Genomic DNA, 57,671 nt, shown 5'->3' with positions numbered 1-57,671 from the left:
TCGCCGACACCGCGAAGAAGAACACGACCGCCTCGATCGGCATCGGGGTCGCCGACGACGCCAACGCCGGCCGGTCCGGGGTCGTGAGCGTCGACGTCGTCGCCTCGACGCGGCCGCTCGTGCAGCCCGGGGCGGACAAGTCGGTCACGAAGCGTGGCCAGACGACCACGATCGACGTCCTCGCCAACGACCAGCCGACGAACCCGTTCCCCGGCCAGCGGTTGCGCGTCGTGAACATCCGCGGTCTCGGCGGCGGGCTCCCCGGCGGCGTGACCGTCACGCCGAGCGCCGACAAGTCGCGGCTGCAGGTCAGGGTCTCCGACAGTGCGAAGCCCGTCGACACGCACCTGCAGTACCAGGTCGCCGACGCCACCGACGATCCGGACCGGTACGTGTGGGGCGACGTGACGATCTCGGTGCAGGACGTTCCGGACGCGCCCGGTGCTCCCACCCGCACCGGCTCGTACGAAGGCGGGCAGGCGACCCTGACGTGGTCGACGCCGCAGGCGAACAACTCGCCCATCACCGGGTACCGCCTGCAGGGCACGAACGGGGTGTCGAAGGACTGCGGTACGGCGACGGTCTGCACGATCAAGGGGCTCGACCCGAAGGGCTCGTACCAGTTCTCCGTCGTGGCCACGAACGCCGTCGGTGACTCGGCTGCCTCCGCGAACTCCGCGCCGATCAGCGCTGACTTCGTCCCCGCGCCGCCCACCGGCATCAGCGTCACCCCGAGCAAGAGCACGCCGAACCAGCTCGACGTGACCTGGAACGCGGTCGCGGCGCCGAACAACGGCAGCGCCGTGGACAACTACGTCGTCTCGATCGAGGGGCCGGACCTGTCGACGACCCGCAGCACGGGCACGGCCACGAACACCTCCTTCACGGGGGCGCAGAGCGGGGCGCAGTACACCGTGACGGTGTCCGCCCGGAACGGCGCCGACCGCAACGGGACCGTGGTGCAGTGGAACTCGGCTTCGGCGACCGGCTCCGCCGTGGGCGTGCCGGGCAAACCGACCAACGTCTCCGCCGTGGCGGGGAAGAACCCGGACCGGGACGGCAAGTCGTCGGTCACCGTCACGTGGAGCGGCGCCGACCTCGCCGGCGGGACGAGCGGCTCCTACAACGCGTTCCGGGGCGCGCAGAGCGACTGCACCGCCCGAGGCTCGCTCGGTCAGACGAGTCCCGCCAGTGACTCCGGCGTCGGCGGCGGCACGGCGACCTACTCGGTGACCGTCTGGAACGGCTACTTCTGCAACGCGCAGACGACGACCACCCAGACGTACGAACGTCCTTCGGGTACCTCGACCCCTGCGGTCTTCCTCACGTCGAACAGCTCCTCGACCCCGGACGTGGTCGTCGCCGCTCCGACGACCCCGGTCGACCATTACCAGCTGGAGGTGGGCGGCGCTCCCATCACGCTGCAGCCCGGGCAACGGTGGAGCGGGGTGCCCGGTGACGGCGCCCGGAACGTCGCGGTCGCGATGACACTGCGCGCGTGCGGGAGCCCCGGCTCGAACTTCTGCACGACGGACGACGGCTCCTCGTACACCGCGAACATCGCCGCGCTCGACGCGACGTCCTCGGTGACGAGCGCACAGCTGACCAAGCCGATCACGGTGAGCGGGCCGACGTCCTCAGCGGTGTCCGTGCGCTACACCGCCTACTGGTACTCGACGGACGACGGCAGCGGCTTCCCGCAGACGGACTCGTGGGACGCGGGTGCTGCCGCTCCACAGCCGCCGGACGATCTGCTCTTCACCGCGAAGTCGGTCCGAGTCCGCGCAGAGGTGACCTTCAACGACAACGGGACGCTGACGACGAACGGCGACTACTCACCGTTGGCGGCCGTCGCTCCGGCGCCCGCTGACTCCGGAAACGCGGCGGGCAACTGAGCAACTCACGGCACACGCCCTACGCTGCCCAGTAACGCTCGCCCGATCACTTCCCCCGACGGCAACTGACCATCCCCGAGAACGAGGAACGACACCGCATGAGCATGACCCCGGAGCAGGCCACCTGGTTCGCCGACGTCGCAGGCCGCATCGTGACCAACGTCGAGCAGGTGCTCCTCGGGAAGACGTTCGTGATCCGCCTCGCGGTCACGGCGATGCTCAGCGAGGGGCACCTCCTGCTCGAGGACGTCCCCGGCACGGGCAAGACGAGCCTGGCGCGGGCGATGGCCCAGAGCGTGCAGGGCTCGACGAACCGCATCCAGTTCACGCCGGACCTGCTGCCGGGCGACATCACGGGCATCAGCGTCTACGACCAGAAGACCCAGGAGTTCGACTTCCACCGGGGCCCGATCTTCTCGAACATCGTGCTGGCTGACGAGATCAATCGTGCGAGCCCGAAGACCCAGTCGGCCCTGCTCGAGGCGATGGAGGAGTCCGCCGTCACGGTCGACGGCGTGAACCACCGACTCGCGGCGCCGTTCATGGTGATCGCGACCCAGAACCCCGTCGAGCAGGCCGGCACGTACCGCCTGCCGGAGGCCCAGCTCGACCGCTTCCTCATGAAGGCGTCGATCGGGTACCCGGACCACGCCGCGACGGTGAAGATCCTCGAGACGTCCTCGGCGCCGTCGAGTTCGGTGCCGCTCGCGAGTGTCGTGCCCGCGGCGACGATCACCGAGATGGCGACGCTCGCGCGCTCGGTCCACGTCGATCCGGTCATCGCCGACTACGTGGCCCGACTGGTCGACGCGACCCGCTCGGCGAGCGAGGTCCGGCTCGGCGTCAGCGTCCGCGGTGCGATGGGCCTGATGCGCGCGTCCCGCGTCTTCGCGGCGTTGGCCGGTCGCCACTACGTCACGCCGGACGACGTGAAGGCACTCGCGGTGCCGATCCTCGCGCACCGCCTGGTCCTCGACGCCGAGGCCGAGTTCGACGGTGTCAGCGCCACGAGCGTCATCGCACAGCTGCTGGTCGAGACCCCGCCGCCGGCGGACCGGGCCGGGTCGTGACCGACCGCCGGCCCGTCTCGACGCGCTCGCGCCGTCCGTCCTCGACGCGGTCGCGTCGCGGCTCGACGGCCTACGAGCGCACCGGGACGGTCGCCGGCCTGACGAACGTCCGGACGCGCCTGGTGGGCGACCGGGACGGCGTGGCAGCGGACGCGGTCGTCGGTCTCGCCAGGGCCTGGTCGACGGCCTGGAGGCTCGTCAAGCGTGGGTGGGCAGAGGTCTCGTCCGTGGTCACCGGCCTCGGGTGGACGGTCGCGGCGCTCACGCTGGTCGCGTTCATGCTCGGCTACCGGTTCGGCCTGCGCGAGGTCGTCGTCGTGGGCTTCGCGGGGGCGCTCCTCGTGGTCGTCGCTGCGGTCGCGCTCATCGGTCGTTCGCGGCTCGTGATCCGGATGCGCCTGCCGCAGCACCGGGTGGCGGTGGGCGATGCCGCCGGCGTGGTGGTCACGGCGGAGAACCCGGTGCGGTTCCCCTCGGTCCCGACGACGGTCGAGGTGCCGGTCGGGTCCGGGCTGGTGGACGTGGCGATCCCGTCGATCGGCCCGCGCGGCACGTTCGAGCGCGAGGTCCCGGTGCCGACGGTCCGGCGCGGCGTGCTCGACGTCGGTCCGGTGACCGGTGTGCGAGCGGACCCGGTCGGTCTGGTCCGGCGCGAGATCGTCTGGACGGCCCGGGAGCAGGTCATCGTGCACCCGCGGACGATCGCGATCCCGTCGACGAGCACCGGCCTGGTGCGGGACCTCGAAGGGCAGGCGACGACCGACCTGTCGCCGTCCGACATCGCCTTCCACGCCATCCGGGAGTACATGCCCGGTGACGATCCCCGCACGATCCACTGGAAGTCCACGGCGAAGTCCGGTGCGCTGATGGTGCGGCAGTTCGAGGACACCCGGCGGTCGCACCTCGTTGTGGCCCTCGGCCTCTCGCGTGCCGAGTTCGCCGACGACGAGGAGTTCGAGCTCGCGGTGAGCGCGGCAGCGTCGCTCGGCGCACGCGCGATCCGCGACGGCCGCGAGGTCACCGTGGTGGTGTCGGAGCGGACGCCGGAGTTCGCCAAGCGCCCCGTGTACGCCGTGCACCCGCTGCCCACCGTGACGCCCACCCGCCTGCTCGACGACTTCGCGTCCGTCGGACTCGCCGACGCCTGCCTGCCGATCGCCGAGGTCGCGCGCATCGTCGGCACCGACACCGCGGGCATCTCCGTGGCGTTCCTGGTGGTCGGCTCGACGGTCGAGCTGCCGGCGCTGCGACTGGCCGCGACGCGGTTCCCGGTCGGCGTCGAGGTCGTCGCAGTGATCTGCGAGCCCGAGGCCCAGCCCCGGTTCCTGCGGGTGGCGGGCCTGACGGTGATGACGATCGGCTACCTCGACGACCTCCGCCACGCACTGCACCGATCGGCGTCGGCCGCATGAGCGTCGCAGCAGGCCCGGACACCAGGGCACGGAAGACGGTCCGGCGCGATGCCCGCCGTGTCGCCCGCCGCCTCTCGCCCTTCCGGCTGGTGGGTGGCACGCTCGCGGTGTGGCTGGTCCTCGCCGTCGCGAGCGTCGCTTGGTGGCCGGTCTACCGCGACGACGCGATGATCGTCGCCGCCGTCACCGCGGTGGTGTTCGGCACGCTCGTCGCGCTCCTGGGCACGGTGTTCCGACTACCGACCGCGGTCGTCGCCGTCGCCACGGTCGCGGCGTTCGCCCTCACAGGCGTGCCGGCCGCGGTGCCGGGCGAGGCGAACGGGATCCTGCCGACCGGCCAGGGACTCGTCGACCTGTTCGCCGGCGTCGCCCTCGGCTGGAAGCAGCTGGTGACCATCAGCCTGCCGGTCGGCTCCTACGAGTCGTTGCTCGTGCCGTACTTCGCGACGTTGCTCGTCTCCACGGTGACCGGCGTGAGCGTGGCGACCCGCGCCTCCAGGCAGGAACTCGCCAGCATCCCGGCGCTGGTGGTCTTCGCGGCCGGTGTGGTCGTCGGACCCGGTCGTCTCGACACGTCGATCGTGACGGCCGTCGCGCTCACCGGGATCGCGCTGGTGTGGGCGCTGACGGTGCGGCACGCGCGGCGTGCCGTGGCCGTCGCGACGACCATCGGGTCCCGCGTACCGGTGGCGCGTTCGGTGATCCGTCCGGCGCTCGTGGGGACGGGGACCATCGTCGCCGCAGCGGTCGTCGCGACCGGACTGGGGCTCCTCGCTCCGCCGTCCGTCGGCCGGACCGTCGCCCGGACCGACGTGGTGAAGCCGTTCGACCCGCGGGACTACGTCAGTCCGCTCAGCGGCTTCCGCGCCTACGAGGAGGACACCGCGTCGAACACGCCGCAGCTCACGGTCACGGGGCTGCCGGAGAACGGGTTCGTCCGGATCGCCACGCTCGACACCTACGACGGGGTCGTCTACCGCGTCGGCGGGTCGGACGGATCGACGGCGTCCGGGACCTTCGAGCGCGTCCCGACCTCGGTCGACGTCCGGGGCGTCGAGGGGACGACCGTGCGCGTCGGCGTCCGGGTCGACGGGTACAGCGGGGTGTGGCTGCCGACGGTGGGCGACCTCGAACGGGTCGAGTTCACCGGGTCCGGGGCCGAGAAGGAGCGCGGCGCGTTCTTCTACAACGGCTCCACCGCGACCGGAGCGGTCGTCGGTGGCGTCGGCGACGGCACCCGGTACGACCTGACCGCCGTCGTGCCGGACCAACCGACGGACGAGCAGCTCGCGTCCGCACGCCCGGGGAGCGCCTCGGTGCCGACGCCGCGGTCGGTCCCCGACGCGGTGCGGGACACTGTGGACACCTATGCCGGCGATGCCGACACCGACGGCGCCAAGCTCGTGGCGATGGTGCAGGCGCTCAAGCGCAACGGGTACGTCAGCCACGGCGTCGGCGACGACCGAGCGAGTCGTTCCGGGCACGGTGCCGATCGCATCCAGGAGCTCCTGACGTCGCCGCTGATGATCGGCGACCAGGAGCAGTACGCCGCCGCGGCGGCGCTGATGGCGGACCAGCTCGGCTTCCCGGCGCGCGTGGTCATGGGGTTCACCGCCGGCGGCGACGCGGGCGGTGGAGCGGGCCGGAGCGCGACCTCGGGCGGGACGACGACGTTCCGCGGGTCAGACGTCACCGCGCGTGTCGAGGTCGACACGGCGCAGTGGGGGTGGGTCATGATCGACCCGAACCCCGCCGTCCGTGAGATCCCGGACGAGCAGCAGCAGACGCCGCAGCCGGTCACGCGCCCGGAGACGGTCGTGCCGCCGCCCCCGGCCGAGCAGCAGGACCAGTCGCAGCAGGCGCCGCCGCAGAGCGACCGCAACACGCCGCCGGTGCAGCCGCTCTGGTTGCAGATCCTGCTCGCCGTGCTGCCGTGGGCCCTCGGGGTGCTGGGGCTCGCCGCGCTCGTGCTGCTGCCGTTCGGCGTCATCGTGTTGCTCAAGCGGATCCGTCGTCGTCGCCGTCGCCGTGCCCCGACGCCACGTGCCCGGATCGTCGGGGCGTGGGACGAGTACCGCGACGCCCTGGTCGACCGGGGTCACGACGTCGCTCGGGCAGCGACCCGCCGCGAGGCCGTCGTGGGAGCTCCGGGGGAGGGCGGCACCGGACTCGCGGCGTTGGCCGACCGGTCCGTCTTCGGGCCGAGCGAGGCCGACGGCACCGCTGCCGACCGGATGTGGTCGGCGACGGACGACGCGATCACGAGCCTGCGGGCCGGTCGGACCCGCAAGGAACGGATCCGCGCGGCGGTGTCCCTGCGCTCGCTCCGTGTCGTGGACGCCACCCGGTCTGCGCGGGCATCGGTCGCCTCCGCGGTGACCGCCCGGGGCCGACGCTCCACAGGTGGCCAGGGAGCCGCTGGGGGGCGCGACTACGATGGCGTGCAGGCCGGCGAGCGTCGTGGACGGCCGAGTGAGGACAGGCGGAACACGTGATCAGATGCGAACACTGCGGATCGACGCTCCCGGACGGAGCCATCTTCTGCGGTGAGTGCGGACGCGCCGTGACCGCTGCGGCGAGTCGGCGCCCGGTCGCGACGCCCCCCGTCGAGCAGGCACCGCCGCCGCCGCTCCAGCAGCCGGACCTGCACGGACGCCGCCAGGACCCCGCGGCCGAGGCCTGGCTGCCCGAATCGACCCTCGACCCCGCGACCCGTGCCTGGCTGACGGGTGCGGACCGTGGTGGCCAGCAGCAGCCCGCGGCCGTGCCGGTCGAGCGTCCCGAGGACTTCACGCCCCGGACGGCACCGAGCCACGTGCACGGGAGCGGTTCCGGGCTGACCGACTGGTCCGGGCAGCAGCCGCGTGGGGTCGGCTCGTCGGAGCCTGCTCGTCCGTCGGAGCCGTCGGAGCCGTCGGAGCCGTCGGAGCCGCCGGAGCCCTCGCAGCCCGGCGAGCCGATCGCTCCGCGTGCGCTGGAGGTGCCGTTCACCCCGCAGCCGCCCGAGCCGCCGCTCGACCCGGACGCGTACCCGTCCGACGCCGACGCGGCGGACCCGAACGCCGTCGCGGTTTCCGCCTCGCCAGAGGGGGAGGACCCCGAGGTCACCCGCATCGCCGAGCGCCCAGCCGCCCAGCGCTGGGCGCCACCAGCAGAGCAGGCCGCTGCGCCGGCGCCGTCCGGGCCCTCGTGGTGGGTCGGACGATCCACGGCTGCGAACGACTCCGCTGCGGACGCCGCGGACGTGACCCCCGACACCGCCGGTGCTCCGGACGCGGTCGTCTCCCCGCCGCAGCCCGGTGACACCGCGGTCGTCGAGCCCTTGGTCGACCGACGCCCGCCGCGCCCGGCGCCGCTGGTCACTCCGGGCTCGCAGGCGACGACGTGCCACGTGTGCGGGCACCGTCTCGAGCCCGACGACATCTTCTGTGCCGAGTGCGGCGCCGTGCGGCCCGCCGTGACCGCGGCGTTCACCGGACCCATCGTGCCGCTCCCGATGGACCGACCAGACTGGGCGGCGGACGACGCCGCCGAGACTCCCGACGACGCGGTTGACGCTCCGGACGACGCGGCGGACGCTCCGGACGACGAGGTCACCGACGACGAGGTCGACGAGGTGTCGGACGACGCTGCTCCGGACGTCGTGCGTTACGGCGATGCGCTGCCGGAGCCTGCGGTCGCCGACGACGGCGCCGAGGGCTCCGCCGGTGTCCTCCCCTCGTGGGTGAACGGTGGCGGCGACGGTGCACCCGCCGGCGACACCCCGCCCCGACCGCGCGGTCTGCACGCGGCCCCGGAGCCCGAGTCACCAGCCGTCGGCACACCCTTCGTCCCGCCCGCTCCCGGTTCCGCGACCGTCCCGTCCTCCGCACCCTCAGCGCAGGGCAGCGGCGCGATCGGAGTACCGATGGCCGCGCCGCTGCCGCCGCTGCCCGGGGTGGACGGCGCCGCGCGCCCGGCTCCGGCGACGACCGACGCTCCAACGAGCGCCGACGGCGACCTCGAGGACGACGTCGACGAGACCCGCATCGTCTCCGCGACCCCGACCCACGCGCCCTTCGTGCTGCACTTCAGCACCGGGGAGCGCTTCGGCGTGCACGGCACCGGCCTCGTCGGACGACTCCCGCGCCCCCAGCCCGGGGAACGGTTCGACGACCTGCTGACCGTCCACGACCCGGGCAAGTCCGTGTCGAAGACCCACCTCGAGCTCGGGCGCGACGGCGACGACCTCTGGGTGTCCGACCGGTTCTCGGGCAACGGCACCGTCGTCCGGCACATCGACGGGTCGATCCGTCGCTGCGAGCCGGGCCGCCGGTACCGGGTCGAGCGCGGCGCGCGGGTGGACATCGGGGAGCAGTTCTTCCTCGTGCAGTGACGGCGGGGGAGTCCTCCACAGCGGTGTGATCGTCAGCGCTCTCCACAGTTCGGTGGCTGAGCGTCGGTGGCACCGGGGTCGTGTGGTGCTCTGGAGGCATGACCCCCTTCACCGCCCGCTGCACCCTGGTGGGCGCAGCGGTGGTGCTGCTCGTGGTGGGCCTCGTCGTGCCGGTCGAGTGGCCGTCGCGCGCGGTGCTCCTCGCAGCGGCGGGGTGTTGCGCGGTGCTCGACGTCCTCGTGGTCCGCGCGACCAGGGTCCGTCGCTCCCGCGGCGCCGAGTGCGTGGCGGACGTGGTGGTCCTGGTCCCGACACCGTCCGGACAGCCGGGCCTCGTGGACGGGGCCGTCGGGACGGGGACGCACCGGCGGCCCATCGTCCTCGGCACGGCGTCGAACGGCCGCGAGCTCGCCGTCGACGACCGGTCGCGGCCCCACATCGTCGTGATCGGGTCCGGCGTGCTCGCGCTGGCGGTGTTCCGGGCCGTCGCGGCGCAGGTCCGCGCCGCGGCCGGTCCGGACGACGAGGTCCGAGCCGCGTGCGGTGCCGAAGCGCGCGCGGTGGTGGCTGCGGGGGCCGATCACTGCCCGGCGATGCCCTCCGGCACGGCCGCCGTCGTGGTCGACCGCCCAGCCCGCGCAGGGAGCCCGAACGGCCCAGCCCACGCAGCGAACCCCGAGCGCCCGGACCGGGCGTGCCCGCCGACCCGCACGACCGTGGTGCTCGTACCCGGCCTCAGCGTCCTGCCCCGGCACTGGGACGTCGCCGTCGAGGTCACTCGCCACGGATGCACCGTCCGACACCCGCACGAACGGCGCGGTACCCCCGTGGCACCGGCACTGCCGCAGCTGCAGCAGGACGAACCCGGATGACCCTGGCACGGGGTCTTCCCACGACCCCGACCTCAGCGCAGCCCGGACCCAGCCCGCAGCGTCCCCACCGGCACCCCGCCACCGAGCACCTGCTCGCCCGTGGCCGCCATGACGTCCGCGACCCCCGCCGCGTCCACGATGCCGTTGCGCTCGAGCAGCGTGAGGGCCGCGAGCGTCCCGGACCGCTGCGCGCCGTCGAGGGTCTTGACCGCGACCGCTGCACCACCGGGCAGCCCCATCACCATGACGCCCTCGGCACCGAGCTTCGCCAGCACCCGGAGTCGCTCGATCGTCACCGTGTTCGCCCGTCCGATGCCGTCGATGGCCCACGGGTGGTCGAGCACGGCATCGGTGAGCGCTGCCGTGTCGGACTCGGCGCGCGCGACGACACCGGCGAAGCCCCGGGCGAGTCCGGCCAGCGTCAGGGGGAACACCGGGGCCCCGCACCCGTCGGTCCCGACGACGTCGACGGTCTCGTGGGTGAACTCCTCGACGGTCTCGCGGACGCGCTGCTGCAGCGGGTGCGCCATCTCGAGGTAGGTCTCCTCGTCCCAGCCGTTCACCCGGCACGCCGCGAGCATGCCCGCGTGCTTGCCGGAGCAGTTCATCGCGAGGCGCCTCGGCTCGGTCATCGTGCGGGCGGTGGCGCGGTCGAACGGCATGTCCGGCGGGCAGCCGAGGTCCGACTCGACGTGGTCGTACGACTCGAGCATGTGCAGCGCGATGGCCTGGTGCGCGGGGGTGCCGGCGTGGCTCGCGGTGGTGAGGACGAGCTCCTCGTCGGAGAACACGGCTCCGGCACGGCGGACCGCGAGTGCCTGGAAGGGCTTCATCGTGGAGCGGGGGTAGACGCTGGCATGCACGTCACCGACGGCGTCGATCACGGTGCCGTCCGCGGCGACGACGACCCCGGCACCGACGTGTCGGCTCTCGTCGAACCCGTTGCGGTCGAGGACCGCCAGTTCGACCGACCCCTCGGCGGTGAGAGGATGGCGGTCAGTGTGGACGTCGGAGAGCACCGTCATGCCGCAATCGTACTGATCTTCGAGGAGCCCACCGTGTCCGACCACTCCTACGAGGTCTCCGTCCACTGGACCGGCGACCGCGGCACCGGAACGAGCGGCTACCGCGACTACGGGCGCGACCACGACGTCCGCGCCGCGGGCAAGCACGGCATCGAGGGCTCCGCCGACCCGACGTTCCGCGGCGACCGCGACCGCTGGAACCCCGAGGAGCTCGTCGTCGCGTCCCTCGCCCAGTGCCACATGCTGAGCTACCTCCACGTCGCCGTGACCGAGGGCTTCACCGTCGTCGACTACGAGGACCGCGCCACGGCCAGCCTCAACCTCAACCGCGACGGCTCCGGGGAGCTGACCGAGGCGACGCTGCACCCGGTGGTCACCATCCTCGAGGCGGACCGCGTCGCCGACGCCGAGGCCGCGCACGCCACCGCGAACAGCCTCTGCTTCATCGCACGCTCGGTGGCCTTTCCTGTGCACCACGTCCCGCGCACCAAGGTCCGTGCGGCAGACTAGGGCCTCGTGAAGCGTCTGCGTCTCCTCCCGATCGCCCTCGTCCCCGCCGTCGTGCTGGGACTCGCCGCGTGCTCCGGATCCGGGTCGAGCGACTCGACCGCCACCCCGAGTGCGTCGTCGAGCGCGACCGCCGCAGCCATCACGTCCTGCCCCGACCCGGGTTCGGCGTCGAAGGCGATCAAGGTGTCCGGTGCGTTCGGCGGCAGCACGGCACCGACGGTGAAGTTCACGGGCGGCCTCACCGCGAGCAAGCCCCAGGCGAGCACGGTCGTGCGCGGCAAGGGTGCGTCGCTGGACGAGGGCGACTACGCGCAGGTCTCGTACAGCGTGTACCAGGCGTCGGACGCGAAGAAGCTCGGCACGGTCGGCTTCGACCAGGGCAACCCGCAGGTCCTCTCGGTCGGCGGGTCCGGCTTCGGCGCCCTCCTGGCGTGCGCGAAGGTCGGTGACCGTGTCGCGGCGGTCGGTCAGTCGTCGGCGCTCGGCTTCAACACCGGCGGTGAGATCGTCGTCGTCGCCGACGTCGTGGCGCAGACCCCGACGAAGGCCACCGGCAAGGCCCAGCAGCAGGACCCGAAGCTCCCGACCGTGCAGGACAAGGCCGACGGTGAGCCGGAGATCACGGTCCCGAAGGGCGTCGAGGCACCGTCGAAGACCACGGTCGAGGTGCTCAAGCAGGGCACCGGCGACACCATCGCCGACGGCGACACCGCGCTCGTGCAGTACAAGGGCGTCGTCTACGACACCGGCAAGGAGTTCGACTCCTCCTGGTCGAAGGGCGTCCCGACGACCTTCACCATCTCCGAGGGCTCGCTCATCAAGGGCTTCGTGACCGGGCTCGTCGGCCAGAAGGTCGGCTCGCAGGTCCTCATCGTCGTCACGCCGGAGGACGGCTACGGCGCGAACCCGCAGGAGGGCTCGGGCATCCCGAAGAACGCCACGCTCGTCTTCGTCGTCGACGTCCTCGCCAAGGGCTGACCGTGCGCCAGAAGCGGCGCATCGCGATCCTCGGCAGCACCGGCTCGATCGGCACCCAGGCACTCGACGTCGTCGCCCGCAACCCCGATCGCTTCGAGGTCGTCGGCCTCACCGCCGGCAGCAACCGCACCGTGGTCGCCGAGCAGGCCGAACGCTTCGGCGTCCGTGACACCGCCTTCGGCGCCGCGGACACCGAACGCCTGGTCCGCAGCGTCGAGGCCGACGTCGTCCTCAACGGCATCACCGGGTCGGTCGGCCTCGGCCCCACCCTGGCCGCGCTCGAGTCCGGCGCCACGCTGGCGTTGGCGAACAAGGAGAGCCTCATCGTGGGCGGCCCGCTCGTGCAGGCCGCCGCGGCACCCGGCCAGATCGTCCCGGTCGACAGCGAGCACTCCGCCATCGCCCAGGCGCTCCGCTCCGGCACGACGGACGAGGTCCGCCGGCTCGTGCTCACAGCGAGCGGCGGCCCGTTCCGCGGGCGCTCGCGCGCGGACCTCACGGACGTCACCCCGGCCGAGGCGCTCGCCCACCCGACGTGGGACATGGGCCTCGTGGTCACGACGAACTCCGCGACGCTCGTCAACAAGGGCCTCGAGGTCATCGAGGCCCACCTGCTCTTCGGCGTCCCGTACGACCGCATCGACGTGACGGTGCACGCGCAGTCGATCGTGCACTCGATGGTCGAGTTCGTCGACGGCTCGACGATCGCACAGGCGTCGCCACCGGACATGCGGCTGCCCATCGCCCTCGGTCTCGCGTGGCCCGACCGGGTCCCGGGCGTCGGGGTGCCGCTCGACTGGACGACGGCGAGCACCTGGACGTTCGAGCCCCTCGACGCCGAGGCCTTCGGTGCGGTCGCCCTCGCGAAGCGCGTCGGGCAGCTCGGGGGCACGTTCCCGGCCGTGTTCAACGCGGCGAACGAGCAGGCCGTGGCCGCGTTCCACGCGGGTGCGATCGGTTTCCTCGACATCGTCGACACGGTCGAGCGCGTGGTCGACGAGCACACGGCGGGGGAGCCCTCCCTCGAGGGCGTGCTGGCAGCGGAGCGCTGGGCGCGCACCGCGGCCGACCGCATGCTGTCCCGCTGAGGCGAGTCGCGCCTCCCGTCCGTCAGCACGGCTGCGGGAGCAGACGGGCCGGGCGGTCCAGGAGGCGCGGCGCACCTCCCAGGGTGCGCTCGGCTCGGTCATGGGAACCGTCCCGTACCCTTTCCCGGTGACCGTCGAAACCGTCCTGCTCTTCGTCCTCGGCGTGGTCGTCTTCATCATCGGCCTGCTGGTCTCGATCGGACTCCACGAGCTGGGGCACCTGTCCTTCGCGAAGCTGTTCAACGTCAAGGTGACCCAGTACTCGCTGGGCTTCGGCAAGGCGATCTGGTCGTTCAAGCGGGGCGAGACCGAGTACGGCATCCGCCCGATCCTGCTCGGCGGCTACATCTCGATGGTCGGCATGCTCAAGCCGCGGGCGTCCGGGCGACCGAGTGCGATCACGAACACGGGCATGTACGGCGCCTTCGTGCAGGACGCCCGGCAGGCGAGCGCCGAGCAGATCGCGGACTCCGGCGGCGACGACTCACGTGCGTTCTACCGGTTGACCCCGTGGAAACGGATCATCGTGATGGTCGCTGGTCCGGCCATGAACCTCGTGATCGGCATCGTGCTGTTCGGCGTGCTGCTCGTCGGGTTCGGTGCGCCGACGACCACGTTCACGTCGAGCGTCGACTGCGTGCTGCCGACGAGCCAGGCGACGACGTGCACCTCCGGGGACGCCGTCTCGCCGGCGAAGCAGGCCGGCATCCGGTCGGGCGACGTCGTGCTCTCGGTCGACGGGAAGCAGGACCCGACGATCGCCCAGGTCTCCGAGGTCTTCCAGCGGTCCGCCGGCGAGGACGTCACCGTCGTGGTGTCCCGCGACGGCGCCGAGAAGACGCTGCACATCACGCCGACGAAGGCCACGCGGGACGTCTACACCGCCGACGGCACGGTCGCGAAGAACGACGACGGCAGCACGAAGACGCAGCAGGTCGGCGTCGTCGGCGTGAGCATCGGCCAGTCGCTCGTGCGGCAGTCGCCGGCCGCGGTGCTGCCGGCCACCGGGGCGCAGATCTCGGCGTCGGCGCACCTCATCATCGACCTGCCGCAGCGGCTGGTCGCGGTGTGGAACGCGGCGTTCGGCTCGCAGGCGCGGTCCCAGGACAGCCCGGTGTCGGTCGTCGGCGTCGGCCGCGCGATCGGCGAGGTCTCGTCGATGAGCGGCGTGCCGGTGATCGACAAGGCGTACACGATCCTCGGACTGCTCGCCTCGCTGAACATCGGCCTGTTCGTCCTGAACATGGTGCCGCTCCTGCCGCTGGACGGCGGTCACATCGCCGGCGCCCTGTGGGAGGCCGTGAAGCGCCGCTCCTTCACGCTGGTCGGCAAGGCGGACCCCGGGCCGATCGACCTCGCGAAGACGATGCCGCTGACGATGGTCGTCGTGGTCCTGCTCGCGGGCATGAGCGCACTGCTCATCTACGCCGACATCGTGCGCCCCGTGAACCTGTTCGGGTAGCGACGAGGTCTCGGCCGCGCACTACGCTTTCGCACATGAGCACAGCTCCGGAAGTCCGCACGGTCGAGCGGCAGGGCACCGACGTCATCGCCGAGTCCGACCGGAAGGGACGTCCGAGGGACCTCTTCTGGCCGTGGTTCGCCGCGAACATCTCGGTGCTCGGCCTGTCGTACGGCTCGTTCGTCCTCGGGTTCGGCATCTCCTTCTGGCAGGCCACGATCGTCTCCGTCATCGGGGTCGCGTTCTCGTTCCTGCTGTGCGGGATCGTCGCCATCGCCGGCAAACGGGGCTCGGCACCGACGATGGTGCTCGGCCGCGCGGCGTTCGGCGTCCGGGGGAACCGGCTGCCGGCGTTCCTCAGCTGGATCCTCACCGTCGGGTGGGAGACCGCGCTCGCGTCGGCGGCGGTCCTGGCCACCTCGACGGTGTTCCGGGAGCTCGGGTGGGACGGCGGTGTCCTGACGAAGCTCGTCGCACTCGTGGTCGTCGCCGCACTCGTGGTCGGTGCGGGCATCGCCGGGTTCGACGTGATCATGCGACTGCAGACGTGGATCACGGTCATCACCGCGGTGCTGACGATCGTCTACGTGGTGCTCGCGCTGCCCTCGATCGACCTCGGTGCGATCGCCGCGCTGCCGGCCGGGAGCGCCCAGAACGTCGTCGGCGCCCTCGTGCTCGTGATGACCGGGTTCGGCCTCGGCTGGGTGAACGCCGCCGCGGACTACTCGCGGTACCTGCCACGGTCGGCCTCGACCCGCGGGGTCGTCTGGTGGACCACGTTCGGCGGGGCGCTCGCGCCGATCGTGCTCGTCGTGCTCGGCGTCCTGCTCGCCGGCTCGTCGAAGGACCTCAACACGGCGATCGCCGCCGACCCGATCGGTGCGCTGACGACCGTGCTGCCGGTGTGGTTCCTCATCCCGTTCGCCCTCGTCGCGGTGCTCGGGCTCGTCGGCGGTGCGGTGCTCGACATCTACAGCTCCGGACTGGCCCTGCTCAGCGCCGGCATCCGCATCCCGAGGCCCGTCGCGGCCGGGGTCGACGGCGTGTTCATGGTGGCGGGCGCCGTGTACGTGGTGTTCTTCGCCGACTCGTTCATCCAGCCGTTCCAGGCGTTCCTCGTGACGCTCGGCGTGCCGATCGCCGCGTGGTGCGGGGTCTTCGTCGCCGACGTCGTGATCCGCCGGGCTCCGTACGCCGAGCGGGAGCTCGAGGACCGCCGTGGCCGGTACGGCGACGTGCGCTGGCTCGCCGTCGGCCTCGTCGTCGTGGGGACCGCGCTCGGCTGGGGGCTCGTGACGAACACGTACGGCGTGCCGTCCTGGCTCAACTGGCAGGGGTACCTGCTCGAGCCGTTCGGCCTCGGCGGGCGCACCGGCGCCTGGGCGTACGCGAACCTCGGGGTGCTCGTGGCGCTCGTCGTCGGGTTCCTCGGCACACTGCTGTTCGCCCGCGGCTCGGTCCGCCGGCAGGAGCAGGCATGAGCGCGGTCGAGGCGGCCGTCGCCGGGGTACCGGACGACGCGTGGCTCGTCGTCGTCGACATGCAGGAGGTCTTCACCGGCGAGAGCCCCTGGGCCACCGGGTGCTTCGACCACGCCGCCGCCGGGATCGAGCGGCTGCTCCCGCGCTTCACCGGGCGCACGGTCTTCACCCGCTTCGTCGCCCCGGAGCACCCGCGGGGCGCCTGGGTGCCCTACTACCGCGACTGGCCGTTCGCGCTCGTGCCGGACACCGACCCGCTCTGGGACCTGACCGAACCGTTCGCGACCGCCGCCGCGGACCGACGCGACCCCGTCGTCACCGAGACGAGCTTCGGCAAGTGGGGAACGCGCCTCCAGGCCGTCACCGGTGAGCACCCGCACCTCGTCCTGGTCGGGGTGTCCACCGACTGCTGCGTCCTGTCGACCGCGCTGGCGGCCGCGGACGCCGGTGCGACGGTGACCGTCGTGGCGGACGCGTGCGCCGGGGCGAGCGACGAGGACCACGAGCGCGCCCTCGCGGCGATGCGGCTCTACGCGCCGCTGATCACCGTCGTCTGAGCATCACGCGTGCGCGGGGCTGGGCGTCACCGGGAGCGCGTAGAGTGCACCTCGTGCCTGCAGTGAACCTCGGTCTGCCGAAAGTCCCCGAAACCCTGAGCCCGCGCCGCAAGTCCCGGCAGATCCGGGTCGGCAAGGTGCTCGTGGGCGGCGATGCGCCGGTGTCCGTCCAGTCGATGACCACGACGCCGACGACGAACATCAACGCGACGCTCCAGCAGATCGCCGAGCTCACGGCGTCCGGCTGCGACATCGTCCGCGTGGCGGTGCCGAGCCAGGACGACGCCGACGCGCTGCCGATCATCGCGAAGAAGTCGCAGATCCCGGTCATCGCCGACATCCACTTCCAGCCGAAGTACGTCTTCCAGGCCATCGACGCCGGGTGCGCCGCGGTCCGCGTGAACCCGGGCAACATCCGGAAGTTCGACGACCAGGTCGGCGCCATCGCCAAGGCCGCGAAGGACGCCGGCGTCTCGCTCCGCATCGGCGTCAACGCCGGTTCCCTCGAACCGAGCCTGCTGCAGAAGTACGGCAAGGCCACGCCCGAGGCGCTCGTCGAGTCCGCCGTGTGGGAAGCCTCCCTGTTCGAGGAGCACGACTTCCACGACTTCAAGATCTCGGTCAAGCACAACGACCCGATCGTCATGGTGAAGGCCTACCGGCAGCTCGCCGCGGCGGGGGACTGGCCGCTGCACCTCGGCGTGACCGAGGCCGGCCCGGAGTTCCAGGGCACCATCAAGAGCGCCACGGCGTTCGGCATCCTGCTGGCCGAGGGCATCGGCGACACCATCCGCGTGTCCCTCTCCGCCCCGCCCGCGCAGGAGGTCAAGGTCGGCCTGCAGATCCTGCAGTCGCTCAACCTCCGCGAGCGCAAGCTCGAGATCGTCTCGTGCCCCAGCTGCGGCCGGGCCCAGGTCGACGTCTACCAGCTGGCGAACGACGTGACGAAGGGGCTCGAGGGCATGACCGTGCCGCTCCGCGTCGCCGTCATGGGCTGTGTCGTGAACGGCCCGGGCGAAGCGCGTGAGGCCGACCTCGGCGTCGCGTCCGGCAACGGCAAGGGGCAGATCTTCGTCAAGGGCGAGGTCATCAAGACGGTTCCCGAGGCCGAGATCGTCGAGACCCTCATCACCGAGGCGAACCGTCTCGCCGACGAGATGGGGCCGGCGGCCGGCACCGGCAAGCCGCTCGTCGTCACGTCGTAGAGCTGGTGCGGGGCCCTGGCGGCGGCGCACCCACTCCCACGCGCCGCTAGGCTTGCCCCGTGGTCACACGGCTTTCGCATCTGTTCCTCCGTACGCTCCGCGACGACCCCTCCGACGCCGAGGTGACGAGCGCGAAGCTGCTCGTCCGCGCCGGGTACGTCCGTCGCCAGGCCCCGGGCATCTTCGCGTGGCTGCCGCTCGGCCTGAAGGTCCGTGCGCGCATCGAGGCGATCATCCGCGACGAGATGGTCGCCGCCGGCGCGCAGGAGGTCCTCCTCCCGGCGCTCCTGCCGCGCGAGCCGTACGAGGCGACGGACCGCTGGACCGAGTACGGCGACGGCATGTTCCGCCTGCAGGACCGCAAGGGCGCCGACTACCTGCTCGCGCCCACGCACGAGGAGATGTTCGCGCTCCTGGTGAAGGACCTGTACGGCTCGTACAAGGACCTCCCCGTCACGCTGTTCCAGATCCAGGACAAGTACCGCGACGAGGCACGCCCCCGCGCCGGACTCCTGCGCGGCCGCGAGTTCACCATGAAGGACGCGTACTCGTTCGACCTCACCGACGAGGGCCTCGAGCGCAGCTACCAGGTCATGCGCGACGCCTACGAGAAGATCTTCGCCCGACTCGGCCTCGAGTACGTCATCGTCGAGGCGGACGCCGGCGCGATGGGCGGCTCGAAGTCCGAGGAGTTCCTGCACCCGATCAGCGTCGGCGAGGACACCTTCGTCCGCAGTGCCGGTGGCTACGCGGCCAACGTCGAGGCCTACGTCACCCCGGTGCCGGACGCCCTGCCGATCGAAGGACAGCCCGAACCCGTGCTCCTGCCCGCGTCGGACACCCCGACGATCGAGACGCTCGTGGCGCACGCGAACGAGATCGCACCGCGCGACGGCGCCCCCTGGACGGCCGCCGACACGCTGAAGAACGTCGTGCTCGCCCTGACGCACCTCGACGGCACGCGCGAGATCGTCGTCGTCGGGCTCCCCGGTGACCGCGACGTCGACCTGAAGCGCGCCGAAGTGGCCTTCGCCCCGGCCGAGGTCGAGCCCGCCGGTGACGACGACTTCCGCAAGCACACGGGCCTGGTCAAGGGCTACATCGGCCCGCAGGTCCTCGGTGCCGAGAGCACGACGGGCATCCGCTACTTCGTCGACCCCCGCGTGGTCGACGGCACCGCGTGGATCACGGGCGCGAACGAGCGCGGCGTGCACGTCTCCGGCCTCGTCGCCGGTCGTGACTTCGTGGCCGACGGCGTCGCCGAGGTGTCCGACGTCCGCGCCGGCGACCCGGCCCCCGACGGCTCCGGCCCGCTCGAGACCGCGCGCGGCATGGAGATCGGCCACGTCTTCCAGCTCGGCCGCAAGTACGCCGAGGCGCTCGGCCTCAAGGTGCAGGACGAGAACGGCAAGCTCGCCACGGTCACGATGGGCTCGTACGGCATCGGCGTGACGCGCATCCTCGCGATCCTCGCCGAGGCGCACAACGACGAGAAGGGCCTCGCCTGGCCGAAGAACGTCGCACCGTTCGACGTGCACGTCGTCGCGACCGGCAAGGACGAGGTCGCCTACGACCTGGCCACGTCGATCGTCGCCGAGCTCGAGGGCGAGCGGTTCGAGGTCCTCTACGACGACCGTCCGAAGGTTTCGCCCGGCGTGAAGCTGCGCGACGCCGAGCTCCTCGGCATGCCGATCGTCGTCGTCGCCGGCCGCGGCGCCGCCGACGGCGTCGTCGAGCTGTGGAACCGGGCGAGCGGCGAACGCCGCGACGTGCCGGTCGCCGAGCTGCTCGAGGCGGTCCGCGCGATCTAGCGGGTCACGTCCCCGACGTGACGACACGACGGACGGGAGGCGCGGTGCCAGCTGGCACCGTCCCTCCCGTCTCGGCCGTCACCCCGCTGGCGCGGTGCGCCGGTACCGGCGGGTGGGGCCCACCTCCCGTCCGTCGTCCGGCCGGGTCCGTGACCCGCAGTGCGGTAGTCTGGTCGCCGACTTCCGCGCGGTTCCATCCGCGGAAGCGACTCATCTGAATACGGAGGCCCTCGGTGAAGATCGATCTCGCAGTCCTGCGACTCATGGAGCGTGAGCGGGAGATCCCGTTCGACGAACTCGTCCAGATCATCGAACAGGCCATCCTGACGGCGTACCAGAAGCACCGCACCGAGAACGAGGAGCCCGTCGACGCGGACGTCCGCGTCGAGCTCGACCGCAAGTCGGGCGAGGTCTCGGTCTACGTGCCCGAGCGCGACGACGAGGGCACCGTGATCGGCGAGGCCGTCGACCAGCCCAGCGACTTCGGTCGCATCGCCGCGTTCGCCGCCAAGCAGGTCATCAACCAGCGCCTGCGCGACATCGGCGACGACAAGATCCTCGGTGAGTTCCGCGGCAAGGAAGGCGACATCGTCGCGGGCATCGTCCAGCAGGGCCCGAACCCGAAGATGGTGCACGTCGACCTCGGCACGGTCGAGGCGATCCTGCCGCCGGAGGAGCAGGTGCCCGGCGAGGACTACAAGCACGGTGCACGGCTGCGCGTCTACGTGACGAGCGTCGGCCGCGGCATGAAGGGTCCGCAGATCACGGTCTCGCGCACCCACCCCGGCCTGGTCCGCAAGCTGTTCGCCCTCGAGGTCCCGGAGATCGCGTCCGGCGTCGTGGAGATCACCTCCCTCGCGCGCGAGGCCGGCCACCGCACGAAGATCGCGGTCAAGGCGAACGAGCCCGGTGTGAACGCGAAGGGTGCGTGCATCGGCGAGCTCGGTGCCCGCGTCCGAGCCGTGACGACGGAGCTCGGCGCCGAGAAGATCGACATCGTCGACTACTCGTCCGACCTGGCCTCGTTCGTCGCCAGCGCCCTGTCGCCGGCCAAGGTGACGAGCGCCTTCGTGCTCGACGCCTCGACGAAGGCCGTCCGCGCCCTCGTGCCGGACTACCAGCTGTCGCTCGCGATCGGCAAGGAAGGGCAGAACGCCCGCCTCGCCGCGAAGCTCACGGGCGCCCGGATCGACATCCAGCCGGACTCGATCCTGGACGGCGAGGACTGACGGTTTCGCTCGTGGCACGTCCGGTCCGGGCGTGCCGGATCGCGGTCGTCGAGAGGGAGGAGTAAGGTGGTTCCCGTCAGAACATGCATCGGCAGTCGCCGTCGTGCTCCCCGGTCCTCCCTCCTCCGTGTCGTCGCCCTGAGCGACGGTCGTGTCGTGGCGGACCCGAAGGCAGTCATGCCGGGGCGGGGAGCGTGGCTCACCCCGACCGTCGAAGCACATGATCAGGCCGTCAAGCGCAAGGCGTACCGCCGGGCGCTCCGGCTCGATCATGAACCGGACACGTCCGCGGTGCGTGACTACCTCGAAGCGCTCCGGCGCCCCGAACCACAGGCACGCGACCAGGACATGACAGAACAGGCTGAACGGCTTATGGACAACTGATGAGCGGCTCGAAATGAGACCCGTCATCCATTGAGTCCTGCCCCTTGCACGGGGTGGGACCCGTGAAGGAGAACAGTGGCAAAACCACGCGTACACGAGATCGCATCCGAACTCGGTGTCGACAGCAAGACCGCAATGGAGAAGCTCAAGGAACTCGGCGAGTTCGTCAAGGGCCCGAGCTCCAGTGTCGAACCCCCCGTCGCGCGCAAGCTCCGTGCTGCGCTGCAGGCTGATGGCGCCTCTGCGTCGAAGCCCGCTGCGGCACAGACCCCGAGCGCGCCGGCCAAGACCGCGGCGCCGAAGTCGGGCGCACCGAAGCCCGGCGGCCCCCGCCCGGGTCCGGCCCGTCCGGCACCCACCCCCGAGCCCGAGCCCGAGGTGCAGGCGCCCGCCGCCGACGTGCCGACGCCGGCTGCCCCGAAGTCCGTCGCACAGCGACAGGCCGAGGCCGAGGCCGCTCGCAAGGTCGCCGCTGCCGAGAAGGCCGCTGCCGAGAAGTCCGGCGACGCCGGTCCCGACGCAGCAGCCGAGCCGAAGGGCGACGCCGTCAAGCCCGGCGGCGCTCCGAAGCCCGGTGCCGCAGCCGGCCCCAAGCCGGGTGGCCCGAAGCCGGGCGCACGCCCCGGCAACAACCCCTACGCGTCGAGCCAGGGCATGGGCTCGCGCCCGCCGCGTCCGGGCAACAACCCGTACTCCTCCAACCAGGGCATGGGCCAGCGCCCCGCCGCCGGCGCCGGTGGCGGCAACGGCATCCCGCGTCCGGCCCCGCCGCGTCCGGGTGCTCCCCGTCCGGGCGCTCCGCGTCCCGGTGGTCCCGGCCAGGCAGGCCGTCCGAACGGCTTCGGGCAGCGCCCGGGCCAGGGTGGCGGCGGTCGTGGCGGCCCCGGTGGTCGTCCGGGCGGTGCCGGTGGTGCCGGTGGCGGCTTCCCGCGTCCGGCTTTCAGCGGCCCGCGTCCCGCCGGTGGCGGTGGCCGCGGTCGTGGCCCCGGCGGCGGTACCGCTGGTGCGTTCGGTCGTGGTGGCGGCAAGAGCCGTGCCCGCAAGTCGAAGCGGACGAAGCGCGCCGAGTACGAGATGCGGCAGGCGCCGTCGCTCGGCGGTGTGCAGGTCCCTCGTGGCGACGGCAACACGGTCGTCCGTCTGCGTCGCGGTGCGAGCATCTCGGACTTCGCGGACAAGATCGACGCGAGCCCCGGCAACCTGGTGACGGTGCTGTTCCACCTCGGTGAGATGGCGACCGCGACCGAGTCGCTGGACGAGGCCACGTTCGAGGTCCTCGGCGAGGAACTGGGCTACAAGATCCAGATCGTCTCGCCGGAAGACGAGGACAAGGAGCTCCTCGAGGGCTTCGACATCGACCTCGAAGCCGAGCTGGACGACGAGGACGACTCGGTGCTGCAGCAGCGGCCCCCGGTGGTCACCGTCATGGGTCACGTCGACCACGGCAAGACCCGCCTGCTCGACGCGATCCGCAACTCGAAGGTCGTCGAGGGCGAAGCCGGTGGCATCACCCAGCACATCGGTGCGTACCAGATCGTCACCGAGCACGAGGGCATCGAGCGCCCGATCACCTTCATCGACACCCCGGGTCACGAGGCCTTCACGGCCATGCGTGCCCGTGGTGCCCAGGTGACGGACATCGCGATCCTCGTGGTCGCGGCGGACGACGGCATCATGCCCCAGACGATCGAGGCACTGAACCACGCGCAGTCGGCCGGTGTGCCGATCGTGGTCGCGGTGAACAAGATCGACAAGGAAGGCGCGAACCCGGCCAAGGTCCGCCAGCAGCTCACCGAGTACAACCTGGTGGCTGAGGAGTACGGCGGCGACGTCATGTTCGTCGACGTGTCGGCTCGTCAGAACATCGGCATCCAGGACCTCCTGGACGCCGTGCTGCTCACGGCCGACGCCGGTCTCGACCTGCGTGCGAACCCCGACAAGGACGCCCGCGGTGTGGCGATCGAAGCACGCCTCGACAAGGGCCGTGGTTCGGTTGCGACCGTGCTCATCCAGTCCGGGACGCTGCACGTCGGCGACGCCATCGTGGCGGGGACGGCCTACGGCCGCGTCCGTGCGATGACGGACGAGAACGGCGTGGCGGTCAAGGCCGCGACGCCGAGCCGTCCGGTCCAGGTGCAGGGTCTGTCCTCGGTGCCCCGCGCCGGTGACACGTTCCTCGTGACCGAAGAGGACCGCACGGCACGTCAGATCGCCGAGAAGCGTGAAGCCGCCGAGCGCAACGCCCAGCTGGCCAAGGCCCGCAAGCGCATCTCGCTCGAGGACTTCACCCGTGCACTCGAAGAGGGCAAGGTCGACTCGCTCAACCTCATCATCAAGGGTGACGTCTCCGGTGCCGTCGAGGCACTCGAGCAGTCGCTCCTGGACATCGAGGTCGACGACAGCGTCCAGCTCCGGATCCTGCACCGCGGCGTCGGTGCGATCACGGAGTCGGACATCGACCTGGCCACGATCGACAACGCGATCGTCGTCGGCTTCAACGTCCGCCCGGACGTCAAGGCCCGCGAGCGTGCAGCGCGCGAAGGCATCGACGTGCGCTTCTACTCGGTCATCTACAACGCACTCGAGGACATCGAGCAGTCCCTCAAGGGCATGCTCAAGCCCGAGTACGAAGAGGTCCAGTCGGGTGTCGCCGAGATCCGCGAGGTGTTCCGTTCCTCGAAGTTCGGCAACATCGCGGGTGTCATCGTCCGCTCCGGCACGATCACGCGCAACGCCAAGGCGCGCGTCATCCGCGAAGGCGTGGTGCTCGCCGATGGTCTGGCCATCGAGTCGCTGCGTCGCTTCAAGGACGACGTGACCGAGGTCCGCACGGACTTCGAAGCCGGTATCGGTCTGGGCAAGTTCAACGACATCCAGATCGGCGACGAGATCGAGACCACCGAGCTCGTCGAGAAGCCGCGCGACTGATCGCGTGACTACCCTGGGCCCCGGCTTCCTTCACGGGAGGTCGGGGCCCAGCCCCGTTCCAGAGCAAGACATCTCCACAGGAGGCACCCATGGCCGATCCGCAGCGCGCACGCAAGATGGCGGACCGCATCAAGGAAGTCGTCGCACGCCGACTCGACAAGGGCCTTCGCGACCCGCGACTCGGGTTCGTGACGATCACCGATGTCCGTGTGACCGGTGACCTGCAGCACGCGTCGATCTTCTACACCGTGTACGGCACCGACGAGGAGCGTGCCGACTCCGCCGCGGCGCTCAAGGCCGCGACCGGGATGCTCCGGTCCGAGGTCGGCAAGAACATCACCGCTCGTCTGACCCCGTCGCTCGAGTTCATCGCCGACGCCCTGCCGGAGACCTCGGCGCACATGGAGGACCTGCTCGTGCAGGCCCAGGTGCGCGACGAGCAGGTCCGTGCAGCCGCGGCCGGCGCGACCTACGCCGGCGACGCCGACCCGTACAAGCACGACGAGGACGAGGACGACGCCGACGCGGCGCGCGCCTGACCCGTCCGATCAGCCCTCGGGCAACCGGTAGCCGCTCGCGTCGTCCCCGACGGCCAGTCCGTCGCGCAGGAGCGACGCGAGCGCCCGGTCCCGCTGCTCGGCGTCGGGCCACACCGGTTCGATCTCGTCGCGCGTGACGGGGACGTCGCTCGCGCGGAGCTCCGCCATGATGAGCCCGCGCACCTGCCGGTCGCTGCCGGCGAACTTCGCCTGCTTCGGTGCGCGTGGGCCCTCGTGCTCCGGGTAGCCGGCGGCCCGCCACGCACAGCGGTCGGCGATCGGGCACGCGTCGCACGCGGGGGAGCGGGCGACGCAGACGAGCGCACCGAGCTCCATCACCGCGGCGTTCGTCGCTGCGGCGTCGTCACGGTCGTCCGGCAGCACCGACTCCATCAGCGGGAGGTCCTGCTTCGCTTTCGCCGGGCCCGGTTCGCCCTGGCCGAGCAGGGCGCGGGCGAGGACGCGCCGGACGTTCACGTCGACGACGGGGTGCCGGTCGCCGTACGCGAACACGGCGACCGCCCGGGCCGTGTAGTCCCCGATCCCGGGGAGCGCGAGCAGCGCGTCCACGTCCCGGGGCACCACGTTGTCGTGCTGCTCGGCGATCGCCGTCGCGGCCGCGTGCAGCGCGAGCGCCCGTCTCGGGTAGCCGAGCCGGTCCCAGGCACGCACCGCGTCCGCCGGGGGTGAGGCCGCGAGGTCCGCAGGCGTCGGCCAGCGGGTGAGCCATGCCTCCAGGCGGGGCACGACGCGCGCGACCTGGGTCTGCTGCAGCATGATCTCGCTGACCAGCGTGCCCCACGCGGGGAACCCGGGGCGCCGCCACGGCAGGTCGCGCGCCTCGGCGCGGAACCACGCGATGAGCGGCGTCGCGATGTCCGTTCCTCGGGTCGCGTCCTGTGGACGGGTCGGGTTGTCCACATTCGGACTGGAGGTACGACTCACGTTCACCACGACAGCCTACGGTGGGTGCATGGCACGTTGGGCACCCCAGGAGACCGACACCATGGCCGCGATCGCGGCCGAGGTGATCGCACAGGTCGGCACGAACCGGACGGTCGTCGGCATCGACGGACAGGACGGCGTCGACCTCGAACGCGTGGCCTCCGGGCTCGTCGACGGCTTCCAGCAGCACGGGGTGTCCGCGATGGCCGCCGCCGCACCGTCGAGCGACGTCGACGCGTTGCGGGCCGACCTCGTCGCGCCGTTCCGGTCCACCGGCGAGGGCCCCGGCATCCTCGTGGTGCACGGACACGGGGTGCTGGCGCACGGTGCCCACCGACTCTGGCGCTGGTCGCTGTGGGTGGAGCAGGAGTCCGGGCGCCTCGAACGCCGCGCGGACGTCAAGATCGCCGCGTCCGCGGTGCTGGACGTCACCGACCCCGAGCACCCGCGTCGCGAGTGGAACGACGCCTGCTGAGTCGCCGGAGCGCTGGTAATCTCCTCTGGTGCTCGAAACCGCGCCCGACGGCATCCTCCTCGTCGACAAGCCGCAGGGGATCTCCAGCCACCGGGTCGTCTCCATCGCCCGACGTCGGCTCGGCCTGAAGAAGGTCGGCCACGCCGGCACGCTCGACCCGATGGCGACCGGCCTGCTCCTGCTCGGGATCGGTCCGTCGACCCGGCTCCTGACGCACCTCGTCGGACTCGGCAAGACCTACACCGCCACGATCCGTCTCGGGGTCTCGACCGACTCGGACGACGCCGACGGGACCCCCACCGCAGCCGTGGGCACGTCCTCGGCGGACGTGTCCGAGGCCGCGGTCGAGCGGGCCGTCGCCGCGCAGCGCGGACAGATCTCGCAGGTGCCGTCGACCGTCAGCGCCATCAAGGTCGGCGGCCGCCGCGCCTACGACCTCGCGCGCAAGGGTGAAGCGGTCGTCCTGCAGTCCCGGACCGTGACGGTGTCGCGGTTCGACGTCACCGGCCGGGGCGACCGCGTCGTCTCGGTCGACGGCGAGGACGTGGCCGTGATCGACCTCGACGTGGTCGTGTCGTGCTCGTCCGGCACCTACGTGCGCGCGCTGGCCCGTGACGTCGGCGCCGCACTCGGCACCGGCGCACACCTCACCGCGCTCCGCCGCACCGAGATCGGCCCCTTCAGCGTCGACGACGCGATCGACCTCGAGGACGAGTCCGTCGATGTCCGGGCCGCACTCGCCCGACCGGTCGACGTCGCCCGCACCCTGTTCCCGTCCGTGCCGCTCGACCCGGCCGCGGCGAAGGACCTCGCCGACGGCAAGCGCGTCGCGGCGGACCACCCGGACACCGACGGCCCGGTCGCGGCCGTCGCCACCGAGGGGGACCGGCTCGTCGGGCTCGTCTCGGTGCGACGCGGACTGCTGCGCGTCATCACCAACTTCCCGACGGCATCGGGGGTGGGCGCGTGATCGAGTGGTTCATGTGGGTGCAGCTCGTCATCGCCGTGCTCGCCGGGCTCTTCGCGGTCGTCGTGGGGTTCATCGGTTGGAAGCCGAACGACTACACGGTCGGGTCGCTCGCGCTCATCGAGCTGCTGCTCCTCGCCCAGGGTGTGATCTCCCTCGTCCTGCCGGCCACGGGCAGCCCGCCGGTCGGCAACGCACTCGAGTTCGGTGTGTACGCCGTCTCGGTGCTCCTCGTCCCGCCGGCGACCATCGTCTGGGCGCTCATCGACCGGACGAAGTGGAGCACGGTGGTCCTCGGGGCCGGTGCGTTCACGGTCGCGGTGATGGTCTACCGGATGTACCAGATCTGGTTCGCCCTGAACTGACCCGCTCGCGTGCCCCGGCGACTGCGCGTTCGTCGTGGTGCGTCATCGTGGCCGCCCGCCGTCGGTAGAATCGGTGCAATGGCGACCAGATCCTCCCTCGCGACCGGCATCGGCCGCGTCCTCATCGCCGTCTACGGCATCCTCGCGCTGGCAGCGACGGGACGCAGCGTCGTGCAGATCATCGAGAAGTTCTCGTTCGCACCGTTCGCGTACACCCTCAGCGCCGTCGCCGCGGTCGTGTACATCGTCGCGATGATCGCCCTCATCGTGCCGGGTCGGTTCTGGTACCGCGTGGCCTGCGTCACGATCGTCTTCGAGATGACCGGCGTGCTCGTGATCGGCACGCTGTCGCTCTTCGACCGGCAGCTGTTCCCCGACGACACCATCTGGTCGTACTACGGCATGGGCTACGCCTTCGCGCCGCTGGTGCTGCCGGTGGCCGGACTCTGGTGGCTCCGCAAGCACCACCGCACCGCCACCGCGACCGAGACGACCCCGTCCGCCGTACCGGCCGGCGAGTAGGGACCGACGTGCAGTACTACGACGACACCGCCGACGTGGCGCAGGGCTTCGGGCCGAGTGCGGTCACCATCGGGAAGTTCGACGGGGTCCACGTCGGGCACCGTGCGGTCATCGCGCACCTCGAGCGTGCGGCGCGCGAGCACGGCCTCGTGTCCACGGTCGTGACGTTCGACCGCCACCCGCTCGACGTGATCGACCCCGACAAGGTGCCGCCCGCCCTGACGAGCATCGCCCAGCGGCGCGAGCTGCTCGACGACGTCGGGGTCGACGCCACCCTGCTGCTCCGGTTCGACCACGAGCTCCAGTCGAAGGCGCCGGAGGCCTTCGTGTCGGAGATCCTCGTCGACACCCTGCACGCCCAGCTCGTGTTCGTCGGCAGCGACTTCCGGTTCGGGGCGAAGGGCGCCGGCGACGTCGCCCTCCTGCGCGAGCTGGGGGAGCAGCACGGCTTCACCGTCGAGCTCATCGACGACGTCGACCTGGTCGACGACGTCCGGCCGGACGGCGAGCGACGGGTGTCCTCGACGTGGATCCGCGAGCTCCTCGGGGACGGCCGCGTCGCCGAGGCCGCGCGCCTGCTCGGCCGGGAACACGCGGTGCGGAGCGTCGTCGTGCACGGGAACGAGCGCGGTCGGGCGATGGGCTACCCGACGGCGAACCTCGACCCGGCGTCCGAGGGCTTCGTCCCCGCCGACGGCGTCTACGCCGCACGGGTGCTGCACGACGGCACGGTGTACCCGGCTGCAGTCTCCGTCGGCAACAACCCGACGTTCGAGGGCGTGCCGGCGAAGCAGATCGAGGCGCACCTGCTCGACGTGGACATCGACCTCTACGGCGACACGATCTCGGTGCTGTTCGTCTCGTACGTGCGGGGCATGGTGAAGTTCGACTCGATGGACGAGCTCGCCGAACAGATGCGGCAGGACGACCGCGACATCCGGACGCTGCTGGGGCTCCCCGCCGTCGTCTGACCCCGTTGTCGCAGTGTGCGAGGTTCCGGCCTCGGTGCGAGGGCATCCGCGTCCCACGGTGCGCGGGACCTCGCACACTGCGGACGTTCCCCAAGCCCTGCGACCGACGACGAAGCCCCCGCGACCGAACGGTCGCGGGGGCTTCGTCGTAGGGAGCGGATCAGCCGCCGAGGGCGTCGAGCCAGATCTTGCGGGCGTCGAGCGCTTCCTGCGCATCCTTGATCTTGCGGGCGTCGCCCGAGGCCTGGGCATCGGCGAGCTCCGCTTCGAGCTTGCCGATCGCGTCCTCGAGCTGGCTCGCGAGACCGGTCTGACGGGCCTTGCGCTCCGGGTCGGACGCCTTCCAGTGCTCGTCCTCGAGGCTGCGCACGTGGTCCTCGACCGCGCGGAGACGGTCCTCGATGCGCCGGACGTCACCGCGGGGGACCTTGCCGATCTCGTCCCACCGACGCTGGATGCCCGTCAGGGTCTTGCGTGCGGCAGCCCGGTCGGTGACCTTCAGGAGCGGCTCGGCCTCGGTCAGGAGGGCCTGCTTCGCTTCGAGGTTCGCCGAGTACTCGACGTTCTCGGCGGCGGCTTCGGCGTGGCGCTGCTCGAACAGCACGTCACCCGCGGCCTTGAAGCGTGCCCAGAGTGCGTCGTCGTGCCGCTTGCCGGCCCGCCCCGCGCCCTTCCAGTCGTCGAGCAGTTCGCGGTACGCCGGGATCGCGTCGGACCCGCGGGGAGCGAGCGCCTCGGCCTGCTGGACGAGCTCCTGCTTGCGGTTGCGGGCGTCACGGTGCTGGGCGTCGAGCTCGGAGTAGAACGCGCGACGGTGCTGGTCGACGGTCGAGCGGGCCGCGCGGAAACGCTTCCAGAGCTCGTTCGCCTCGTTCTTGGGGATGCGGGGGCCGTCGTGCTGGTGCTGCTGCCACCGCGCGAAGACGTCGTCGAGCTGCGCGGTGATCTGCTTCCACTGCGCCCGTGCCGGGTCGACCGCGGCGAGGGCCTCGGCTTCTTCCACCAGGGCGGTGCGGTGCGCCAGGGCGTCCGCGAGGGCCTGCTGTGCCTGCTCCGCCTGCTCCTTCGTCAGGGAGCCGAGCTGCTCGGTCAGGGCGGCGACGCGGGTCTCGAGCGACTTGAGGTCGCCGACGACCCGGGCCTCGGCCACGAGGGCCTGCAGGTGCTCCACCGTGCGGGCGACGTCGTTCGCCGAGGCACCACGCTGGACACGCTGCTCGGCGATCTTCACCTGCCCCTCGAGGTCGGCGTACTTCCGCGCGAAGTAGGCGAGGGCTTCGTCGGGTGTCGCGTCCGGGTACTCACCGACGGCTTTCTCGGTGTCCTCGTACCGGACGTACACCGTCCCGGTCTCGTCGACCCGCCCCCAGGTCGTTGCTTCGTCAGGTCCCACAGGTCTCGCCTCGATCGTGGTCGTGCATCACCGACGTCGCCGTCGGCACGGTCAGGTCGTCAGCCTATTGCACGGAGAGCATCTGCGACCCGCCGGGTCGGCGCGCCTGTGGACTACTTCTCCTGCTCGATCGTCGCGCCGGTGATCTTCGTCGCCACCTTCGGCTCGCCGGTGCCGTCGCTGCCGGGGGAGGAGATGCCCTTCGACGTGATCTTCGACTCGAGTTCGTCGAGGCCGCTGGTGACCTTCCCGACGACGGTGTAGCCGCCGGTGGAGCCGTCCAACGTGGTGTCGCCGTAGACGATGAAGAACTGAGTCGTCTGCGAGTACGCCGACGAACTGCGGGCGATCGCGATGGTGCCCTTGGTGTACTTGCCGTCGCTCGGGACGTTCTCGAGCGGACCGTACTGGAACCCGGCGTCACCCGTGCCGTCGCCGTTCGCGGAGCCGCACTGCAGGAACTCGAACCCGGTGCTGTCGGCGAGTCGGTGGCAGGTGGTGCCGTTGTAGAACTGCTCCTGGATGAGCTTGATCTCGACGCTCGCGGCCTGGGGTGCCTTCTCGCCGTCCAGCTCGATGCCGAGCTTCACGTCCTTGTTCAGGGTGAGCGATCCGGTCCAGGTGGAGTCCTTCGCGATGGACTTGCTCGGGACGTCGCCCGTGTTCGCGGCGGTGGCACTCGCGGACGGGGTCGGTGTCGCGGTCGCGGAGGCACTCGCGCTCGCGTCCGCCCCGCCACCCTGCGACCCGGCGAAGGCGAGCTGCGAACCGGTCGCCAACGCCGCGACGAGGACGAGGACACCGGCGCCGACGACGTTGTCCCGCACCCGGCGGCGCCGCTGCCGTTCGTGCAGGCCCTGCCGTGCCGTGTAGAGGCGGAGGCGCTCGCGCGCCTCCCGGTTGTCACGCGCCTGGTTCTTCGGTGCCACGGTGCTGGTCGTACCTCTCGTCGAGTGTGCGACGAGCGTACTGTAAACGGCCCTGTCGGAGGCCTGGAGGCACGCCCCTGTCGGTGGGTCGGCCTACGATTGGTCACATGGCAGCGGACCGTTCGGGCATGCGTGCGCCCACCACCGGCGGTCGCGCCGGGCTGGCGCAGGGGTCCGTCCCGCTCGCGGTGCGGATGCGGCCGACCAGCCTCGACGAGGTCGCCGGCCAGCAGCACCTGCTCGGCCGCGGCAGTCCCCTCGTGCAACTCGCGACGGGCACGCGCGAGAACCCCGGCGGCGTCTCGGTGATCCTCTGGGGACCGCCCGGCACCGGCAAGACGACGCTGGCGCAGGCGATCGCGCGGCAGTCCGGTCGCGAGTTCGTCGAGCTGTCGGCCGTGACCGCCGGCGTGAAGGACGTGCGCGAGGTCATGGAGAAGGCGCTCACGCACCGCGACCTCTACGGATCGACCACGGTCCTCTTCCTCGACGAGATCCACCGCTTCAGCAAGGCCCAGCAGGACGCCCTGCTGCCCGGCGTCGAGAACGGTTGGGTCATCCTCATCGCGGCGACGACCGAGAACCCGTCGTTCTCGGTCATCTCGCCGCTGCTGTCCCGCTCCCTGCTGCTCACGCTCAAGCCCCTCACCGACGAGGACCTCGGCATGCTCGTCGACCGCGCGGTCGAGGACCCGCGGGGTCTCGGCGGATCGGTCGTCCTCGGCGACGAGGCCCGCAGCGCCATCGTGCGGCTGTCCTCCGGCGACGCCCGTCGGGCACTCACCGCGCTCGAGGCCGCGGCGTCCTCGGCCGTCGCGGCGCAGGCCGACGACGACGCGGACGGGACCCTCGACGGCGTCGACACGGTCCCGGTCGTCGACGCCGACACCGTCGCCGCAGCGGTCGATCGGGCACTGCTCCGCTACGACCGCCAGGGCGACGAGCACTACGACGTCATCAGCGCGTTCATCAAGTCGGTCCGGGGGAGCGACGTCGACGCCGCACTCCACTACCTGGCGCGCATGATCGAGGCGGGCGAGGACCCGCGGTTCATCGCCCGTCGCATCATCATCTCGGCGTCCGAGGACATCGGCATGGCCGATCCGCAGGCCCTGCCCATCGCCGTCGCGGCCGCACAGGCCGTCCAGCTCATCGGCATGCCCGAGGGTCGGATCCCCCTGGCCGAGGCGGTCGTCTACCTGGCGACCGCACCGAAGTCGAACGCCGCCTACAACGGGGTGAACGCCGCGATCGCCGACGTCAAGGCCGGGCGGCTCGGGGTCGTGCCGATGCACCTCCGCGACGCGCACTACCCCGGCGCGAAGCGGCTCGGCCACGGCAAGGGCTACGTCTACTCGCACGACGCCGAGCACGGTGTCGCCGAGCAGCAGTACCTGCCCGACGCGCTCGAGGGCACCGAGTACTACACCCCGACGGCGAACGGCTTCGAGCGCGAGGTCGGGCCCCGACTCGAGCGACTCCGGAAGATCACCCGCGGCGAGTAGTGGCCGCCCCGAGTTCCTGCTAGCATTGCCGGGCCTACGTCCTGGTCCTCGAGCACGGCTGCGTCGAGGACAGAGTGCCACTCCGGTGGTACGGGGGCAGAGGTTCGGACTGTAGCCGTCCGATCCCACAGGCTCATCCCTCTGGATCCCGTCGTCGGGACCGATCCCTTCCGTGTGTCTCGTTGCCCACGGTCGGACGGATCCCCTCGAGTCATTCAGTTCAGACAGAGAAAAGGACCCTGTGTCTACCAAGTCACGTACCCGCAGCAAGACCCGCCTCTCGCGCGCGCTCGGCATCCCGCTGACGCCGAAGGCGGCCCGTTACCTCGAGAAGCGCCCCTACGGCCCCGGTGAGCACGGCCGCACCCGCCGTCGTGCGGACAGCGACTACGCCGTCCGCCTCCGTGAGAAGCAGCGTCTGCGCGCCCAGTACGGCATCCGCGAGAAGCAGCTCCGCATCGTCTTCGAAGAGGCCCGCAAGACGAAGGGCCTGACCGGTGAGAACCTGGTCGAGCTCCTCGAGCAGCGCCTCGACGCCCTCGTGCTCCGTGCCGGCTTCGCCCGCACCACCGCGCAGGCGCGTCAGCTGATCGTGCACCGTCACATCCTGGTCGACGGCAAGCTCGTCGACCGTCCGTCCTTCCGCGTGAAGGAGGGGCAGCTCATCCACGTGAAGCAGCGCTCCGAGTCCCTCGAGCCCTTCCAGGTCGCCGCCGCCGGTGGGCACCAGGAAGTCCTGCCGAAGGTCCCGGGCTACCTCGAGGTCGAGATCGACAAGCTCCAGGCCCGCCTGGTCCGTCGCCCGAAGCGCGCCGAGGTCCCCGTGACCTGTGAAGTGCAGCTCGTCGTCGAGTACTACGCAGCTCGCTGATCCACTGATCACACCCGAACGGCGGGTCGTCCTCTCACGAGGGCGGCCCGCCGTTCGGCGTCGGTGGCCGGTGTCGTCGGTAAGATCGTCTGGGCACGCACCGCTCGCGTGCACGAGAGGGAGAGGCACCGTGAAGCAGCTGTTCTTCGTCGCCGTCGGCGTCGTCATCGGGTTCGCCGTCGCGCACAAGGTCGCGAACACCCCCGGTGGCGCGCGGTTCTTCGCCGACGTGAACGCTCGCGCGGAAGCCTTCCGTGGTGCCGTCGCCGAGGGCTACCGCTCTCGCGAGGCCGAGCTCCGCACCGACGTCTGACCGACGACCCCTCCCACGCACACGACCTGAAACCAGGAAGCACCATGCAGACCGCAGAGATCCGCCGCCGTTGGCTCCAGTTCTTCGGTGACCGCGGCCACACCGTCGTCCCGTCCGCCTCGCTCGTCTCGGACGACCCCTCGCTCCTGTTCACGGTCGCCGGCATGGTGCCGTTCATCCCGTACCTGACCGGGCTCGTCCCCGCGCCGTACCCCCGCGCCACGAGCGTCCAGAAGTGCATCCGCACGAACGACATCGAAGAGGTCGGCAAGACCCCGCGGCACGGCACGTTCTTCCAGATGAACGGCAACTTCTCGTTCGGCGACTACTTCAAGGAGCAGGCGATCGAGTACGCCTGGCAGTTCCTGACGACGCCCGAGCCGGACGGTGGGCTCGGCTTCTCGCCCGACGACCTCTGGGTCACCGTGTACGAGGACGACGACGAGGCGATCGCCTTCTGGAAGCAGCACTCCTCGCTCCCCGACGAGCGGATCCAGCGGCTCGGCAAGGACACCAACTACTGGTCGACCGGGCAGCCCGGGCCGGCGGGCCCCTGCTCCGAGATCTTCTTCGACCGGGGTCCGGAGTACGGCATCGACGGCGGTCCGGCGACCGACGACGACCGCTACGTCGAGATCTGGAACCTGGTGTTCATGCAGTACCAGATCGCCGACGTCCGTTCGAAGTACGACTTCGAGATCACGGGCGAGCTGCCGAACAAGAACATCGACACCGGCATGGGGCTCGAGCGCGTCGCCTTCATCAAGCAGGGCGTCGACAACATGTACGAGATCGACCAGGTGCGCCCGGTCCTCGACGAGGCGGCGGCGATCTCCGGTCGTCGGTACGGCGCCGTGCACGAGGACGACGTCCGCATGCGCGTCATCGCGGACCACGTCCGGTCGGCGCTCATGCTCATCGCCGACGGCGTCTCCCCGTCGAACGAGGGCCGCGGCTACATCCTCCGCCGCCTGCTCCGCCGCACCGTGCGCGCGATGCGCCTGCTCGGCGTCGAGGGTGCGACCTTCCCCCGGCTCTTCCCCGCGTCCCGCGACGCCATGCGCGACGCCTACCCCGAGGTCTTCAGCGACTACGACCGCATCGCGCGCATCGCCTACGCGGAAGAGGAGACCTTCCTCCGCACGCTCGCGCAGGGCACGACGATCCTCGACGTCGCGGTCGAGCGTGCGAAGCAGGACGGCGCGCCCGCGATCGGCGGGGACACGGCGTTCCTCCTGCACGACACCTTCGGCTTCCCGATCGACCTCACGATGGAGATGGCCGAGGAAGCCGGCGTCCAGGTCGACCGGTCCGCGTTCGAGACCCTGATGTCCGAGCAGCGGGCGCGGGCGAAGGCGGACGCCAAGAGCAAGAAGACCGCACTCGCCGACCTCAGCGTCTACAGCGCGTTCCGGGCGAAGGGCGAGACCGTCTTCCTCGGCTACGACGCGCTCGAGGCCGAGACGAACATCCTCGGCATCATCGTGGACGGCGTGAGCGTCGACCGTGCGGTCGCGGGCGACATCGCCGAGGTCATCCTCGGCGAGACCTCCCTCTACGCCGAGTCCGGTGGTCAGGACGCCGACCAGGGCTCGATCGTCGGCAACGGCTTCGACCTCGAGGTGCTCGACGTCCAGCGTCCCGTCGCCGGTCTGTGGAGCCACACGGTCCAGGTGCGCTCGGGCGAGGTCGGTGTCGGTGCGCCGGCGACGACCGTGGTCGACGCCGAGTACCGCCGCGGTGCGACCCAGGCGCACTCCGCGACGCACCTCGTGAACGCCGCACTGCGCGACATCCTCGGCCCGGAGGCGCTCCAGGCCGGCTCGTACAACAAGTCGGGCTACATGCGGCTCGACTTCTCGTGGTCGCAGCCGGTCTCGCTCGAGACCCGTTCCGAGATCGAGGAGGTCGTGAACACCGCGATCCGCTCCGACCTCGAGGTCTCGACGCGCGTGCTCCCGCTCGACGAGGCCAAGTCGCTCGGCGCGCAGGCGCTGTTCGGCGAGAAGTACGGCTCCGAGGTCCGCATGGTCGACATCGGCGGCCCGTGGTCCCGTGAACTCTGCGGTGGCACGCACGTGGCGTCCAGCGCCCAGGTCGGGCTCGTCAACCTCGTGGGGGAGTCGAGCGTCGGTTCGACCAACCGCCGCGTCGAGGCGCTCGTCGGGCTCGAGGGCTTCCGCGACCTCGCCGTCGAGCGCACCATCGTGTCCCAGCTGTCGAGCGCGCTCAAGGCCCCCCGAGAGGACCTGCCGACCCGCGTGCAGTCCCTGATGGAGGACCTCCGGACGGCGCAGAAGCGCGTCGCCGAGTTCGAGTCCGCCAACCTCCAGCAGCGCGTCCCGGCGATCGCACGCCAGGCGACGTCGGTGGGCGCGACGACCGTCGTGGCCGAGTCCGTCCAGGGACTCCAGTCCGGTGACGACCTCCGCGCGCTCGCGACCGGTGTCCGCAGCCAGCTCGGCGACGGTGCCGCCGTCGTGGTCCTCGGCGCGGTCATCAACGACAAGCCGGTGGTCATCGTCGCGACGAACGACGCCGCCCGCGCCGCCGGTGTGCAGGCGGGACCGCTCGCGAAGGAAGCCGCCGGCGTCCTCGGTGGTGGTGGCGGCGGCAAGCCGGACCTCGCGCAGGGCGGTGGCACCGACGCGTCCGCGCTCCCGGCAGCCCTCCGCGCGGTCACCGACCGGCTCGCGGCCTGATCGTGGCGATCCGTTCCGGGCGCCGGCTCGGCGTCGACGTCGGCCGCGCCCGGATCGGGGTCGCCGTGTGCGATCGCGATGGGCTCCTCGCGACGCCCGTCGAGACCGTCGCCCGGCACGACGCCACGGACGTCCGGCGGATCCTCGAGATCGCGGAGGAGTACGACGTCCTCGAGATCGTCGTCGGGCTGCCGCTCTCGATGTCGGGCGGGGACACCCCGTCCACGGCGGACGCCCGGGAGTTCGCCGGGCGCCTGGCGGAACACCGTCCGGTGCGTCTGGTCGACGAACGACTCTCGACCGTGACGGCCCAGCGCGGCCTGCACCAGGCCGGCAAGAACACGAAGAAGTCCCGCGCCGTGATCGACCAAGCGGCCGCTGTTATCATTCTGCAACACGCGCTCGACCACGAGCGTGCGGCCAGTGCCCCACCCGGGGCCACGCTCCCCTGAAACTGCGGACCACCGCAGTGCTCGCCTGAACGCGGCTGCCACACCGTCGCCCAGCACCCCGAGCCCAGGCGGAGTTCCCGACCGAGAGACCCGAGGACCGTTGGCAGACGACCTGGACTGGAACGCGATCATCGCGCCCGGCAACGACGCCGAGCGGCGGAAGACGACTTCCGACCGTGCGGAGACCCCCGACGCACGCGGTGACGCGGGCGAGACCACCGGCGTGCGGAACGGCGCCCCGGACGCGACCGGTCGACCGATGTCCCGACGCGAAGCACGCGCCGCCGAAGCCGCGCGGGCGCGCGCCGACGCGGGCCCCGCGGCCGCGAGCCCGGCCAGCACCGACGCGGCCGGGTCGAGCACCGACCGTCTCGACCCCGGCCGAGCCGACGTCGACGGTCGCGCCGCCGCGGCGGACGCCCCGGTGGCGTCGTCACCCGACGAACTGCACCCGGACGTGCACGCGCTCCTCACCGGCGAACTCCACGTCGACGACGACGCGCGTGCCGCGGCACGCGGCGGTGCGGCCACGGCCGCCGGCGCGGGTGCCGGCGCAGGTGGTCCCGACCAGCCCGGCAACGGCCCCGGAGGCGCGGGAGACGGTGGACGCGGCGGTCGCGGTGGACGTGGGGGCGCCTCCAGGTCGCCACGCGGCCCGCGTGAGCCGCGCCCGAAGCGTCGTCGCGGCCCGCTCATCGCGGGCATCGTCATCGTCGCGGTGGTCCTCGCGGTCGGGGTGTCCGCGTACTCCTTCGCGGCCCCCAAGGTCCAGCAGCTCGTCGCCGCCATCAGCGGTTCCCAGGAGCCCGACGACTACTCCGGCGACGGCACCAGCAAGGTGACGATCACCATCAAGCAGGGCGACATCGGCGAGAACGTCGCCGCGACCCTGCAGCGCAGCGGTGTCGTGAAGGACTCGAAGGTCTTCTACAAGCTCCTGCTCGCCTCGCCGGACGTCCAGTTCCAGCCGGGGTCGTACGCGCTCAAGAAGAAGATGAGCTCGAAGGCGGCCCTCGCGGCGCTGCAGGACAAGGACAACCGCGTCCAGGCCTCGATCGTGATCCCCGAGGGCACGGCGCTCAAGGACATCGAGGCCGGCATGGTCTCGAAGGCGGGGCTCTCCGCCGCCGAGGTCTCCGCTGCGGCGAAGGACCTCTCCGCGTACGACCTGCCGGCGAACACGACCACGCTCGAGGGCTGGCTGTTCCCGGCGACCTACCCGATCAACCCGGGGTGGAGCGCGACGGAGTACTTCAAGTCGATGGTCGACACGATGAAGGAGCACCTCTCCGCCGCCGGTGTGGCCGAGGCCGACCAGGAGCGCGTGATCATCTTCGCCTCGCTCGTCCAGAAGGAGGCCGGCCTCGCGGCCGACTACCCGAAGGTCGCGCGGGTGTTCCAGAACCGACTCGACATCGACATGCCGCTGCAGTCCGACGCGACGGTCGCCTACGGCACCGGCAACACCCACCGGGTGACGACGACCGACGCCGAGCGCAAGGACGCGTCGAACAAGTACAACACCTACGTGCACGACGGCCTGCCGCCAGCACCGATCTCGAACCCCGGCGACATCGCCATCAAGGCCGTCACGAACATGGCGCAGGGGAAGTGGCTGTACTTCGTGACGGTGAACCTCGAGACCGGTGAGACGGTGTTCTCCGACACGTACGCGCAGCACCTCGTCGCCGTCGACCAGTTCCAGGCGTGGCTCCGGGCACACCCCGACTACCAGTAGTCGAGCGGCGTCGCACGGGGCCCGGGCTGTGGGAAGATGGACACCATGCTTCGTTGGTTGACTGCTGGTGAGTCCCACGGACCCGAACTGATCGCGATGCTCGAGGGCCTGCCCGCGGGTGTCCCGGTGTCGTTCGAGTCCATCCGTACCGATCTCGCGCGACGCAAGCTCGGCTACGGCCGCGGCTCCCGCATGAAGTTCGAGCAGGACGAACTGCACGTCTCCGGCGGCGTCCGGCACGGCTACTCGCTCGGCAGCCCGATCGCGATCCGCATCGGCAACACCGAGTGGCCGAAGTGGGTCGAGGTCATGAACCCCGAGCCCGTCGAGCAGACCGACCTCTCCCGTGGGCGGAGCGCCCCGCTCACCCGCCCGCGTCCGGGCCACGCCGACCTCGTCGGCATGCAGAAGTACGGCTTCGACGAGGCCCGCCCGATCCTCGAACGCGCGAGCGCGCGCGAGACCGCGGCCCGGGTCGCGCTCGGCGCCGTCGCGAAGTCCTTCCTGGCGGAGCTCGGCATCCGATCGGTCGCGCACACGCTGCAGGTCGGCACCGTCCGCGTCCCCGACGGCACCGCGCTGCCCCTGCCGGACGACGTCGACCGCCTCGACGACGACCAGCTGCGGTGCTTCGACGCCGAGACCTCCGCTCGCATGGTGACCGAGGTCGAAGCCGCGAAGAAAGACGGCGACACCCTCGGCGGCGTCGTCGAGGTGCTGTTCTACGGCGTCCCGCCCGGACTCGGATCGCACGTGCAGTGGGACCGCCGGCTCGACGCCCGTCTCGCCGCCGTGATCATGGGCATCCAGGCGATCAAGGGCGTCGAGGTCGGCGACGGCTTCGCGACCGCTGCCCGCCGTGGGTCCGAGGCGCACGACGAGCTCTTCCGCGAAGACGGCGAGATCTACCGCACGTCCGACCGCGCCGGCGGCACCGAGGGTGGCATGTCCACGGGCACCGTGCTGCGCGTCCGCGCCGGCATGAAGCCGATCGCGACCGTCCCGCACGCGCTGCACACCATCGACGTCGCCACGGGTGAGGACGCCTCGGCGCACCACCAGCGCTCCGACGTCTGCGCCGTCCCGGCCGCCGGTGTCGTGGCCGAGGCCATGGTCGCGCTCGTCCTCGCCGACGCCGTGCTCGAGAAGTTCGGTGGCGACAACGTCGTCGAGACGAAGCGGAACCTCGACGCGTACCTCGCGTCGATCCCGGAGACGCTGCGCACCCGCAGCACCGAGGCCGCCGAGCACTCCACGGCCTGGTGACGCACGCACCCGAGCCGGCGGCGGCGTCGCCGTCGGCCGGTCCCGCAGCCCCGGTGGTCATCATCGGGCCGATGGGCGCCGGCAAGTCCAGCGTCGGCAAGCGCGTGGCGAAGGCGCTCGGCGTCCCGTTCACCGACACCGACCGGGTGATCGTCCGCGAGCACGGTCCGATCCCCGGGATCTTCGCGGACCGTGGCGAGGCCGCCTTCCGTGAACTCGAGGCCGCAGCCGTCCGGGCAGCGCTGTCGACCGGGGGCGTCATCGCCGTCGGTGGCGGCGCCGTCACCCACGTCGCCACGCGCGAGGCCATGGCCGGGGCGCGCATCGTCCTGCTGACCGTCTCGCCCGAGGCCGTCGCCGACCGGATCGCCGGCAGTGACCGGCCGCTCCTGGCGAACGGCGGCATCGACGCGTGGCAGACGATCATGGACGCGCGAGCGGCGACCTACGCCGAGCTCGCGCACGCGGTGTTCGACACCTCGCGCCGGCCGATGTCGCACGTCGTCGACGACGTCGTCGCGTGGCTGCGCGACGAGACCCCTCCGGCCAGCACCGGTGCACCCACGAGCGAAGGAACAGCGTGACCGACCCGACCCAGTCCGTCCTCCCCGAGGGCACCACCGAGATCCGCGTCGGCGGCGCGGACGGCTACGTCGTGGCCGTCGGCAACGGCCTGCTCGGGTCGGTGCCGGCGCTCCTCGGACCTCGCGTCGCGAAGGTCCTCATCGTGCACGCCCCGACGCTCGGCGCCCGGGCGAACGCGCTGCGCGACCTGCTCGTCGACGCCGGCCTCGAGGCCCTCATCGCCGAGGTCCCGGATGCCGAGGGCGCCAAGCGCGTCGAGGTCGCCGCGTTCTGCTGGCAGATCATGGGGCAGTCCGACTTCACCCGCACCGACGCCGTCATCGGCCTCGGCGGCGGTGCCGTGACCGACCTCGCCGGGTTCGTCGCGGCGACCTGGCTGCGCGGGGTGCCGTACGTCGCGATCCCCACGAGCGTGCTCGGCATGGTGGACGCGAGCGTCGGCGGCAAGACCGGCATCAACACCAACGAGGGCAAGAACCTCGTCGGCGCCTTCTACCCGCCCCGCGCGGTCGTCGCCGACATCGACCTCGTCGCCACGCTGCCGCGCAACGAGATCCTCACGGGCTTCGCCGAGATCGTGAAGGCCGGCTTCATCGCCGTCCCGGAGATCCTCGACATCATCGAGGCCGACGTCGACCGCGTCACCGACCCGACCACGCCGGAGTTCCGTCGCGTCGTCGAGCTCGCGATCGAACTCAAGGCGCAGGTCGTCTCGGACGACTTCACCGAGCAGGGCCGCCGCGAGATCCTGAACTACGGGCACACCCTCGGGCACGCCATCGAGCACGCCGAGCGGTACCAGTGGCGACACGGAGCGGCCGTCGCGGTCGGGATGGTCTTCGCCGCCGAGCTCGCGCGCCTCACCGGACACCTCGACGACGCCACGGTGGACCGGCACCGCGCGATCCTCGAGTCGCTCGAGCTGCCGACGACCTACGGCATCGGCCGCTGGGAGGGGCTCCTCGCCACGATGCGTCGTGACAAGAAGGCCCGCGCCGGCATGCTCCGGTTCATCATCCTCGACGGTGTCGGCAAGCCGGTCACGCTCGAGGGGCCCGAGGACCACCTCCTCTTCACCGCCTACCAGGAGGTCGGGGTCTAGCTCAGCGGAGGACGCGGCGGGTCCGTCGCCACCACCACTTCACCCGCATCGACACGGTGAGGACATCCGTCCGCTTCCATTCGTGGAACTCGGCGATGGTCGCTCCGTTCTCCCATGCCCAGTACGCGTCGTCGTCGCGGTCGGGATCGAGCGCATCCGGGAGGCATCTGAAGACCGGCATCACTCCGGCTCCTTCATGTCGACGGTCGGCCTGCTCCGAGGGACGCGGCGGCGCAACGCGCGGTCTGCGAGCCGCCGGTCTGCCTTGGACCACCACGATACGTCGGCGAGCCCCGGAGCACAGTTGTCGAAATGTCGTATGTCTGATCACCCTGGTGCTGCGAAACGGACCAGGTGAATCGATCCCAGCGTGACGCAGTGGAGGCGGCCGCAGGGCGAGCGTCGGCCGACCTGGGGACGACGAGCCGCGCCTCCAGGCTGTGGAGGAACCGACCACGCAGGACGGGGGAGCAGACTGGAACCGTGCCCACCCCGCCACGCCTGAGCGACCTGTCCACACCGGACGCGACCGACCCCGGGACCGTCCGGTCCCGTGCCCGCCGGTTCACCGAGCTGCTGTCGATCGCACGCCGGCACGGCCTCGTCCCGTTCCGGCGCCTGGACTTCTCGCACGACCCGGCGACCTCGGACCTCCGCCGCAGCCAGGCCGAGCACCTCCGCCGTGCGCTCGAGGAGGCCGGCGGTGGGTTCGTGAAGATGGGACAGCTCCTCTCCACCCGCGACGACCTGCTCCCCGAGGAGTGGACCGAGGGGCTCGCGCACCTGCAGCGGAACGTGTCCCCGGCACCCGCGGACGAGGTCGCAGCGCTGCTCGAACGCGAACTCGGCGCCCCCGTGGACGAGGTCTTCGCGGCCTTCGACCCGGTCCCGGTGGCCGCGGCGTCGATCGCACAGGTCCACCGAGCCCGTCTCGCCGACGGCACGAGCGTCGCCGTCAAGGTGCAGCGGCCCGGCATCGACCAGGCCGTGCGGCGCGACGTCGACATCGCCCTCCGTGTCGTGCGCTTCATGGCGCGCTGGTCGGTCGAGGCCCGTCAGGTCGGCGTGCAGGACGTGGCCCAGCAGTACGCCGGCGACCTCGTGCGGCAGGTCGACTTCAGCTCGGAGCTCCGGAACCTCGAGGCACTGCGGGCTGCCCAGCGCCGGAGCGCCCGCCCCGACGAGGTGCGCTTCCCGGACCCGTACCCGGAGCTCTCCGGTCGGCGCGTGCTCGTGATGGAGTTCCTCGAGGGGGACACCCTCAGCGCGATCCGGGCCGAGCGGAGCGACCGCGACCTCGACCAGCCGATGCGGTCGATCCTCCGTGCGTTCCTCCGGCAGGTCGTCTTCGACGGGGTCTACCACGGTGACCTCCACCCCGGGAACGTCCTGCTGCTGCCCGACGGCCGGCCGGCGCTCATCGACTTCGGCTCGGTGGGCAGGCTCGACCCCGGCCTGCGGGACATCGTGCAGGAGCTGCTCGCCGCGTACATCCAGGACGACACCTCGCGGATCGCCGACGCGGTGCTCCGGATGGCACCGGTCCGGGACGCCCAGGACGAACCCGACTTCCGCCGGGACATCGCGCGCTTCGTCGCGGACGAGCTCGGTCCGGGTGCCCGGATCGGCGTCGAGACGGTGGACGACGCCGTCGCGGTGTTCGGCCGGTACCGGCTGAAGGCGCCGCCGGACTTCGTCGCCGCCGCGCGCGCCCTGGCGATCTTCGAGGGGACACTGCGCACGCTCGCCCCCTCGTTCGACCTGCTCGAGGAGTCACGGGGACTCGCCTCCGAACAGATCCGCGACCAGCTGCGACCGGGCAAGCTCCGGGACGTGGCGGTGCGCGAGCTGTTCAGCGCGGTGACGGCCGCACGCCGGCTCCCTCGCCGGGTGGACCGCATCGGCGAGGCGATCGAGACCGGCAAGCTGTCGGTCAACATCCGGCTGTTCGCGGACCGGCGGGACCGACGGACGCTGAACGGGGTGGTCCGGCGGGTGCTGCTCGTGCTGCTCGGCGCCGGGGCCGGCATCCTGTCGATCGTGTACCTCGCGCTGCCGGCCCGGCCGACCGCGGTCATCTCGACCGGGGTGGCCGGAGCGCTGCTCGGGGGAGCGGCGGTGGTGCTGCTCGCCTGGGCGGCGGTCGACGCGATCCGCGCGCGACGACGAGAGTGACCGCAGGCGCAGGCGCAGGCGCAGGCGCAGGCGCAGGCGCAGGCGCAGCGCGCACTGCGCGGGGACGCCACGACCCGTCCGCTACACTCGTCCGGGACCCAGCGCGGTCCGCAGACCTTCACAACACGATCGAACGGGACATCGAAGACTCATGGCCAGTACCACTGACATCAAGAACGGCGCCGTTCTCATCATCGACGGGCAGCTCTGGTCGGTCGTCGAGTTCCAGCACGTCAAGCCGGGCAAGGGCGGCGCGTTCGTCCGCACCAAGCTGAAGAACGTCGTGTCGGGCAAGGTCGTCGACCGCACCTTCAACGCGGGCGCGAAGATCGACACCGCGACGGTCGACCGCCGTGACTACCAGTTCCTCTACGAGGACGGCGACTCCTACGTGTTCATGGACACCGACACCTACGACCAGATCCCGGTCTCGGCGACGGTCGTCGGCGACGCGAAGAACTACCTGCTCGAGTCCGCGATGGTCACCATCGCGATGAACGAGGGCAACCCGCTCTACGTCGAGCTCCCGACGTCGATCGTCACCGAGGTCGAGACCGAGCCCGGCCTGCAGGGCGACCGCTCGTCCGGTGGCACGAAGGACGCGACGATCATCGCGACCGGCCACCGCATCCAGGTTCCGCTGTACCTCGAGAGCGGCACCACGGTGAAGATCGACACGCGCGACGGCAGCTTCCTCGGCCGCGTCAACTCCTAGGCGACGCCCGTATGAGTGCTCGTTCGAAGGCCCGCAAGCGCGCCCTCGACATGCTGTACGTGGCCGAGGTGCGTGAGCTCCCGATCGCGGACGTCCTCGCGACCGAGACCGTCCGGCACCTCGACCAGCCGGAGCGTGCCTCCAGCTGGGACTACGCCCGCCAGATCGTCACGGGTGTCGACGACGCGCGCCACGAGATCGACGCCGTGATCGTCGAGCACGCCCAGGGGTGGTCGATCGCCCGCATGCCGGTGCTCGACCGCTGCATCCTGCGCATGGGCGTCTGGGAGCTCCGGTTCAACCCCGAGGTCCCCGACGCGGTCGCGATCGCCGAGGCGGTCGAGCTGGCCCAGTCGCTCTCGACGGAGGAGTCCGCCGGGTTCGTCAACGGAGTGCTCGGGGCCGTCGCCGGCGGCCGCGCGCCGGGCGAGAAGGCGAGCGGTGCACCGTCCGGTCGGACGGTCGCAGAGGACCAGGAGTCCCGGTAGGGTTGACCACGTCAGCATCCTTTAATGCCGTCCGGTGAGGCGGGGAAGGAGGTCGGCGTGGGCACCAGAACGGTCCTGCAGCACTCCGACATCACGCGTGCTCTGACACGCATCGCGCACGAGATCCTCGAGGCCAACCACGGTGCCTCGGACCTCGTGCTCCTGGGCATCCCGACACGGGGTGCCGTCCTGGCCGAGCGGCTCGACCGCATCCTGGCGGACATCGAGCCCGAGTGGGTGGACAGCGAGCCCGAGCGGACGAGCGAACCGGCAGCGACCGGCGCGGACGCCGGCAGGTCGCACCGCGTCGGCACGCTCGACGTCACGATGCACCGCGACGACCTCGGCCACGGCATCGGTCGCGCGCCGCACCGGACGACCATCCCGGCGAGCGGCATCGACGGCAAGGTCGTGGTCCTCGTCGACGACGTCCTGTACTCCGGTCGCACGGTCCGAGCGGCGCTCGACGCGCTCCAGGGCATCGGTCGCCCGCGGGCGGTCCGGCTCGCCGTGCTCGTCGACCGGGGCCACCGCGAGCTCCCGATCCGCGCGGACCACGTCGGCAAGAACCTGCCGACGGCCTCCGACGAGCGGGTGACGCTCCGGCTGACCGAGACCGACGGCACCGACGAGGTCGTCATCGAGCAGGGCGACGGGGGTGCAGCGTGAAGCACCTCCTCTCCACCGCCGACCTCTCCCGCGCCGAGGCGATCCACATCCTCGACGTCGCCGAGGAGATGGCCGAGGTCAACACGCGCGAGGTCCGCAAGCTCCCCGCGCTCCGCGGCAAGACCGTCGTGAACCTCTTCTTCGAGGACTCCACGCGCACCCGGATCTCGTTCGAGGCGGCCGCCAAGCGCCTCTCCGCCGACGTCCTCAACTTCGCGGCGAAGGGCTCGAGCGTCTCCAAGGGCGAGTCCCTCAAGGACACCGTGCAGACCCTCGGCGCGATGGGCATCGACGGCATCGTGATGCGCCACGGCGCGTCCGGTGCGCCGCGGGTCCTCGCCGACGCCGACTGGATCGACGTCCCGGTCGTCAACGCCGGCGACGGCACGCACGAGCACCCCACGCAGGCCCTGCTCGACGCGTTCACGATGCGTCGGCGCCTGCACGGTGCCGGCAGTCGGGGCCAGGGCCTCGACGGCGTCCGGGTCCTCATCGTCGGCGACGTGCTGCACAGCCGGGTCGCCCGGAGCAACGCCTGGCTCCTGCAGACCCTCGGCGCGAGCGTCACGTTCGCCGCGCCGCCGACCCTGCTCCCCGTCGCGAGCACGCCGTTCGGCGCCGCGGTGCACCACGACCTCGACGTCGCCCTCGCCGAGGACCCGGACGTCGTGATGACCCTGCGCATCCAGCAGGAGCGGATGAACGACGCGTTCTTCCCGAACCCGCGCGAGTACACCCGGCACTGGGGCCTCACGGCGAGCCGGTTCGCCCGGCTCGACGAGCGCACGCTGATCATGCACCCGGGCCCGATGAACCGCGGGCTCGAGATCGCCGGCGTCGCCGCCGACGACCCCCGCTCGACGGTCGTCGAGCAGGTCGAGAACGGCGTGTCGGTCCGGATGGCCGTGCTCTACCTGGCCCTGACCGGGGCCGAAGCGACCGCAGCAACGAAGGAGACCGTCGCATGACCGCCCACCTCATCCGCGGCGCGCAGCTGGTCGACGGCACGCGTGCCGACATCCGCCTGGAGGCGCGGCGCATCACCGCGGTCGGGTCCGGTCTCGACGCGGCCGGCGCCACGGTCGTCGACGCGGACGGTCTGATCGCCCTGCCCGGTCTCGTGGACCTCCACACCCACCTGCGCGAGCCCGGCTTCGAGGAGTCGGAGACGGTCCTCACCGGCTCGCGTGCCGCGGCCGCCGGCGGCTTCACCGCCGTCAACGCGATGGCGAACTCGTCGCCCGTGGCGGACACCGCCGGGGTGGTCGAGCAGGTGCAGGCGCTCGGCGACGACGCCGGGTACGTCACGGTGCGCCCGATCGGTGCGGTCTCCCAGGGACTCCAGGGCACCCACCTGTCCGAGATCGGCGCGATGGCGACGAGCCGGGCGAAGGTCCGGGTCTTCTCGGACGACGGCTCGTGCGTGTCCGACCCGCTCCTCATGCGCCGGGCGCTCGAGTACATCAAGGGCTTCGGCGGCGTGCTCGCGCAGCACGCGCAGGAGCCGAGGCTGACCATCGGCGCCCAGATGAACGAGGGCCGGCTGTCGTCGGAGCTCGGGCTCGCCGGTTGGCCGGCGGTCGCGGAAGAGGCGATCATCGCCCGCGACGTCCTGCTCGCCGACCACGTCGGGGCGCGGCTGCACGTGTGCCACGTCTCGACCGCCGGCAGCGTCGAGGTGATCCGCTGGGCCAAGTCCCGCGGCATCGACGTCACCGCCGAGGTCACGCCGCACCACCTGGTGCTGACCGAGGACCTCATCGCCGGGCACGACGGCGCACCCGGCTACGACGCCCGGTACAAGGTCAACCCGCCGCTGCGCTCGCGCGAGGACGTCGACGCCCTCCGGGCCGCCCTGGCCGACGGCACGATCGACATCGTCGCGACCGACCACGCGCCGCACACCGCCGAGGCGAAGTGCTGCGAGTGGCCCGCGGCGGCGAACGGCATGGTCGGCCTCGAGTCCGCGCTGAGCGTCGTGCAGGCCGCCGTGGTCGACGACGGCCGGCTCGACTGGGCCGACGTCGCGCGCGTCCTGTCCGAGGCGCCCGCGCGCATCGGCCAGGTCGAGGGGCACGGGCAGCGGATCGCCGAGGGCGCACCGGCCGAGATCACCCTGTACGACCCGACGGCCGTCCGCGAGTTCTCCGTCGCCGACCTCGCCGGGCAGTCGCAGAACTCGCCGTACCTCGGCATGCGGCTCCCGGGCCGGGTCGTCGCGACCTTCCACCACGGGTACCCGACGCTCCTGGCGGGGGAGCTCGTCGACGCGGAGACGGTCGCCGGACACGCGCGCGCCGCGCGGACGGAGGCGACGGCATGAGCGGTGACGCGCTGCGCTGGCTCGAAGGCGGGATCATCCTCGCCCTCGTCGTCGCGCTGTTCGTCGCCATGGCACGCACCTGGCGGACGCGGGCGAGGAAGCAGGCGGAATCCGTGCCTCCCGTCCCGGTGCCGACCGACGTCGGACCGGCGGCCGGGTCCTGGGACGGCTTCACCGTCGCGACGACCCGCGCCGACCAACCGCTCGAGCGGATCACCGCTCGGCGGACTCGGCTTCCGGGGCCGCGGCGGCGTGACCGTCCACGACGCCGGCGTGGTGCTCCACCACGCCGGCACCCCGGACCGCTGGATCGAAGCCTCCGCCGTCCGCGGCGCCGACCGCGCCACGTGGGCCATCGACCGCGTGGTCGAGCCCGGGGGACTGGTCCGTCTGCGATGGACGGCGACCGGCGCCGCAGGTGCGTCGGACCTCGACACCTACTTCCGGTTCCCGGAGGGCGACGGCGCAGCACTGGCCGCCCTGCAGGGACTGTCGACGAAGCACGAACACCCGCACACCGCGGGCGAAGGGACGAACTGATGACACGCGAACGGGCCGTACTGGTCCTCGAGGACGGCACCCGGTACGACGGCTGGGCCTACGGCGCCCGCGGGCGCACGCTCGGCGAGGTGGTCTTCGCGACCGGCATGACCGGGTACCAGGAGACGCTCACCGACCCCTCCTACGCCGGACAGATCGTGGTGCAGACCGCGCCGCACATCGGCAACACGGGTGTGAACGACGAGGACCCCGAGTCCCGTCGCATCTGGGTCGCCGGCTACGTCGTGCGCGACCCCAGCCGCGTCGTGTCGAACCACCGCGCGAACGCCTCGCTCGACGACCACCTCGTGCGCGACGGCATCGTCGGCATATCCGGGATCGACACCCGGGCGCTCACGCGCCGGATCCGCGACGCAGGCGCCATGAAGGGCGGCGTGTTCAGCGGCGCCGACGCCGCCCTGTCCGAGTCGGAGCAGCTCGACGCGGTCCGCGCGCAGGCCACGATGGCGGGCGCGAGCTTCTCGTCGATCGTGTCGACGCCCGAGACCTACGTGGTCCCCGCGGTCGGCGAGCAGATCGGCAAGCTGGCCGTGCTCGACCTGGGTGTGAAGGCCTCGACCACGCGGTACCTCGCCGAGCGCGGCTTCGAGGTGCACGTCGTGCCGCAGGACATCACCGCCGACGAGCTCGAGGCCCTCGCGCCGGACGCGCTCTTCTACTCGAACGGCCCCGGCGACCCTGCCGCGTCGGACGCCCAGGTGGAGCTGCTCCAGGGCAGCCTGAAGACCGGGCGCCCGTTCTTCGGCATCTGCTTCGGCAACCAGCTGCTCGGACGGGCCCTCGGGTTCGGCACCTACAAGCTCCCGTTCGGGCACCGCGGCATCAACCAGCCGGTGCTCGACACCGTGACCGGAAAGGTCGAGATCACGAGCCAGAACCACGGCTTCGCGGTCGACGCGCCCCTCGGCGAGGTCGTCGAGTCACCGGCCGGCTTCGGTCGCGTCGAGGTCTCGCACTACTCCCTGAACGACCAGGTGGTCGAGGGCCTCCGCGCGCTCGACGTGCCCGCGTTCAGCGTGCAGTACCACCCCGAGGCGGCGGCCGGCCCGCACGACTCCATGTACCTCTTCGACCGGTTCGCGGACCTGGTGCGCGAGCGTCGCGACGGAGAGCCGCTCGACGCGGCGACCGCCGACGCCACGACCCCCGCAGCAGACATCACCAAGGAAGCCAACTGATGCCGAAGCGCGCAGACATCAACTCCGTCCTCGTCATCGGCTCCGGCCCGATCGTCATCGGGCAGGCCGCCGAGTTCGACTACTCCGGCACCCAGGCGTGCCGCGTCCTCCGTGCCGAGGGCGTCCGGGTGATCCTCGTCAACCCGAACCCGGCGACGATCATGACCGACCCGGACTTCGCCGACGCGACCTACATCGAGCCGATCACGAGCGCCTCGCTCGAGGAGATCATCAAGATCGAGCAGCCGGACGCCGTGCTGCCGACCCTCGGTGGCCAGACCGCCCTGAACGCCGCGATCAAGCTCGACGCCGAGGGCATCCTCGACAAGTACGGCGTCGAGCTGATCGGCGCGAAGGTCGACGCCATCCAGCGCGGTGAGGACCGCCAGCTCTTCAAGGAGCTCGTCCTCGAGTCCGGCGCCGACGTCGCGCGCAGCCACATCGCGCACACCTTGGAGGAGGCGAAGGAGTACGCGCAGGACCTCGGCTACCCGCTCGTCGTCCGTCCGTCCTTCACCATGGGCGGCCTCGGCTCCGGGTTCGCCTACAACGAGGAAGAACTCGTCCGCTTCGTCGGCGACGGGCTGCAGTCCAGCCCGACGACGGAGGTCCTGCTCGAGGAGTCGATCCTCGGTTGGAAGGAGTACGAGCTCGAGCTGATGCGCGACAACTACGACAACACCGTCGTGATCTGCTCGATCGAGAACGTCGACCCCGTGGGCGTCCACACCGGCGACTCGATCACCGTCGCCCCCGCGCTGACGCTGACCGACCGCGAGTACCAGAACATGCGCGACATCGGCATCGACATCATCCGTCGCGTCGGCGTCGACACCGGCGGCTGCAACATCCAGTTCGCCGTCGACCCGTCGAACGGCCGCGTCATCGTCATCGAGATGAACCCGCGCGTCTCCCGCTCCTCGGCGCTCGCGTCGAAGGCGACGGGCTTCCCGATCGCGAAGATCGCCGCGAAGCTCGCGATCGGGTACCGCCTCGACGAGATCGAGAACGACATCACCCGCGTCACCCCGGCCAGCTTCGAGCCGACGCTCGACTACGTGGTCGTGAAGACCCCGCGGTTCGCGTTCGAGAAGTTCCCCGCGGCGGACGCCACGCTCACCACGACGATGAAGAGCGTCGGCGAGGCGATGGCGATCGGCCGCAACTACGCGACGGCGCTGCAGAAGTCGCTCCGCTCGCTCGAGAAGCGTGGCTCGTCGTTCCACTGGGACACCCCGGCGGCCGAGCTCGACAAGGACGCCCTGCTGCAGAAGTCGACGATCCCGACCGACGGTCGCATCGTCACCGTGCAGCAGGCGCTCGTCGCGGGCGCCACAGCCGACGAGGTCTTCGAGGCCACGAGGATCGACCCGTGGTTCATCGACCAGATCGTGTTGATCAACGAAGTCGCTCTGGAGGTCAAGAACGCCGAGACCCTCGACGCCGACACCCTCCGCTGGGCGAAGGAGCACGGCTTCAGCGACGCGCAGATCGGCAGCCTGCGTGGGATCACCGAGCAGCAGGCCCGTGACGCCCGTCACGCCGAGGGCATCCGCCCGGTGTTCAAGACCGTCGACACCTGCGCCGGTGAGTTCCCGGCCCTCACGCCGTACCACTACTCGTCGTACGACGCCGAGACCGAGGTCGCCCCGAGCGACCGCAAGAAGGTCGTCATCCTCGGCTCCGGTCCGAACCGCATCGGGCAGGGCGTCGAGTTCGACTACTCCTGCGTCCACGCGTCCTTCGCGCTGAGCGCCGCCGGGTTCGAGACGATCATGATCAACTGCAACCCGGAGACGGTCTCGACCGACTACGACACCTCGGACCGCCTGTACTTCGAGCCGCTGACCACCGAGGACGTCCTCGAGGTCATCGAGGCCGAGGCGGCCTCCGGCGAGCTCGTCGGCGTGGTCGTGCAGCTCGGCGGCCAGACGGCCCTCGGGCTCGCGAAGCCGCTCGAGGCGGCGGGCATCCCGATCCTCGGCACCAGCCCGAGCGCGATCGACTCCGCCGAGGAGCGCGGCCAGTTCTCCGCCATCCTCGACGCCGCCGGCCTGCTCGCGCCCCGCAACGGCACCGCCCACGACCTCGCCAGCGCGACCGCGGTGGCCGAGGAGATCGGCTACCCCGTCCTCGTCCGCCCGTCCTTCGTGCTCGGCGGCCGCGGCATGGAGATCCTGTACGACTCCCCGTCGCTCGCGGACTACTTCGACCGGATGGCCGACCAGGCGATCATCGGCCCGGAGCTCCCGCTGCTGGTCGACCGCTTCCTCGACGACGCGGTGGAGATCGACGTCGACGCACTCTTCGACGGCGAGCGGCTCTACATCGGCGGGATCATGGAGCACCTCGAAGAGGCCGGCATCCACTCCGGCGACTCGGCCTGCACCCTGCCGCCGGTCGGCCTCGGCCGTGCCGAGATCCAGGGCGTCGTGGACGCGACCGAGAAGATCGCGCGCGGCATCGGCGTCCAGGGCCTGCTCAACGTGCAGTTCGCCATCGGCGCGGGCGTGCTCTACGTCCTCGAGGCGAACCCGCGCGCCAGCCGCACGGTCCCGTTCGTCTCGAAGGCGCTCGGCATCCCGCTGGCCAAGGCGGCGTCGCGGATCATGACCGGCACGACGATCGACACGCTCGTCGCCGAGGGGCTCCTGCCCGCCCGTGACGGCGCGTTCGTGCCGATCCAGTCCCCGATCGCCGTGAAGGAGGCCGTGCTGCCCTTCCGCCGGTTCCGCACCCACGACGGCCAGGTCGTCGACTCGGTGCTCAGCCCGGAGATGCGCTCCACCGGCGAGGTCATGGGCATCGACCGCGACTTCCCGCGGGCCTTCCTCAAGTCGCAGGAAGCCGCGTACGGCGGTCTGCCGACGAGCGGCACCGTGTTCGTGAGCGTCGCCGACACCGACAAGCGCGCCATCGTGCTCCCGGTGCACCGGCTGCAGCAGCTCGGCTTCACGATCACGGCGACCGAGGGCACGGCGGAGATCCTGCGCCGCAACGGCATCGAGGTCACGCTCGTCGGCAAGTACAGCGAGGGCGGTGAGAGCGTCGTCGACCTGCTGGCCCGGAACGAGGTCGACATCGTCATCAACACGCCGTCGGGTGCCGCCGGTCGTGCGGACGGGTACGAGATCCGTGCGGCGACGGTCGCGGCGGACAAGCCGCTGTTCACGACGATCGCGCAGCTCGGGGCCGCGGTCGCGGCGATCGAGACGATCGGGTCGCCGCACAGCGTGCGGAGCCTGCAGGACTACGCGCTCGAGCGCGCCACCTGGTGAGCGACCCGGGCACGGGAGGCGCGGCCTCCTTCGGCGTCCGGCTCGCGTCCGCCATCGGGTCGCGTTCCGCCCTCTGCGTCGGCATCGACCCCCACGCCGCCACCCTGGCGGCGTGGGGGCTCGGCCGCGACGAGCAGGGCCTGACCGCGTTCGGCGCGACCCTGGTCGACGCGGCCGCCGGCCGCGCCGCGGTCGTGAAGCCGCAGATCGCCTTCTTCGAGGCCGCGGGGGTGGCGGGCTACCGTGCGCTCGACGCGACGATCCGTCGGGCACGCGATGCGGGCCTCCTGGTCGTCGCCGACGTCAAGCGCGGCGACATCGGGTCGACGGGGGACGACTACGCGCTCGCGTGGCTGGACCGCGACGGTCCGTTCGCCGCCGACGCCATGACGGTGTCGCCGTACCTCGGCTACGGCTCCCTCGCGGGAACGGTCGACGTGGCGCGCCGGAACGGTGCCGGGGTCTTCGTGCTCGCCGCCACGAGCAACCCCGAGGCGCGCGTGCTGCAGACCGCGGTGCTCGCCGAGGGACCTCGTTCGGGGCGGAGCGTCGCTGCCGGTATCGTCTTGGACGTGGCAGACGACAACCGGAGAGGCGGCGACCAGCCCCTCGGCGACGTCGGGCTCGTGCTCGGCGCGACCCTCGACCTCGACGACTTCGGCATCGACGCGGACACCATCGGCACCGCGCCGATCCTCGCCCCGGGCTTCGGTGCCCAGGGCGCCCGCATCGAGGACCTCCGCGCGCTGTACGGCGCCCGCGCCGAGCAGGTGCTCGTCAGCGAGTCGCGCGGCCTGCTCACCGACGGTCCCGACGGCGTCGCCGCCCTCGTGACCGACCGTGCGGACCGGATCCGCGCCGCGCTGGGGGCCGCCGCATGACGACGGACCGCGACGGCCTGCCCGCACACCGGAACCCACCCGAGGTCGACCGGGTCGCCGCGGCTGCCGCTGCGGTGGCCGCCCGTCGTGCCCGGGCCGCGGTCAAGGCCGCCGTCGCGTCGGGGGAGCGCTCCGCACTCGAGGTCGCCCGCACCGCCTGGTCGGACGCCGACGCGCCCGCCGAGAAGTCCCTGCGGGTGCGCGACCTGCTCACGAGCCTGCCCGGCATCGGACCGGCACGGGCGGAGTCGATCATGGGCGAGCTGCGGATCGCGCCGTCGAAGCGCCTCGGCGGCCTCGGCACCCGGCAGCGGTCGGAGCTCGCCGACTGGCTCGCGGCCCGCGGTCGCAAGCGCGGGTCGTCGAAGCTCGTCGTCCTCGCCGGCCCCACCGCGGTCGGCAAGGGCACGGTCAGCGCGTACATCCGCGAGCAGTACCCGGACGTCAACCTCAGCGTCTCGGCGACGACCCGCAAGCCCCGCCCGGGCGAGGTCGACGGCGTGCACTACTACTTCGTGGACGACGCCGAGTTCGACCGGATGATCCGCGACCGCGAACTCCTCGAGTGGGCCACCGTCCACAACTCGTACCGGTACGGCACGCCCCGGCCGCCGATCGACCGCGCGCTCGACGCCGGCGACAAGGTGATGCTCGAGATCGACCTGCAGGGCGCACGCCAGGTCCGCGACGCCATGCCCGACGCGGTGCTCGTCTTCCTGCTGCCCCCGTCGTGGGAGGAACTCGTGCGCCGACTGATCGGCCGGGGCACGGAATCGGCCGAGGAACAGGCTCGCCGGCTCGACACCGCGAAGGTCGAACTCGCCGCCCAGGACGAGTTCGACGTGCGCATCGTGAACTCCGATGTCGGCACTGCGGCGCGTGAGGTCGTAGACTTGTTCACTGCGCCCTGACCGGGCGTCCCCCCGTTCCGTCGACTGGAGACACCATGGCCAACCCCCAGGGCATCATCGACCCGCCCATCGACGACCTGCTCGCCAAGGTGGAGTCGAAGTACGCGCTCGTCATCTTCGCCTCGAAGCGCGCGCGACAGATCAACGACTACTACGCCGACCTGCACGAGGGTTCGCTGTTCGACAACGTCGGCCCGCTGGTCGACTCGACGATCGACGACAAGCCGCTGTCCGTCGCACTGCACGAGATCAACGAGGACAAGCTCACCGTCACCAAGCAGCAGCAGCCCACCGACTGACCGCGGTGACGAGCAGCAGCCTGCGCCTCTTCACGTCCGAGTCGGTGACGGAGGGGCACCCCGACAAGATCTGCGACCAGATCTCGGACACGATCCTCGACGCGCTGTTGACCGTCGACCCGCACGCACGCGTCGCGGTGGAGACGATGGTCACCACCGGGCTCGTGCACGTCGCCGGCGAGGTCACGACCTCGGGCTACGTCGAGATCCCGAAGCTCGTCCGTGACGTCATCACGGGCATCGGCTACAACTCGTCCGAGGTCTCCTTCGACGGCCACACCTGCGGCGTCGAGGTCTCGATCGGTGCGCAGTCGCCCGACATCGCCCAGGGTGTCGACGAGTCCCTCGACGCGCGCTCCGGCGCCGGCGTGGACCCGCTCGACCGCCAGGGCGCCGGCGACCAGGGCATCATGTTCGGCTTCGCGACGAACGAGACCCCCGAGTACATGCCGGTCGCGATCTGGCTGGCGCACCGCCTCGCCGAGCGGCTGGCCGCGGTCCGCAAGTCCGGCGAGCTGTCGTTCCTGCGTCCCGACGGCAAGACCCAGGTCACGGTCGGGTACGACGGTGTCGTGCCGAAGACCGTCGAGACCGTCGTGCTCTCCACGCAGCACTCGCCGTCCGTCACGCTCGACGAGCTCACCGCCGCGGTGACCGAGCACGTGATCCGTCCGGTGCTCGCCCAGGTCGACCTCGACTCGTCGCACGTCGACGTCATCGTGAACCCGACCGGCCGGTTCGAGATCGGCGGCCCCCAGGGCGACGCCGGCCTCACCGGACGCAAGGTCATCGTGGACACCTACGGCGGTGCCTCCCGCCACGGTGGCGGCGCCTTCAGCGGCAAGGACCCCTCGAAGGTCGACCGCTCGGCCGCCTACGCGTTGCGCTGGGTCGCGAAGAACGCGGTCGCCGCGGGCCTCGCCGACCGGCTCGAGGTGCAGGTCGCCTACGCGATCGGCCGCGCGAAGCCCGTCGGGCTCTACGTCGAGTCGTTCGGCACCGGACACGTCGACGACGCCACGATCGAGGCCGCGATCCTGCAGGTCTTCGACCTCCGGCCGGCCGCGATCATCCGCGACCTCGACCTGCTCCGTCCGATCTACGCGAAGACCGCGACGTACGGGCACTTCGGCCGCGAGCTCCCCGGGTTCACCTGGGAGCAGCTCGACCGCGTCGGGGAACTCCGCGCCGCCGCAGGACTCGTCGCCGCTGCCGTCTGAGGCCTCGGCGTGACCACCGTCGCGCGCGTCGTCCTCGACTCGCCGCTCCCGCAGTTGGACCGTCTGTTCGACTACCGGGTGCCGGACGGGCTCGAGGACGACTGCGTGCCGGGGGTGCGGGTCAAGGTGCCGCTCCGCACCGGTGCGCGCATGTCCGACGCCTACGTGGTCGAGATCGTCACCGAGGGTGAGTACCCGGGTGAGCTCAGCGCCATCGAGACGGTCGTCTCCCCGGTGCCGGTCCTCGCGCCGGAGATCTGGTCCCTCGCGCGCGCCGTGGCCGACCGTGCCGCGGGGGTGGCGTCCGACGTGCTCCGGCTCGCCGTGCCGACGCGCCAGGTCCGTGCCGAGAAGGCCTGGCTGGCCCGCGACACCGCGTGGTCGCCGGCGGCGGTCGAGCCGCCGCCCGTCACCGGCTACGTCGACGGCGTCCTGGAGGCGCTGGTCGCCGACCACGGTCGCGCTGCGGTCGCCGCCGTCCCCCACCCGACAGCGCTCGGTGCCGCCGACGCGCCGGTCTGGGTCCCCGGGTGGGCCGCCACGCTCGCCCAGGCGGCCGCGCACACGGTCGCCGCGGAGCAGTCGGCCGTGATCGCCGTGCCGGACTTCCGCGACGTCACCGACCTCGAGCGTGCGCTTCTCGCGGTGCTGCCGCCGGAACGGGTCGTCCGGTTCGACGCCAAGCAGACGAACGGGCAGCGGGCGAAGGCCCTGCTGCAGGCGAGGACCCACGCGGTCGTCGCGATCGGCAACCGCACGGCGGTGTACGCGCCGGCGACCGAGCTCGGACTCATCGCCATGTGGGACGACGGGGACGCCTCGTTCATCGAGCCGCGTGCCCCGTACGTGCACACCCGGGACGTCGCCCTCGTCCGGGCCGCGCAGTCCGGGGCCGCGCTGCTGTTCCTGTCGCACGCCCGGAGCACCGACGTGCAACGGCTCGTCGAGCTGCACTGGCTGCAGGAGGTCACGCCGTACCGGGTGAAGACACCCAAGGTCATCCCGACCGTCCAGCAGACCGGTGCCGAGGGGTACGCGGCACAGGCGCGCA

The 57,671-nt window shown here is 71.6% G+C and carries 51 protein-coding genes and 1 pseudogene (2 of these 52 only partly in view); 47 read left to right on the top strand and 5 right to left on the bottom strand.

The annotated features are described in order from the left end of the window. The 7 genes and pseudogenes from QE359_RS14450 to QE359_RS14425 form a co-directional block, all read left to right on the top strand. Positions 1 to 1,895, top strand: the 3' portion of a protein-coding gene (locus QE359_RS14450) for a fibronectin type III domain-containing protein (protein WP_309779699.1). Its footprint begins 856 nt before the window's first position; the window shows 1,895 of its 2,751 coding nt (coding positions 857-2,751); its start codon lies off the left edge, out of view; the stop codon is at positions 1,893 to 1,895. Between the two features lie 98 nt (positions 1,896 to 1,993). Further along, complete coding sequence (locus QE359_RS14445) at positions 1,994 to 2,965, top strand: MoxR family ATPase (protein WP_070416281.1); 972 nt, start codon at positions 1,994 to 1,996, stop codon at positions 2,963 to 2,965. Then, positions 2,962 to 4,377: a DUF58 domain-containing protein gene (locus QE359_RS14440; RefSeq protein ID WP_309779698.1), complete on the top strand. Its 1,416-nt coding sequence runs from the start codon at positions 2,962 to 2,964 to the stop codon at positions 4,375 to 4,377. The genes QE359_RS14445 and QE359_RS14440 overlap by 4 nt, the downstream gene beginning before the upstream one ends. Continuing rightward, entirely contained in the window at positions 4,374 to 6,872 is a 2,499-nt protein-coding gene (locus QE359_RS14435) for a transglutaminaseTgpA domain-containing protein (RefSeq protein WP_309779697.1), read from the top strand. Before QE359_RS14440 ends, QE359_RS14435 begins: the two co-directional genes overlap by 4 nt. Further along, a pseudogene (locus QE359_RS19140) lies at positions 6,869 to 6,937 on the top strand (zinc-ribbon domain-containing protein); the annotation flags it as partial. The gene QE359_RS14435 and the pseudogene QE359_RS19140, both read left to right, overlap by 4 nt. A 3-nt stretch (positions 6,938 to 6,940) precedes the next feature. After that, positions 6,941 to 8,752 (top strand): FHA domain-containing protein, encoded by a 1,812-nt coding sequence (locus QE359_RS14430; protein ID WP_309779695.1) that lies wholly within the window; start codon positions 6,941 to 6,943, stop codon positions 8,750 to 8,752. Positions 8,753 to 8,850: 98 nt separating this feature from the next. After that, on the top strand, positions 8,851 to 9,624 hold the full coding sequence (locus QE359_RS14425; protein WP_309779694.1) for a hypothetical protein: 774 nt from the start codon (positions 8,851 to 8,853) through the stop codon (positions 9,622 to 9,624). A 32-nt stretch (positions 9,625 to 9,656) separates the two neighbouring features. On the opposite strand, the gene QE359_RS14420 is transcribed toward QE359_RS14425, so the two are convergent. Next, complete coding sequence (locus QE359_RS14420) at positions 9,657 to 10,649, bottom strand: asparaginase (RefSeq protein ID WP_309779693.1); 993 nt, start codon at positions 10,647 to 10,649, stop codon at positions 9,657 to 9,659. Between the two features lie 33 nt (positions 10,650 to 10,682). Here QE359_RS14420 and QE359_RS14415 point away from each other — a divergent pair, with 33 nt between their 5' ends. From QE359_RS14415 to rbfA, 12 genes are all read left to right on the top strand, one after another. Then, entirely contained in the window at positions 10,683 to 11,159 is a 477-nt protein-coding gene (locus QE359_RS14415) for an OsmC family protein (protein WP_309779692.1), read from the top strand. A gap of 6 nt (positions 11,160 to 11,165) precedes the next feature. After that, the gene (locus QE359_RS14410; protein WP_309779691.1) at positions 11,166 to 12,137 is read left to right on the top strand and encodes an FKBP-type peptidyl-prolyl cis-trans isomerase; all 972 of its coding nucleotides are present in this window, start codon (positions 11,166 to 11,168) and stop codon (positions 12,135 to 12,137) included. Positions 12,138 to 12,139: 2 nt separating this feature from the next. Continuing rightward, positions 12,140 to 13,225, top strand: a complete 1,086-nt coding sequence (dxr, locus tag QE359_RS14405) for a 1-deoxy-D-xylulose-5-phosphate reductoisomerase (RefSeq protein ID WP_309779690.1) — start codon at positions 12,140 to 12,142, stop codon at positions 13,223 to 13,225. A gap of 127 nt (positions 13,226 to 13,352) precedes the next feature. Next, positions 13,353 to 14,687, top strand: coding sequence for a site-2 protease family protein (locus tag QE359_RS14400; protein WP_309779689.1), 1,335 nt, complete (start codon positions 13,353 to 13,355; stop codon positions 14,685 to 14,687). Positions 14,688 to 14,722: 35 nt separating this feature from the next. Beyond that, the gene (locus tag QE359_RS14395) at positions 14,723 to 16,168 is read left to right on the top strand and encodes a cytosine permease (RefSeq protein ID WP_309779688.1); all 1,446 of its coding nucleotides are present in this window, start codon (positions 14,723 to 14,725) and stop codon (positions 16,166 to 16,168) included. Next, positions 16,165 to 16,725 (top strand): cysteine hydrolase, encoded by a 561-nt coding sequence (locus QE359_RS14390; RefSeq protein ID WP_309779687.1) that lies wholly within the window; start codon positions 16,165 to 16,167, stop codon positions 16,723 to 16,725. The genes QE359_RS14395 and QE359_RS14390 overlap by 4 nt, the downstream gene beginning before the upstream one ends. A 74-nt stretch (positions 16,726 to 16,799) precedes the next feature. Next, positions 16,800 to 17,930, top strand: coding sequence for a flavodoxin-dependent (E)-4-hydroxy-3-methylbut-2-enyl-diphosphate synthase (ispG, locus tag QE359_RS14385; RefSeq protein ID WP_070419067.1), 1,131 nt, complete (start codon positions 16,800 to 16,802; stop codon positions 17,928 to 17,930). Between the two features lie 59 nt (positions 17,931 to 17,989). Then, a complete protein-coding gene (locus QE359_RS14380; protein WP_309779686.1) occupies positions 17,990 to 19,741 on the top strand; it encodes a proline--tRNA ligase in 1,752 nt (583 codons plus the stop codon). Positions 19,742 to 19,974: 233 nt separating this feature from the next. Beyond that, a complete protein-coding gene (nusA, locus tag QE359_RS14375; RefSeq protein WP_070416270.1) occupies positions 19,975 to 20,970 on the top strand; it encodes a transcription termination factor NusA in 996 nt (331 codons plus the stop codon). 66 nt (positions 20,971 to 21,036) lie between these two features. Further along, the gene (locus QE359_RS14370) at positions 21,037 to 21,354 is read left to right on the top strand and encodes a YlxR family protein (protein WP_083294949.1); all 318 of its coding nucleotides are present in this window, start codon (positions 21,037 to 21,039) and stop codon (positions 21,352 to 21,354) included. Positions 21,355 to 21,429: 75 nt separating this feature from the next. Next, a complete protein-coding gene (infB, locus tag QE359_RS14365; protein WP_309779685.1) occupies positions 21,430 to 24,282 on the top strand; it encodes a translation initiation factor IF-2 in 2,853 nt (950 codons plus the stop codon). An 89-nt stretch (positions 24,283 to 24,371) separates the two neighbouring features. Further along, positions 24,372 to 24,821 (top strand): 30S ribosome-binding factor RbfA, encoded by a 450-nt coding sequence (gene rbfA, locus QE359_RS14360; protein WP_229085022.1) that lies wholly within the window; start codon positions 24,372 to 24,374, stop codon positions 24,819 to 24,821. Between the two features lie 9 nt (positions 24,822 to 24,830). On the opposite strand, the gene QE359_RS14355 is transcribed toward rbfA, so the two are convergent. Beyond that, positions 24,831 to 25,742: an A/G-specific adenine glycosylase gene (locus QE359_RS14355; RefSeq protein ID WP_070416267.1), complete on the bottom strand. Its 912-nt coding sequence runs from the start codon at positions 25,740 to 25,742 to the stop codon at positions 24,831 to 24,833. A gap of 52 nt (positions 25,743 to 25,794) precedes the next feature. On the opposite strand from QE359_RS14355, the gene QE359_RS14350 reads away from it, so the two are divergent. The 5 genes from QE359_RS14350 (at position 25,795) to QE359_RS14330 (ending at position 29,066) form a co-directional block, all read left to right on the top strand. Continuing rightward, complete coding sequence (locus tag QE359_RS14350) at positions 25,795 to 26,241, top strand: hypothetical protein (RefSeq protein WP_092386977.1); 447 nt, start codon at positions 25,795 to 25,797, stop codon at positions 26,239 to 26,241. 28 nt (positions 26,242 to 26,269) lie between these two features. Continuing rightward, complete coding sequence (truB, locus tag QE359_RS14345) at positions 26,270 to 27,211, top strand: tRNA pseudouridine(55) synthase TruB (RefSeq protein ID WP_309779684.1); 942 nt, start codon at positions 26,270 to 26,272, stop codon at positions 27,209 to 27,211. Continuing rightward, positions 27,208 to 27,573: a hypothetical protein gene (locus QE359_RS14340; RefSeq protein WP_070416264.1), complete on the top strand. Its 366-nt coding sequence runs from the start codon at positions 27,208 to 27,210 to the stop codon at positions 27,571 to 27,573. The genes truB and QE359_RS14340 overlap by 4 nt, the downstream gene beginning before the upstream one ends. A gap of 78 nt (positions 27,574 to 27,651) precedes the next feature. Beyond that, positions 27,652 to 28,095 (top strand): hypothetical protein, encoded by a 444-nt coding sequence (locus tag QE359_RS14335; protein WP_070416263.1) that lies wholly within the window; start codon positions 27,652 to 27,654, stop codon positions 28,093 to 28,095. 8 nt (positions 28,096 to 28,103) lie between these two features. Then, the gene (locus QE359_RS14330) at positions 28,104 to 29,066 is read left to right on the top strand and encodes a bifunctional riboflavin kinase/FAD synthetase (RefSeq protein WP_070416262.1); all 963 of its coding nucleotides are present in this window, start codon (positions 28,104 to 28,106) and stop codon (positions 29,064 to 29,066) included. Between the two features lie 160 nt (positions 29,067 to 29,226). On the opposite strand, the gene QE359_RS14325 is transcribed toward QE359_RS14330, so the two are convergent. Next, complete coding sequence (locus QE359_RS14325) at positions 29,227 to 30,459, bottom strand: DUF349 domain-containing protein (protein WP_309779683.1); 1,233 nt, start codon at positions 30,457 to 30,459, stop codon at positions 29,227 to 29,229. Between the two features lie 113 nt (positions 30,460 to 30,572). After that, complete coding sequence (locus QE359_RS14320; RefSeq protein WP_309779682.1) at positions 30,573 to 31,388, bottom strand: peptidylprolyl isomerase; 816 nt, start codon at positions 31,386 to 31,388, stop codon at positions 30,573 to 30,575. A gap of 128 nt (positions 31,389 to 31,516) precedes the next feature. Between QE359_RS14320 and QE359_RS14315 the strand changes: the two genes are divergently transcribed. The 9 genes from QE359_RS14315 (at position 31,517) to aroB (ending at position 41,922) form a co-directional block, all read left to right on the top strand. Next, entirely contained in the window at positions 31,517 to 32,893 is a 1,377-nt protein-coding gene (locus tag QE359_RS14315; protein WP_031261054.1) for a replication-associated recombination protein A, read from the top strand. Positions 32,894 to 33,134: 241 nt separating this feature from the next. Then, a complete protein-coding gene (gene rpsD, locus QE359_RS14310) occupies positions 33,135 to 33,764 on the top strand; it encodes a 30S ribosomal protein S4 (protein ID WP_058726527.1) in 630 nt (209 codons plus the stop codon). A 130-nt stretch (positions 33,765 to 33,894) separates the two neighbouring features. Continuing rightward, positions 33,895 to 34,077: a hypothetical protein gene (locus QE359_RS14305; protein WP_070416260.1), complete on the top strand. Its 183-nt coding sequence runs from the start codon at positions 33,895 to 33,897 to the stop codon at positions 34,075 to 34,077. Between the two features lie 44 nt (positions 34,078 to 34,121). Next, a complete protein-coding gene (alaS, locus tag QE359_RS14300; protein WP_309779681.1) occupies positions 34,122 to 36,779 on the top strand; it encodes an alanine--tRNA ligase in 2,658 nt (885 codons plus the stop codon). After that, positions 36,779 to 37,231, top strand: coding sequence for a Holliday junction resolvase RuvX (gene ruvX / locus QE359_RS14295; protein WP_092386988.1), 453 nt, complete (start codon positions 36,779 to 36,781; stop codon positions 37,229 to 37,231). Before alaS ends, ruvX begins: the two co-directional genes overlap by 1 nt. A gap of 100 nt (positions 37,232 to 37,331) precedes the next feature. Then, positions 37,332 to 38,969, top strand: a complete 1,638-nt coding sequence (mltG, locus tag QE359_RS14290) for an endolytic transglycosylase MltG (protein ID WP_309779680.1) — start codon at positions 37,332 to 37,334, stop codon at positions 38,967 to 38,969. A gap of 45 nt (positions 38,970 to 39,014) precedes the next feature. After that, the gene (gene aroC, locus QE359_RS14285; protein ID WP_309779679.1) at positions 39,015 to 40,235 is read left to right on the top strand and encodes a chorismate synthase; all 1,221 of its coding nucleotides are present in this window, start codon (positions 39,015 to 39,017) and stop codon (positions 40,233 to 40,235) included. Continuing rightward, positions 40,232 to 40,819 carry a shikimate kinase gene (locus QE359_RS14280; RefSeq protein WP_309779678.1) on the top strand — a complete coding sequence of 196 codons (588 nt, stop codon included), beginning with the start codon at positions 40,232 to 40,234 and terminating at the stop codon, positions 40,817 to 40,819. Before aroC ends, QE359_RS14280 begins: the two co-directional genes overlap by 4 nt. Beyond that, on the top strand, positions 40,816 to 41,922 hold the full coding sequence (aroB, locus tag QE359_RS14275; protein ID WP_261647009.1) for a 3-dehydroquinate synthase: 1,107 nt from the start codon (positions 40,816 to 40,818) through the stop codon (positions 41,920 to 41,922). Before QE359_RS14280 ends, aroB begins: the two co-directional genes overlap by 4 nt. Position 41,923: 1 nt before the next feature. On the opposite strand, the gene QE359_RS14270 is transcribed toward aroB, so the two are convergent. After that, entirely contained in the window at positions 41,924 to 42,103 is a 180-nt protein-coding gene (locus QE359_RS14270; protein ID WP_309779677.1) for a hypothetical protein, read from the bottom strand. Positions 42,104 to 42,405: 302 nt separating this feature from the next. On the opposite strand from QE359_RS14270, the gene QE359_RS14265 reads away from it, so the two are divergent. The 14 genes from QE359_RS14265 to QE359_RS14200 form a co-directional block, all read left to right on the top strand. Next, a complete protein-coding gene (locus QE359_RS14265) occupies positions 42,406 to 44,097 on the top strand; it encodes an AarF/UbiB family protein (protein ID WP_309779676.1) in 1,692 nt (563 codons plus the stop codon). 151 nt (positions 44,098 to 44,248) lie between these two features. Then, positions 44,249 to 44,812, top strand: coding sequence for an elongation factor P (gene efp / locus QE359_RS14260; RefSeq protein WP_022906721.1), 564 nt, complete (start codon positions 44,249 to 44,251; stop codon positions 44,810 to 44,812). Positions 44,813 to 44,823: 11 nt separating this feature from the next. Continuing rightward, positions 44,824 to 45,300: a transcription antitermination factor NusB gene (gene nusB, locus QE359_RS14255; protein WP_309779675.1), complete on the top strand. Its 477-nt coding sequence runs from the start codon at positions 44,824 to 44,826 to the stop codon at positions 45,298 to 45,300. A 24-nt stretch (positions 45,301 to 45,324) separates the two neighbouring features. Next, positions 45,325 to 45,969 carry a bifunctional pyr operon transcriptional regulator/uracil phosphoribosyltransferase PyrR gene (pyrR, locus tag QE359_RS14250; RefSeq protein WP_309779674.1) on the top strand — a complete coding sequence of 215 codons (645 nt, stop codon included), beginning with the start codon at positions 45,325 to 45,327 and terminating at the stop codon, positions 45,967 to 45,969. Beyond that, complete coding sequence (locus QE359_RS14245; RefSeq protein WP_309779673.1) at positions 45,966 to 46,937, top strand: aspartate carbamoyltransferase catalytic subunit; 972 nt, start codon at positions 45,966 to 45,968, stop codon at positions 46,935 to 46,937. Before pyrR ends, QE359_RS14245 begins: the two co-directional genes overlap by 4 nt. Further along, positions 46,934 to 48,292, top strand: coding sequence for a dihydroorotase (locus tag QE359_RS14240; protein ID WP_309779672.1), 1,359 nt, complete (start codon positions 46,934 to 46,936; stop codon positions 48,290 to 48,292). The genes QE359_RS14245 and QE359_RS14240 overlap by 4 nt, the downstream gene beginning before the upstream one ends. A 252-nt stretch (positions 48,293 to 48,544) precedes the next feature. After that, entirely contained in the window at positions 48,545 to 48,832 is a 288-nt protein-coding gene (locus tag QE359_RS14235; RefSeq protein WP_309779671.1) for a hypothetical protein, read from the top strand. Next, entirely contained in the window at positions 48,832 to 50,031 is a 1,200-nt protein-coding gene (gene carA / locus QE359_RS14230) for a glutamine-hydrolyzing carbamoyl-phosphate synthase small subunit (protein WP_070416250.1), read from the top strand. The genes QE359_RS14235 and carA overlap by 1 nt, the downstream gene beginning before the upstream one ends. Next, entirely contained in the window at positions 50,031 to 53,309 is a 3,279-nt protein-coding gene (carB, locus tag QE359_RS14225) for a carbamoyl-phosphate synthase large subunit (RefSeq protein ID WP_309779670.1), read from the top strand. The genes carA and carB overlap by 1 nt, the downstream gene beginning before the upstream one ends. Continuing rightward, positions 53,306 to 54,190, top strand: a complete 885-nt coding sequence (gene pyrF, locus QE359_RS14220; protein WP_083294947.1) for an orotidine-5'-phosphate decarboxylase — start codon at positions 53,306 to 53,308, stop codon at positions 54,188 to 54,190. The genes carB and pyrF overlap by 4 nt, the downstream gene beginning before the upstream one ends. Next, positions 54,187 to 55,101: a guanylate kinase gene (gene gmk / locus QE359_RS14215; RefSeq protein ID WP_070416248.1), complete on the top strand. Its 915-nt coding sequence runs from the start codon at positions 54,187 to 54,189 to the stop codon at positions 55,099 to 55,101. Before pyrF ends, gmk begins: the two co-directional genes overlap by 4 nt. A 35-nt stretch (positions 55,102 to 55,136) precedes the next feature. Then, positions 55,137 to 55,400, top strand: coding sequence for a DNA-directed RNA polymerase subunit omega (gene rpoZ / locus QE359_RS14210; protein ID WP_022906709.1), 264 nt, complete (start codon positions 55,137 to 55,139; stop codon positions 55,398 to 55,400). Between the two features lie 5 nt (positions 55,401 to 55,405). Beyond that, positions 55,406 to 56,620 carry a methionine adenosyltransferase gene (gene metK / locus QE359_RS14205; RefSeq protein ID WP_309779668.1) on the top strand — a complete coding sequence of 405 codons (1,215 nt, stop codon included), beginning with the start codon at positions 55,406 to 55,408 and terminating at the stop codon, positions 56,618 to 56,620. 9 nt (positions 56,621 to 56,629) lie between these two features. Then, positions 56,630 to 57,671 carry the 5' portion of a primosomal protein N' gene (locus tag QE359_RS14200; protein ID WP_309779667.1) on the top strand. Its footprint extends 941 nt past the window's final position, so the window shows 1,042 of its 1,983 coding nt (coding positions 1-1,042); the start codon lies at positions 56,630 to 56,632; the stop codon falls past the right edge of the window.

This window comes from Curtobacterium sp. SORGH_AS_0776 (genome assembly GCF_031453355.1).
Classification (GTDB): domain Bacteria; phylum Actinomycetota; class Actinomycetes; order Actinomycetales; family Microbacteriaceae; genus Curtobacterium.
This window is presented reverse-complemented; position numbering and strand designations above follow the sequence as displayed.

What these genes read in the sequence shown, in the direction of transcription:
- QE359_RS14445 (WP_070416281.1), top strand. Translation starts at nt 1,994, where the DNA reads ATGAGCATGACCCCGGAGCAGGCCACCTGGTTCGCCGACGTCGCAGGC.
- QE359_RS14435 (WP_309779697.1), top strand. Translation starts at nt 4,374, where the DNA reads ATGAGCGTCGCAGCAGGCCCGGACACCAGGGCACGGAAGACGGTCCGG.
- QE359_RS14425 (WP_309779694.1), top strand. Translation starts at nt 8,851, where the DNA reads ATGACCCCCTTCACCGCCCGCTGCACCCTGGTGGGCGCAGCGGTGGTG.
- QE359_RS14420 (WP_309779693.1), bottom strand. Translation starts at nt 10,649, where the DNA reads ATGACGGTGCTCTCCGACGTCCACACTGACCGCCATCCTCTCACCGCC.
- QE359_RS14395 (WP_309779688.1), top strand. Translation starts at nt 14,723, where the DNA reads ATGAGCACAGCTCCGGAAGTCCGCACGGTCGAGCGGCAGGGCACCGAC.
- QE359_RS14390 (WP_309779687.1), top strand. Translation starts at nt 16,165, where the DNA reads ATGAGCGCGGTCGAGGCGGCCGTCGCCGGGGTACCGGACGACGCGTGG.
- rbfA (WP_229085022.1), top strand. Translation starts at nt 24,372, where the DNA reads ATGGCCGATCCGCAGCGCGCACGCAAGATGGCGGACCGCATCAAGGAA.
- QE359_RS14350 (WP_092386977.1), top strand. Translation starts at nt 25,795, where the DNA reads ATGGCACGTTGGGCACCCCAGGAGACCGACACCATGGCCGCGATCGCG.
- QE359_RS14335 (WP_070416263.1), top strand. Translation starts at nt 27,652, where the DNA reads ATGGCGACCAGATCCTCCCTCGCGACCGGCATCGGCCGCGTCCTCATC.
- QE359_RS14315 (WP_031261054.1), top strand. Translation starts at nt 31,517, where the DNA reads ATGCGTGCGCCCACCACCGGCGGTCGCGCCGGGCTGGCGCAGGGGTCC.
- alaS (WP_309779681.1), top strand. Translation starts at nt 34,122, where the DNA reads ATGCAGACCGCAGAGATCCGCCGCCGTTGGCTCCAGTTCTTCGGTGAC.
- aroC (WP_309779679.1), top strand. Translation starts at nt 39,015, where the DNA reads ATGCTTCGTTGGTTGACTGCTGGTGAGTCCCACGGACCCGAACTGATC.
- QE359_RS14270 (WP_309779677.1), bottom strand. Translation starts at nt 42,103, where the DNA reads ATGCCGGTCTTCAGATGCCTCCCGGATGCGCTCGATCCCGACCGCGAC.
- efp (WP_022906721.1), top strand. Translation starts at nt 44,249, where the DNA reads ATGGCCAGTACCACTGACATCAAGAACGGCGCCGTTCTCATCATCGAC.
- nusB (WP_309779675.1), top strand. Translation starts at nt 44,824, where the DNA reads ATGAGTGCTCGTTCGAAGGCCCGCAAGCGCGCCCTCGACATGCTGTAC.
- pyrR (WP_309779674.1), top strand. Translation starts at nt 45,325, where the DNA reads ATGCCGTCCGGTGAGGCGGGGAAGGAGGTCGGCGTGGGCACCAGAACG.
- QE359_RS14240 (WP_309779672.1), top strand. Translation starts at nt 46,934, where the DNA reads ATGACCGCCCACCTCATCCGCGGCGCGCAGCTGGTCGACGGCACGCGT.
- carA (WP_070416250.1), top strand. Translation starts at nt 48,832, where the DNA reads ATGACACGCGAACGGGCCGTACTGGTCCTCGAGGACGGCACCCGGTAC.
- carB (WP_309779670.1), top strand. Translation starts at nt 50,031, where the DNA reads ATGCCGAAGCGCGCAGACATCAACTCCGTCCTCGTCATCGGCTCCGGC.
- gmk (WP_070416248.1), top strand. Translation starts at nt 54,187, where the DNA reads ATGACGACGGACCGCGACGGCCTGCCCGCACACCGGAACCCACCCGAG.
- rpoZ (WP_022906709.1), top strand. Translation starts at nt 55,137, where the DNA reads ATGGCCAACCCCCAGGGCATCATCGACCCGCCCATCGACGACCTGCTC.